The organism is Streptomyces sp. BV286, assembly GCF_019090165.1.
GTDB lineage: Bacteria > Actinomycetota > Actinomycetes > Streptomycetales > Streptomycetaceae > Streptomyces.
Map to the genome: position 1 here is coordinate 399,079 of NZ_JAHRIB010000141.1, position 55,507 is coordinate 454,585.

Annotated in this window: 56 protein-coding genes and 1 pseudogene (2 of these 57 running past the window's edge); 31 read left to right on the forward strand and 26 right to left on the reverse strand. The window is 70.1% G+C overall.

The features are described from left to right. Both KUF83_RS21500 and KUF83_RS21505 read left to right on the forward strand, forming a co-directional pair. Nucleotides 1-117 carry the 3' end of an FtsX-like permease family protein gene (locus KUF83_RS21500; RefSeq protein ID WP_217456368.1) on the forward strand. The gene continues 2,691 nt to the left of window position 1, outside the view, so 117 of the gene's 2,808 nt are visible here — the last part of the coding sequence; the start codon falls outside the window, past its left edge; its stop codon occupies nt 115-117. Further along, the gene (locus tag KUF83_RS21505) at nt 110-1,057 is read left to right on the forward strand and encodes an ABC transporter ATP-binding protein (RefSeq protein WP_217456369.1); all 948 of its coding nucleotides are present in this window, start codon (nt 110-112) and stop codon (nt 1,055-1,057) included. Before KUF83_RS21500 ends, KUF83_RS21505 begins: the two co-directional genes overlap by 8 nt. 104 nt (nt 1,058-1,161) lie before the next feature. On the opposite strand, the gene KUF83_RS21510 is transcribed toward KUF83_RS21505, so the two are convergent. Both KUF83_RS21510 and KUF83_RS21515 read right to left on the reverse strand, forming a co-directional pair. After that, nucleotides 1,162-2,064: a serine hydrolase gene (locus KUF83_RS21510; protein ID WP_217456370.1), complete on the reverse strand. Its 903-nt coding sequence runs from the start codon at nt 2,062-2,064 to the stop codon at nt 1,162-1,164. Further along, complete coding sequence (locus tag KUF83_RS21515; RefSeq protein ID WP_308403081.1) at nt 2,061-2,951, reverse strand: LysR family transcriptional regulator; 891 nt, start codon at nt 2,949-2,951, stop codon at nt 2,061-2,063. The genes KUF83_RS21510 and KUF83_RS21515 overlap by 4 nt, the downstream gene beginning before the upstream one ends. 137 nt (nt 2,952-3,088) lie before the next feature. Here KUF83_RS21515 and bla point away from each other — a divergent pair, with 137 nt between their 5' ends. Then, entirely contained in the window at nt 3,089-4,042 is a 954-nt protein-coding gene (gene bla, locus KUF83_RS21520) for a class A beta-lactamase (protein WP_217456372.1), read from the forward strand. A 66-nt stretch (nt 4,043-4,108) separates the two neighbouring features. On the opposite strand, the gene KUF83_RS21525 is transcribed toward bla, so the two are convergent. Continuing rightward, on the reverse strand, nt 4,109-5,770 hold the full coding sequence (locus KUF83_RS21525) for a serine/threonine-protein kinase (RefSeq protein ID WP_217456373.1): 1,662 nt from the start codon (nt 5,768-5,770) through the stop codon (nt 4,109-4,111). A 492-nt stretch (nt 5,771-6,262) separates the two neighbouring features. On the opposite strand from KUF83_RS21525, the gene KUF83_RS21530 reads away from it, so the two are divergent. From KUF83_RS21530 to KUF83_RS21540, 3 genes are all read left to right on the forward strand, one after another. After that, nucleotides 6,263-7,435, forward strand: a complete 1,173-nt coding sequence (locus KUF83_RS21530; protein ID WP_217456374.1) for an epoxide hydrolase family protein — start codon at nt 6,263-6,265, stop codon at nt 7,433-7,435. A gap of 165 nt (nt 7,436-7,600) precedes the next feature. After that, entirely contained in the window at nt 7,601-8,065 is a 465-nt protein-coding gene (locus KUF83_RS21535) for an MSMEG_6728 family protein (protein ID WP_217456375.1), read from the forward strand. A 190-nt stretch (nt 8,066-8,255) separates the two neighbouring features. Further along, nucleotides 8,256-8,999, forward strand: coding sequence for a dienelactone hydrolase family protein (locus tag KUF83_RS21540; protein ID WP_217456376.1), 744 nt, complete (start codon nt 8,256-8,258; stop codon nt 8,997-8,999). 214 nt (nt 9,000-9,213) lie between these two features. Here KUF83_RS21540 and KUF83_RS21545 read toward each other — a convergent pair whose 3' ends face one another. Both KUF83_RS21545 and KUF83_RS21550 read right to left on the reverse strand, forming a co-directional pair. After that, nucleotides 9,214-10,824, reverse strand: coding sequence for a cation acetate symporter (locus KUF83_RS21545; protein ID WP_217456377.1), 1,611 nt, complete (start codon nt 10,822-10,824; stop codon nt 9,214-9,216). Beyond that, entirely contained in the window at nt 10,821-11,249 is a 429-nt protein-coding gene (locus tag KUF83_RS21550) for a DUF485 domain-containing protein (RefSeq protein WP_217456378.1), read from the reverse strand. The genes KUF83_RS21545 and KUF83_RS21550 overlap by 4 nt, the downstream gene beginning before the upstream one ends. Nucleotides 11,250-11,756: 507 nt before the next feature. Between KUF83_RS21550 and KUF83_RS21555 the strand changes: the two genes are divergently transcribed. Then, nucleotides 11,757-12,506 carry a hypothetical protein gene (locus KUF83_RS21555; protein ID WP_217456379.1) on the forward strand — a complete coding sequence of 250 codons (750 nt, stop codon included), beginning with the start codon at nt 11,757-11,759 and terminating at the stop codon, nt 12,504-12,506. Nucleotides 12,507-12,593: 87 nt separating this feature from the next. Here KUF83_RS21555 and KUF83_RS42625 read toward each other — a convergent pair whose 3' ends face one another. The 3 genes from KUF83_RS42625 to KUF83_RS21565 form a co-directional block, all read right to left on the reverse strand. Beyond that, nucleotides 12,594-12,722 (reverse strand): hypothetical protein, encoded by a 129-nt coding sequence (locus tag KUF83_RS42625; protein ID WP_302828530.1) that lies wholly within the window; start codon nt 12,720-12,722, stop codon nt 12,594-12,596. A gap of 135 nt (nt 12,723-12,857) precedes the next feature. Beyond that, complete coding sequence (locus KUF83_RS21560) at nt 12,858-15,653, reverse strand: SpoIIE family protein phosphatase (protein WP_308403082.1); 2,796 nt, start codon at nt 15,651-15,653, stop codon at nt 12,858-12,860. 329 nt (nt 15,654-15,982) lie between these two features. Next, nucleotides 15,983-16,771, reverse strand: coding sequence for a hypothetical protein (locus KUF83_RS21565; RefSeq protein WP_217456380.1), 789 nt, complete (start codon nt 16,769-16,771; stop codon nt 15,983-15,985). A 568-nt stretch (nt 16,772-17,339) separates the two neighbouring features. On the opposite strand from KUF83_RS21565, the gene KUF83_RS21570 reads away from it, so the two are divergent. Beyond that, nucleotides 17,340-18,920 (forward strand): TIGR03086 family metal-binding protein, encoded by a 1,581-nt coding sequence (locus KUF83_RS21570; protein WP_217456381.1) that lies wholly within the window; start codon nt 17,340-17,342, stop codon nt 18,918-18,920. Nucleotides 18,921-18,986: 66 nt separating this feature from the next. Here KUF83_RS21570 and KUF83_RS21575 read toward each other — a convergent pair whose 3' ends face one another. Then, nucleotides 18,987-19,262 (reverse strand): helix-turn-helix domain-containing protein, encoded by a 276-nt coding sequence (locus KUF83_RS21575; RefSeq protein ID WP_217456382.1) that lies wholly within the window; start codon nt 19,260-19,262, stop codon nt 18,987-18,989. 62 nt (nt 19,263-19,324) lie between these two features. Here KUF83_RS21575 and map point away from each other — a divergent pair, with 62 nt between their 5' ends. Continuing rightward, a complete protein-coding gene (gene map / locus KUF83_RS21580; protein WP_217456383.1) occupies nt 19,325-20,092 on the forward strand; it encodes a type I methionyl aminopeptidase in 768 nt (255 codons plus the stop codon). 37 nt (nt 20,093-20,129) lie between these two features. On the opposite strand, the gene KUF83_RS21585 is transcribed toward map, so the two are convergent. Beyond that, nucleotides 20,130-21,131: a glycoside hydrolase family 43 protein gene (locus KUF83_RS21585; RefSeq protein ID WP_217456497.1), complete on the reverse strand. Its 1,002-nt coding sequence runs from the start codon at nt 21,129-21,131 to the stop codon at nt 20,130-20,132. A 319-nt stretch (nt 21,132-21,450) separates the two neighbouring features. Here KUF83_RS21585 and KUF83_RS21590 point away from each other — a divergent pair, with 319 nt between their 5' ends. After that, entirely contained in the window at nt 21,451-22,680 is a 1,230-nt protein-coding gene (locus tag KUF83_RS21590; RefSeq protein WP_217456384.1) for a right-handed parallel beta-helix repeat-containing protein, read from the forward strand. A gap of 250 nt (nt 22,681-22,930) precedes the next feature. Further along, nucleotides 22,931-24,250 carry a phytase gene (locus KUF83_RS21595; protein ID WP_308403083.1) on the forward strand — a complete coding sequence of 440 codons (1,320 nt, stop codon included), beginning with the start codon at nt 22,931-22,933 and terminating at the stop codon, nt 24,248-24,250. A 43-nt stretch (nt 24,251-24,293) separates the two neighbouring features. On the opposite strand, the gene KUF83_RS21600 is transcribed toward KUF83_RS21595, so the two are convergent. Then, nucleotides 24,294-24,662, reverse strand: coding sequence for a helix-turn-helix transcriptional regulator (locus KUF83_RS21600; RefSeq protein ID WP_217456386.1), 369 nt, complete (start codon nt 24,660-24,662; stop codon nt 24,294-24,296). 143 nt (nt 24,663-24,805) lie between these two features. On the opposite strand from KUF83_RS21600, the gene KUF83_RS21605 reads away from it, so the two are divergent. Both KUF83_RS21605 and KUF83_RS21610 read left to right on the forward strand, forming a co-directional pair. Beyond that, nucleotides 24,806-26,179, forward strand: coding sequence for an NAD(P)-binding domain-containing protein (locus tag KUF83_RS21605; RefSeq protein ID WP_217456387.1), 1,374 nt, complete (start codon nt 24,806-24,808; stop codon nt 26,177-26,179). Nucleotides 26,180-26,216: 37 nt separating this feature from the next. Then, entirely contained in the window at nt 26,217-26,639 is a 423-nt protein-coding gene (locus KUF83_RS21610) for an ArsI/CadI family heavy metal resistance metalloenzyme (protein WP_217456388.1), read from the forward strand. 145 nt (nt 26,640-26,784) lie between these two features. Here KUF83_RS21610 and KUF83_RS43010 read toward each other — a convergent pair. After that, nucleotides 26,785-27,126 (reverse strand): annotated as a pseudogene (locus tag KUF83_RS43010) (DUF2332 family protein); the annotation flags it as partial. Nucleotides 27,127-27,156: 30 nt separating this feature from the next. Beyond that, nucleotides 27,157-27,915 carry a DUF5995 family protein gene (locus KUF83_RS21620; RefSeq protein ID WP_217456389.1) on the reverse strand — a complete coding sequence of 253 codons (759 nt, stop codon included), beginning with the start codon at nt 27,913-27,915 and terminating at the stop codon, nt 27,157-27,159. Nucleotides 27,916-28,477: 562 nt separating this feature from the next. On the opposite strand from KUF83_RS21620, the gene KUF83_RS21625 reads away from it, so the two are divergent. From KUF83_RS21625 to KUF83_RS21640, 4 genes are all read left to right on the forward strand, one after another. Next, nucleotides 28,478-29,104 (forward strand): DsbA family protein, encoded by a 627-nt coding sequence (locus tag KUF83_RS21625; RefSeq protein ID WP_217456390.1) that lies wholly within the window; start codon nt 28,478-28,480, stop codon nt 29,102-29,104. A 41-nt stretch (nt 29,105-29,145) separates the two neighbouring features. Then, entirely contained in the window at nt 29,146-29,952 is an 807-nt protein-coding gene (locus tag KUF83_RS21630) for an MBL fold metallo-hydrolase (RefSeq protein ID WP_217456391.1), read from the forward strand. Nucleotides 29,953-29,954: 2 nt separating this feature from the next. Beyond that, the gene (locus KUF83_RS21635; protein WP_217456392.1) at nt 29,955-30,365 is read left to right on the forward strand and encodes a nuclear transport factor 2 family protein; all 411 of its coding nucleotides are present in this window, start codon (nt 29,955-29,957) and stop codon (nt 30,363-30,365) included. A gap of 70 nt (nt 30,366-30,435) precedes the next feature. Further along, nucleotides 30,436-31,134 (forward strand): alpha/beta fold hydrolase, encoded by a 699-nt coding sequence (locus KUF83_RS21640; RefSeq protein WP_217456393.1) that lies wholly within the window; start codon nt 30,436-30,438, stop codon nt 31,132-31,134. Between the two features lie 180 nt (nt 31,135-31,314). Here KUF83_RS21640 and KUF83_RS21645 read toward each other — a convergent pair whose 3' ends face one another. After that, entirely contained in the window at nt 31,315-32,460 is a 1,146-nt protein-coding gene (locus KUF83_RS21645) for an epoxide hydrolase family protein (protein WP_217456394.1), read from the reverse strand. Between the two features lie 63 nt (nt 32,461-32,523). Here KUF83_RS21645 and KUF83_RS21650 point away from each other — a divergent pair, with 63 nt between their 5' ends. The 3 genes from KUF83_RS21650 to KUF83_RS21660 all read left to right on the forward strand — a co-directional run bounded on the left by KUF83_RS21650 (nt 32,524) and on the right by KUF83_RS21660 (nt 35,195). Then, nucleotides 32,524-33,531, forward strand: a complete 1,008-nt coding sequence (locus KUF83_RS21650; protein WP_217456395.1) for a YafY family protein — start codon at nt 32,524-32,526, stop codon at nt 33,529-33,531. A 305-nt stretch (nt 33,532-33,836) separates the two neighbouring features. After that, a complete protein-coding gene (locus tag KUF83_RS21655; protein WP_217456396.1) occupies nt 33,837-34,523 on the forward strand; it encodes a DUF899 family protein in 687 nt (228 codons plus the stop codon). Between the two features lie 126 nt (nt 34,524-34,649). Continuing rightward, nucleotides 34,650-35,195, forward strand: a complete 546-nt coding sequence (locus KUF83_RS21660; RefSeq protein WP_217456397.1) for an AAA family ATPase — start codon at nt 34,650-34,652, stop codon at nt 35,193-35,195. A 62-nt stretch (nt 35,196-35,257) separates the two neighbouring features. Here the strand turns inward: KUF83_RS21660 and KUF83_RS21665 are convergent, their stop codons facing one another. The 4 genes from KUF83_RS21665 to KUF83_RS21680 all read right to left on the reverse strand — a co-directional run bounded on the left by KUF83_RS21665 (nt 35,258) and on the right by KUF83_RS21680 (nt 37,527). Beyond that, nucleotides 35,258-35,881, reverse strand: a complete 624-nt coding sequence (locus KUF83_RS21665; protein ID WP_217456398.1) for a hypothetical protein — start codon at nt 35,879-35,881, stop codon at nt 35,258-35,260. A gap of 72 nt (nt 35,882-35,953) precedes the next feature. Beyond that, a complete protein-coding gene (locus KUF83_RS21670; protein WP_217456399.1) occupies nt 35,954-36,784 on the reverse strand; it encodes a rod shape-determining protein in 831 nt (276 codons plus the stop codon). Then, nucleotides 36,781-37,155: a TraR/DksA C4-type zinc finger protein gene (locus tag KUF83_RS21675; protein WP_217456400.1), complete on the reverse strand. Its 375-nt coding sequence runs from the start codon at nt 37,153-37,155 to the stop codon at nt 36,781-36,783. The genes KUF83_RS21670 and KUF83_RS21675 overlap by 4 nt, the downstream gene beginning before the upstream one ends. A 45-nt stretch (nt 37,156-37,200) precedes the next feature. Further along, nucleotides 37,201-37,527 (reverse strand): TraR/DksA C4-type zinc finger protein, encoded by a 327-nt coding sequence (locus KUF83_RS21680; protein WP_217456401.1) that lies wholly within the window; start codon nt 37,525-37,527, stop codon nt 37,201-37,203. A gap of 348 nt (nt 37,528-37,875) precedes the next feature. On the opposite strand from KUF83_RS21680, the gene KUF83_RS21685 reads away from it, so the two are divergent. Next, entirely contained in the window at nt 37,876-38,829 is a 954-nt protein-coding gene (locus tag KUF83_RS21685; protein ID WP_217456402.1) for a sensor histidine kinase, read from the forward strand. Next, nucleotides 38,826-39,491, forward strand: a complete 666-nt coding sequence (locus tag KUF83_RS21690) for a response regulator transcription factor (RefSeq protein ID WP_217456403.1) — start codon at nt 38,826-38,828, stop codon at nt 39,489-39,491. The genes KUF83_RS21685 and KUF83_RS21690 overlap by 4 nt, the downstream gene beginning before the upstream one ends. A gap of 63 nt (nt 39,492-39,554) precedes the next feature. Here the strand turns inward: KUF83_RS21690 and KUF83_RS21695 are convergent, their stop codons facing one another. The 6 genes from KUF83_RS21695 to KUF83_RS21720 all read right to left on the reverse strand — a co-directional run bounded on the left by KUF83_RS21695 (nt 39,555) and on the right by KUF83_RS21720 (nt 45,242). Further along, on the reverse strand, nt 39,555-39,938 hold the full coding sequence (locus KUF83_RS21695; protein WP_217456404.1) for a VOC family protein: 384 nt from the start codon (nt 39,936-39,938) through the stop codon (nt 39,555-39,557). A gap of 146 nt (nt 39,939-40,084) precedes the next feature. Further along, entirely contained in the window at nt 40,085-41,263 is a 1,179-nt protein-coding gene (locus KUF83_RS21700; RefSeq protein WP_217456405.1) for a PP2C family protein-serine/threonine phosphatase, read from the reverse strand. 161 nt (nt 41,264-41,424) lie between these two features. Continuing rightward, nucleotides 41,425-41,796: an STAS domain-containing protein gene (locus KUF83_RS21705; protein ID WP_217456406.1), complete on the reverse strand. Its 372-nt coding sequence runs from the start codon at nt 41,794-41,796 to the stop codon at nt 41,425-41,427. Next, complete coding sequence (locus tag KUF83_RS21710; RefSeq protein ID WP_217456407.1) at nt 41,793-43,100, reverse strand: PP2C family protein-serine/threonine phosphatase; 1,308 nt, start codon at nt 43,098-43,100, stop codon at nt 41,793-41,795. The genes KUF83_RS21705 and KUF83_RS21710 overlap by 4 nt, the downstream gene beginning before the upstream one ends. Next, entirely contained in the window at nt 43,100-43,903 is an 804-nt protein-coding gene (locus tag KUF83_RS21715; protein ID WP_217456408.1) for an alpha/beta fold hydrolase, read from the reverse strand. The genes KUF83_RS21710 and KUF83_RS21715 overlap by 1 nt, the downstream gene beginning before the upstream one ends. Before the next feature lie 322 nt (nt 43,904-44,225). Next, the gene (locus KUF83_RS21720; RefSeq protein WP_217456409.1) at nt 44,226-45,242 is read right to left on the reverse strand and encodes a LacI family DNA-binding transcriptional regulator; all 1,017 of its coding nucleotides are present in this window, start codon (nt 45,240-45,242) and stop codon (nt 44,226-44,228) included. A 283-nt stretch (nt 45,243-45,525) separates the two neighbouring features. On the opposite strand from KUF83_RS21720, the gene KUF83_RS21725 reads away from it, so the two are divergent. From KUF83_RS21725 to KUF83_RS21750, 6 genes are all read left to right on the forward strand, one after another. Beyond that, nucleotides 45,526-46,839, forward strand: coding sequence for an ABC transporter substrate-binding protein (locus tag KUF83_RS21725; RefSeq protein WP_217456410.1), 1,314 nt, complete (start codon nt 45,526-45,528; stop codon nt 46,837-46,839). A gap of 111 nt (nt 46,840-46,950) precedes the next feature. Further along, nucleotides 46,951-47,946: a carbohydrate ABC transporter permease gene (locus tag KUF83_RS21730; protein ID WP_217456411.1), complete on the forward strand. Its 996-nt coding sequence runs from the start codon at nt 46,951-46,953 to the stop codon at nt 47,944-47,946. 13 nt (nt 47,947-47,959) lie between these two features. Continuing rightward, nucleotides 47,960-48,901, forward strand: coding sequence for a carbohydrate ABC transporter permease (locus tag KUF83_RS21735; RefSeq protein WP_217456412.1), 942 nt, complete (start codon nt 47,960-47,962; stop codon nt 48,899-48,901). 93 nt (nt 48,902-48,994) lie between these two features. Next, on the forward strand, nt 48,995-50,455 hold the full coding sequence (locus KUF83_RS21740) for a GH1 family beta-glucosidase (protein ID WP_217456413.1): 1,461 nt from the start codon (nt 48,995-48,997) through the stop codon (nt 50,453-50,455). A 218-nt stretch (nt 50,456-50,673) separates the two neighbouring features. Further along, nucleotides 50,674-51,513 carry an endonuclease/exonuclease/phosphatase family protein gene (locus KUF83_RS21745; RefSeq protein ID WP_217456414.1) on the forward strand — a complete coding sequence of 280 codons (840 nt, stop codon included), beginning with the start codon at nt 50,674-50,676 and terminating at the stop codon, nt 51,511-51,513. A 144-nt stretch (nt 51,514-51,657) separates the two neighbouring features. Then, a complete protein-coding gene (locus tag KUF83_RS21750; RefSeq protein ID WP_217456415.1) occupies nt 51,658-52,116 on the forward strand; it encodes a PPOX class F420-dependent oxidoreductase in 459 nt (152 codons plus the stop codon). A 217-nt stretch (nt 52,117-52,333) separates the two neighbouring features. On the opposite strand, the gene KUF83_RS21755 is transcribed toward KUF83_RS21750, so the two are convergent. Further along, nucleotides 52,334-52,663 carry an antibiotic biosynthesis monooxygenase gene (locus KUF83_RS21755; RefSeq protein ID WP_217456416.1) on the reverse strand — a complete coding sequence of 110 codons (330 nt, stop codon included), beginning with the start codon at nt 52,661-52,663 and terminating at the stop codon, nt 52,334-52,336. Between the two features lie 172 nt (nt 52,664-52,835). Between KUF83_RS21755 and KUF83_RS21760 the strand changes: the two genes are divergently transcribed. Then, a complete protein-coding gene (locus KUF83_RS21760) occupies nt 52,836-53,171 on the forward strand; it encodes a hypothetical protein (RefSeq protein WP_217456417.1) in 336 nt (111 codons plus the stop codon). Between the two features lie 132 nt (nt 53,172-53,303). Beyond that, a complete protein-coding gene (locus KUF83_RS21765; protein ID WP_217456418.1) occupies nt 53,304-54,752 on the forward strand; it encodes a WGR domain-containing protein in 1,449 nt (482 codons plus the stop codon). A 33-nt stretch (nt 54,753-54,785) separates the two neighbouring features. Here KUF83_RS21765 and KUF83_RS21770 read toward each other — a convergent pair whose 3' ends face one another. Continuing rightward, the gene (locus tag KUF83_RS21770) at nt 54,786-55,103 is read right to left on the reverse strand and encodes a hypothetical protein (protein WP_217456419.1); all 318 of its coding nucleotides are present in this window, start codon (nt 55,101-55,103) and stop codon (nt 54,786-54,788) included. A gap of 351 nt (nt 55,104-55,454) precedes the next feature. Here KUF83_RS21770 and KUF83_RS21775 point away from each other — a divergent pair, with 351 nt between their 5' ends. Beyond that, nucleotides 55,455-55,507, forward strand: partial view of a dihydrofolate reductase family protein gene (locus tag KUF83_RS21775; RefSeq protein WP_217456420.1) — the start only. Its footprint extends 520 nt past the window's final position; only the first 53 of its 573 coding nucleotides appear in the window; it begins with the start codon at nt 55,455-55,457; its stop codon lies off the right edge, out of view.

Here is a 55,507-nt window from a genome sequence, read left to right on the forward strand (position 1 = left end):
TCGGCCCTGGGCGTGGGCCTGGCCGTCCTGGTGGTCGCGGCGGTGGGCGTGGAGACCTGGATCGGACGACGCCGCGGGCTCGGCGCGGTCCTGAGACTGGGGAGAAACGGTGACTGACCCGCTCGGCAGCGACCTGCGGCAACTGGAGGAGCGAGCCCGCGACGCCCAACGCCCACAGGCGGAGGAGGGGCTCGTCGTGTGCGACAACCTGGTCCGCGTCTACCGGACCGACGAGGTCGAGGTACAGGCGCTCCAGGGCCTCGACCTGGTCGTCGAGGAGGGCGAGTGCATGGCACTCGTCGGCGCCTCCGGATCCGGCAAGTCGACCCTGCTGTCCATCCTCTCCGGCCTCGACCTGCCCACGGCGGGCCGCGCGCGGGTGGCCGGGCACGACCTGCTGGCCCTGCGGCGCCGCGAACGGCTCGGCTACCGCAGGCGAACCGTCGGCTTCGTATGGCAGCAGACAGGACGCAACCTCCTGCCGTACCTGACCGCGCTGGAGAACGTGGCACTGCCGATGAAGTACGCGCGCGTGCCACGCCCCAAGCGCGCCGCCCGAGCCGCCGAACTCCTCGACGTCCTCGGTGTGGCCTACTGCCGCGACCGGCGGCCCGCCGAGCTCTCCGGCGGCGAGCAGCAGCGTGTGGCAGTCGCGGTCGCCACGGCCAACGCGCCGCGGGTGCTGCTCGCCGACGAACCCACCGGTGAACTCGACACCGCGAGCGGTGAGGAGGTGTTCGCCGCGCTGCGCCGCGCCAACGAGGAACTCGGCGCCACCGTCCTGGTCGTCACCCATGACCCCCTGGTCTCCGGGCAGGTCCGCCGCACGGTCCGCATCCGCGACGGCCGTACGTCGACGGAGACCCTGCGCGGGCCCGGCGGCGGGGGCGCGCAGGAATACACCGTCCTCGACCGCGCGGGCCGCCTCCAACTGCCCCGGGACTACGTGGAACGCTACGGTCTGCGCGGCCGGGTCCGGCTGACCGGTGAACCGGACCACGTGGGCGTGTGGCCCGACGCGACCGAACCCTCGCCCGGTCCTGACTCCTCGCCGTGACCGGCGGGCCGTCCGGCCGGTTCACGCACGGCGGTCCGCACGGCCAGAGACCGTACCCCCACCGAGATCACGGGCCGACGGCGTGCCACGGCCGAGGGTCGCTGCTAGAGCTGCCGCAGATGGTCTCGCAGTGTGCGGGCGACCTGCGCCAGAAGGGCTTCGGCACCGGGCTGGGAACTGGCCGGAACAAGTGATTCCGTCAGGGCGGCGATGGCGAAGGCCTGACCGTCGGAGTGCTCGACGACACCGATCTCGTGACGGAGATTCAGGAGCGTGCCGGTCTTGGAGGACCAGGTGGTGGCGTCGGAGCTGAAGTCGGGGGCGAGCCGGTGCCGGAGCACGTTGTGGGACATCAGGTCGCGCACGTGCGCGGCCACCTCGGGGTGGATCTTCGACGGTGTCCACAGGGCCTGGAGCAGTTCGACCCAGGCCCGCGCGCTGCCCGTGTTGGCGCGGGTGGTGTCCAGTTGCGGCACCCGGTGCCCGCGGCCGCTGGTGCCGGCGTCGATGGCGAGGGCGTGGGCGAGATCGACGTCCGCCGGGTCGAAGCGCTCGACGGGCGTGTCCATGAGTTCGTACATCGTGTGCCGGACGGCGATGTCGCGCAGGCCGAGGTCCTGGAGGATCTCGGCGACCCGGGCGGGCGGGGTGAGCCCGAACAGCGCGTCGGCCGCGTGGCTGTCACTCAGGCAGGTGCTCAGGTAGAGCAGGTCGTCGACCGCGATCCGGGCCGGGTGACGGAACCGGCTCAGTCCGATGGGGCCCGCCGTGGTGATCCGCCCGGGTGCCACGTCGAGGGGCGTCGCTCCGTCGAGTTCGCCCCGCCGCACGCGTTCGAGGGTCGCCACCGCCAGCGGGACCTTGACCAAGGAAGCGGACGGCAGCCGGGTGTCCGGCTCGATCCCCAGCTCCTCTCCCGTGTGCAGGTCCCGCACGAGCAGACAGCCGTGCAGGCCACCGTCGCGCAGTTGCCCGCGCAGTTCGTGCAGTAAGGCTTCGGTGCTCAAGTCCTGGCCCTTTCCGGGGTTGCCGCACCCAGGCAGCGGGCGACGGCATCGCCCAGGCGCGCTTCGATGAGCTGTGGGTTGCCGTCTCCGGCGGAGGCGAGGGCGAAGCCCCGGCCGATCGCGATCTCGCCGATGGGCCGCCAGGCGAGGTCCAGTTCCTCGGCCTGGGCGGGGGAGCACAGCAACAGGTCGCGGGAGCACAGGACTTCCGCCGCGGCAGCCGTCAGACCGGGCGCGGCGACGAGCTGGGCGGGCCGCAGGCCGACCGCGTCACGCAGCCGCGTCAGCGGGTCGCGGATGTGCGGCACGTCGTCCTCCGGCTGGATCCAGACGCGGCGGGCGGTGCCGGTGGTCGCTCGTCCGACCCGCAGTGTCTCCAGATAGACGCGCTTCACGCCGGGGTCCCGGGCAGCGGCGAGCCCGAGCGGCACGGACCATCTCGCGTCGTCCGACGGCACCGCGAGCAGGGCGGCTCGCACCTGCTGGGCGTGGAGGAGCTCCGTGCGCTGGGCCGGTCCGGCGACGCGCAGATCGAGGGTGATGCCGTGGCCGCGTGCCTCCGCGACGAGGCGGGCGAGGCCGGCCGTGGAGCAGATGCCGGGCACCGCCAGCCGCCACGGCTTGAGCTTGGCGGCCTCCGCCTCGTGCAGCAACACGTCGGCAGCCTGCACGAGTTGCCTGGCCGTCGGCAGCATGTCCCGGCCGAAGGCGGTGAGTACGGCCCGTCGCGAGGTGCGCTCGAACAGGGGCTCGCCGAAGCGTTCTTCCAGGGCGGCGACGCGACGGCTGGCCACCGACTGGGACATCCGCGCGGCGGCCGCCCCGACGGTGAAACCGCCGTGCTCACTCACGCTGACGAACGCACGGCACGCTGCCACCAGATCCACAGTCGGAACCCTATGCGAGATCCACCACCCGTTTCCCATGCGGGATCGGCATGGAACGGATCGTTCGCGTATTGGACCGCATGGCCGCCCGCCGGTGATGGTGATCCCGAACTCATGACCACCCAGGAGGCTGGACCATGCAGACCACGCAGCACACCCATGCCCGCCGCACCCTTCGCGGTGCGCTCGCCGCGCTCGCACTCGTCGTCCCGCTCGTAGCCTGCGGCCAGGACGGTTCCCGGGACCCGGCCGCCTCGTCGCCGTCCCGGTCCGCCGTGAACACGGTCCCGGTCGCCGCGGCGACCGCCCCGTACACAGGCGAACTCAAGGAACTGGAGCGCAAGTTCGACGCCAGGCTCGGCGTGTACGCCATTGACACCGGCACCGGGCGCGAGGTCGCCTACCGGGACGGCGAGCGGTTCGGCTACCACTCCACGTTCAAGGCGCTCGAAGCCGGCGCCGTGCTGCGGAAGTACTCCCTGAGCGGCATGGACAAGGTGATCAGGTACTCCAGCGACGACCTGGTCGCCAACTCACCCGTCACCGAGAAGCACGTCTCGACCGGGATGACCCTGAGTGAGCTGTGCGACGCCGCCGTCCGCTACAGCGACAACACCGCCGCCAACCTGCTGTTCGAGGCACTCGGCGGTCCCGGGCGTCTCCAGTCGGAACTCAGGAAGCTGGGCGACAAGGTCACGCAGATGGACCGAATCGAACCCCACCTGAGCGACTGGGTGCCGGGCGAGACGCGGGACACGAGCACCCCGCGGGCGCTCGCCAAGGACCTGCGCGCCTACGTACTCGGGGACGTGCTCCGCAAGCGCGAACGAGCTCAGCTCACGACGTGGCTGAAGACCAACACCACCGGGAACGAGGTCATCCGGGCCGGGGTGCCCGCGGGCTGGGTGGTCGGGGACAAGACCGGCAGCGGCAGTGGCTACGGTGCCCGTAACGACATCGCCGTCGTGTGGCCTCCCGACTCCGCTCCCATCGTCATGGCGATCCTGACGAACCGCGGCAAGGCGCAGGACGTCCACGACAACAAACTGCTCGCGGAAGCGGCGTCCGTGGTCGCCGAAACGCTGTCCTAGCCAGACGCGGGGCGGCCACGCCCGCAGGGCCGTCCGCCCGCACCGGGACCCTCGCCGCCGCGGCCTTCACCCGGCCGAGGTGACGCGGAAGGACGTCAGGAAGGTGTCGAGAGCCTGCTGGTTGGCGGGGGTGTTCCACTCGTCGGCGGGAGTCGTCCACCTGATCGAGTAGCCGAGCTCGGTGTCGACGATGAGTGCACGGGCGAGCGTGCGCGTGCGATCCGTGCCCTCGTCGGCGAACCACTCCAGATCGGCCGCCCGCGCACCGGAGTGCTCCACGGGCTCGATGTCGCCGATGCGGTCGAAGCCGGGGTTGAGGCGCCGCAGTGCGGGTTCGGCGCTGCGCCAGACGGCGACGGGGTCGGACGAGGGGACCCTGCCGAAGGTGACTCTCAGCGCACGTGGATCGCCCGAGGCGCCGAACGTGACGCTGAAGGCATTGCCCGGCCGCCCTGTGTCCCGCACACGCTCCCACCCCGAGGGCAGCTCGATCGAGAACCCTTCCGGCGCGTCATAGCGCTCGGTGGCGGGCGGTGCCTCCTCCCCGGGCGGGTCGCTGGGGGAGGGGGGCGGGGGCGCGGCCGGGTCCGCTGACGCGGACGGGGCACCCCCGGTCGGGGTCGCCGAGGGGCGAACGGGCGTCGGGACTGCGGGAGGAGGCACGGCGGGGGAGCCGGACGCGACGGGCGGGGCGCCGCCGGCATCGGACGCGTCCGAAGTCGGCCCGCTGTTCATGGCGAGGATGACCGGGACGGCCACGACGGCCAACGCGGACCCGGCGATGACGAGAATGACGGGCCGTCTGCTCCTCCGCGGCCGTTCCGGCCCCGGCGAGGCCCCGTACGCTCCCCGCAGCCTGAACGCGTACGGCGGTACGGCCGTGTCCTCACTGACCATGCGTGTCAGCGCCTTGCGCAGGACCGGTTCGGTGAGCCGTTCCTGCGGGTTCTCGCGGAGCAGTCCGTGAATGGTCTGCCGCAGACGGCCGGCGGGCACGCCACCTTCCGCGGCTGCCTCCTGCTCTCTTCGAGCTGCCCTTCCCGAGTCGCCGTTCACGGAGACCTGAAAGCCTTCGACGTGCCCGGGGCGTGTGGAGGGAGGACGCCCCTCGACCATGGTGTGGAGCAGCGTTCCCAGAGCCCACAGGTCCGTCGAGGGTTCGACCGCCTCGCCGCGGGTCTGCTCCGGAGACGCGTACGAGGGTGCGGTCGCCCTGAGGGACCGGGTCGCTCCGCTCAGTCCGAACCCGGTGACCACCACCCCGCCGTCCGTCGTGACGAAGACCTGGTCGGGGCCGAGGTCGCCGTGTGTGACGCCCGAGCGATGCGCGGCCGCGAGCACGTCGAGGATCTCCAGGCCGACGCGGGCCGCCCGGGGCTGATCGAACGGGCCGCGTCCGCTGATGAGTTCACTCAGGGACGAACCCTCGATGGGTTCCATGACCGTCCACAGCCGGCCGTCCTGTTCGGTCACGTCAAGAACGGTGGCCACCCGCCCGGGGGCGGCGGCCTGCACGGCGTCGGTCTCCCGCAGCACCCGGGCCGTGGTCTGCCGCGAGGTCTCCTCGCGGAGAACGGCGGGCAGTCGTGCCTCCGCGATGTACACCGGCCGACCGGACGCCATGTCCTGGCCGTGCCAGCCGACCCGGAACTCCTCCCGGTGCAGGATCTGGAGCGGTCGATACCTCCCCGCGATCATCTCGGTCGTAGAGGTCTGCGCTTCTGACATGCTGATCCTTCATTTGCGCACGGGGTTGCACCTTCACCATGAGTACGAACGCGAAGCGGGTCGGTGTTCAATCAATCCAGCCCGCGATTTCCGGCGTCGCGAGATCGATGCTCCGAGACGCGATTCCACCGAACGACGCTTGGTTCGGGGCCGACCGCAAAAGCGCAGCCCTCGGATTAGTCCGTGAAACAAGGGGCACACGAACGTGATGACGTCCGGGCAAGCTGTGCTGACCCGCGGCCGAGGGCTTGGGCCGCGAAGACGAATGCCTCAGTCTTCCCTCTCCGGAATTCGCCCGGCGCCGTTCGGGTGAAGAGGAGGAGTTCTCAAGCGAGTTGTGTCATGGCGGCGGAGAGTGGACTGCCGGTGTCGGCCCGGTAAATGAAAGCCTTCGTATGCCGTGTCAATGGCGTACGCGTCTGCCGGGAGCCCGGGCTTCTGGCGCGCGGGTCCTCATCCGACGGCTGTCTCCACCGCGTTAGCATGCGGGGCATGTCCGAAGAGTTGTCCCGTCCGGAACCGTTCACCGTGCAGACCGACGCCGCGGTGCTCGAGGACCTCCGCGCGCGGCTGCGTGCGACCCGCTGGCCGGATACGCCGGAGGACGCCGGGTGGTCGCTCGGGACCGACATCGCCTACCTTCGTGAGCTCGTCGCCTACTGGGCGGACGGGTTCGACTGGCCGGCGCAGGAGGCGGCGCTGGCCCAACTGCCCCGCTTCCGCGTCACGTTGGGCGGTCTGGGAATCCACTTCGTGCACGCCCGGGCCGTCGCGCCCGCGGGCCCGGTCCTGCCGCTGGTCCTCAGTCACGGCTGGCCGGACTCGTTCTGGCGCTATTCCAAGGTGATCCCGCTTCTGACCGACCCGGGCGCGCACGGCGCCGATCCCGCCGACGCGTTCGACGTGGTCGTTCCCGACATGCCGGGCTACGGATACTCCGACCGCCCCACCGGTCGGCCGCTCGACTCCATCGCCGTCGCCGGACTGTGGGCCGAGCTCATGGACGTACTGGGCTACGCGCGGTTCGGCGCGGCCGGCGGCGACATGGGCAGTCACGTGAGCCGCTACCTCGCGCTCGACCACCCCGACCGGGTCGTGGCCGTCCACCGCACCGACGGGGGCCTGCCCGTCTTCTCCGGCGACCCGGCCGACCTCACGCCCGAGGAGCGCGCCTGGTTCGAGGAGGTCGCTGCCTGGGGTACGAGCGAAGGGGCCTACGGTGCCATGCACCGCACGAAACCCCAGACCGCCGCCGTCGGTCTCACCGACTCGCCGGCCGGACTGGCCGCGTGGATCGTCGAGAAGCTGCATGCGTGGAGCGACTGCGGCAAGGACATCGAGCAGAGCTTCACGAAGGACGAGATCCTCACGAACGTCACCCTCTACTGGCTCACGGAGACGATCGGCTCGGCGATGCGCATGTATCGCGCGAACGCCGCGATCGCGCCCGAGCAGCTCACCCGCCGGGTCGAGGTGCCGTCCGGGTTCTCGATCTTCCGCGGTGACGTGGTCCGCCCGCCACGGGCGTGGCTGGAACGCACGGCCAATGTCGTACACATGAGCGAACCGGCGCGTGGAGGGCACTTCGCACCGTTCGAGGAGCCCGAGCTCTACGCGGAGGAACTGCGCGCGTTCTTCCGCCCTTACCGGGCGGCGGCGACGTGACCTCCACCCTGCATGCACTGTGGACGCCGAAGTCGCAGCCGGACGCCCCGCGACTGACTGACTCCGTCGCTCTGTCGGCGTGATGTGTTCGTACGCGGTGACGTCGCGGACGGGTGCACCCGGACCGCCCGTATGAGAACGGGCTGCCCGCGGTAGGCATGCTGTGTGCAGACCTTTCTTCCGTATCCCGACTTCACGCAGTCCGCCGAGGTCCTGGACCAGGCGCGCCTGGGCAAGCAGCGGGTCGAGGCCCTCCAGGTGTTGCGCGGCCTGACCGTGCCCGGCTACGGCTGGCGGCACCATCCCGCGGTACGCATGTGGACCGGCTACGAGGAGGCCCTGGTCCGCTACGGCCTGGACGTGTGCGCCATGTGGGTCGCCGAGGGGCGCGCCGACACCTGTGCCAGCACGATCGTCACCGACTTCACCCGGTACCGGCCCGGCGCCGCCGTTCGTGTCCAGGAAGATCTGGCCGACGACGGTGAGCTGCCGCCCTGGCTCGGAGACCCCGCCTTCCACCGCAGTCATCAGTCGGCGCTGGTGCGCAAGGCGCCGGAGGTCTACGCCCCGTCCTTCCCGGGCGTTCCGGACGACCTGCCCTACGTCTGGCCGGTCTCCGACCGGGGCTGACCCGGCTGGTGCCGCGTCAGGTCCCGTGGACGCGGCCGGGCGCCAGGTCCGTGATACGTTCGGCCGCGCCGTGCACGACGACGACTTGAGGAGGTGAGACCGATCAACGCTGTGACGACAGGTCGGGACTCCCTCCGCCGCATGGTCTAGGGAGCGCCCGCACAAGGCCCCCGAAAGGCAGTGCAACGCCATGCGCTTCAGCTTGACCTCCCAGACGTCGACCGACGGCGTCACCGACCAGTCCTTCACTCTCGGCGACATCCCCGGCGTGCTGTTCACGCAGGACGCCGCCGTCGGCCCCCGCCCGCTGATCCTGATGGGACACGGCGGCGGCCAGCACAAAAGAGCCCCCGGCGTACTGGCCGGCGCGCACCGCTTCGCGGCCGAGGGCTTCGCCGTCGCCGCGATCGACGCTCCCTACCACGGCGACCGGCCGAAGGACGAAGAGTTCCTGAGGTTCGCGGGCGACATGCGAGCCCGTATGTCTGCCGGAGAGAACCCGGCCGAACTGGTCGCGGCCATGCACGAACTGCTGGCCGGACAGACCGTCGCCGACTGGCAAGCCGTCCTGACCGCGCTCCAGGAGCTCGACCACGTGGGCGACAGCCCGGTCGGCTACTGGGGTGTGTCGATGGGCTGCGGGCTCGGTGTGCCGCTCCTCGCCGCCGAACCCCGGGTGCGCGCCGCGGTGTTGGGCCTGCTCGGCGTGCACGGCCTCGCCGAGACGGCCGCCCGGGTCACCGTGCCCGTGCGGTTTCTGCTGCAGTGGGACGACACGCGGGTGCCCAGGGAGGGCGCCCTGGCCCTGTTCGACGCTCTGGGCTCGCCCGACAAGACGCTGCACGCCAACCCCGGGGACCACGGGGAGATCCCCGCGTCCGAAACCGACAGCGCGCTGCGGTTCTTCGCCCGGCACCTCGGACAGGGCCGCTGACCCGCGGCTCGCGATGCGCCGGCCGGGGTCGTTCCGGTCGGCGCGTTCGGCCGGATGGTCGGGCCCGTGCGTCGCCCGTGCCGGCGCGGACGAGGCCGGGGCCGCCCCAGCGGATCGGTACACCCCGGTCGGCGACCGGTAGCTCATGCCACGCGGTTGCCTTCGGACCCTCTGCCCACTCGCGTCGGAACGTCGACGGGATCCCCGGTGCTCGTCATCTCGCCCTGGGCTCCGGGCCCGCAAGGATTCTGGCCTCGATCCGCTCGTAGTCCTTCTGGCGCCGCCGCGCCTCACGGCGTCCCGAGAGCAGCGTGCCGAGCAGGCCGAACGCGAAGCCGGCCGGGATGGACAGCAGGCCGGTCGTGGTGAACGGCAGCCAGTTGAAGTCGGCTTGGGGAAAGGCCGCCATGGGTGTCCCCGACACCAGCCGGGTGCCCGGCATCAGCAGCAGGACCGTGAGCGAGCCGCCGATGAGCGTGCTGAGCAGACCGGCGCGGGTGTAGCGGCGCCAGAAGAGGCTGTAGATCAGTGCCGGGGCGATGGCCGAGGCGGCCAGGCAGAAGGACACCGTCGCCAGTGGCTGGAGGCTGCGGTGCTGGATGAGACCGGCGAGCAGGATCGTCGGGATGCCGACGGCCAGCGCGGAGACGCGGGCGACGGTCATCTCCCGTACCGGTGAACGGCGGGTGGAACGGCTCGCGTAGACGTCGTGGGCCAGGGAGTTGGCACAGGCCAGGATCATGCTGGCGACCGAGGCGAGCAGGGTGAGGAAGATCGCCGCGGTGACCGTGGTGAACAGGAAGGTCTCGGCCCGGGAGACGTGTGTGCCGAAGACCGCCCGTGAGCCGAGGAGGTAGGCCGTGTTGCCCCGCGGGTCGGCGGCGGCGATCCCGGCCCGTCCGATGAGCGCGGTCGCACCGATCGCCACGATGGTCATGACCAGCATGAACAGCGCGACCGACGACACCGCCCAGGACATCGAGCGGCGTACCTGACGAGCGCTGTCCGCCGTGAACATGCGCATGGTGACGTGGGGCAGGCAGGCGCCGCCGAGCACGATGGCGAACTGTGTGCTGATCATGTCCAGAGCGGCGTGCGGGCCTCCGGCGAACTGCAGGCCGGAGCGCAGGAACGCCGAGCCCACCCCGCTGCGGTCGGCGGCCGTGCGGAACATCGCTCCGGGGTCCCACGCGAAGGCGCGGAGCATCAGGAAGGCGACCACGGCCCCCGAACCGAGGAGCATGACCATCTTCAGGATCTGGATGAGAGCGGTGCCCTTCATCCCGCCGATCGCCGCGTAGGTGATCATCAGGCCGCCGACTCCGACGACGCATCCGGTCTTCATGGTGGTGCTGGTGAAGCCGAGGACGAAGGCGAGCAACTGTCCGGTGCTGGCCAGTTGGACCAGCATCATCGGCATCAGAGAGGCGATGGTCACGACGCAGATGGTCACGCGCACGGACCGTCCGGGCATGCGGTGGGCGAGTGCGTCGCCCGGGGTGAAACGGCCGGTGTTCCGCAGGGGTTCGGCCAACAGGAACATCAGGAGCAGCAGGGACAGAAGGGTGCTGAGGGCGAGGACGACGCCGTCGTAGCCGCACAGCGCGATGACACCTCCGATGGTCAGGACGGTGGCTGCGGAGATGTAGTCGCCCGCGATGGCGAGGCCGTTGCGCATCGGGGACAGCGAGCGGTACCCGGTGTAGAACTCGTCGAGATCGTCACGGTCCGGGCCTGCGATGACGCAGAGCAGCAGGGTCACGGTGACGACGGTGCAGAAGGCGACCAGGGACCACGACTGCGCGGTGCCGCTGAAGTCCGTCATCGGCCCGGCTCCCTCTCGGCGAGCAGGGCCGTGCGCTGTCGCATCCGGCGGGCGAGTGGATCGACGTACCGGCTTGCCGTGTACTCGAAGAGCGTTATCGCCAACCAGGTGACGGGGAGTTGGACCAGGCCGAGCACCATGCCGGTGGACAGGCCGCCGGTGACGGGCTTCGTCATGAAGGACGGGGCGAGAGCGGAGAGGACCAGGAAGAGGGTGAAGTAGCCGAGGGCCGCGCAGGTGGCGATCCGGCGTTGGCGGCGGTAGGCGCGGCGCAGGATGCGCAGGTCCCTGTGGTGTCCTGGAGGTGAGGGGAGCGCTCCGCGCCCGGGTAAGTGATCTTCGGCGGTGGCCCAGGCGGGTCGGGCGGTGGGGTGCCTGGCGCGGTACGGCTGGACTGTGTACGCATCCGAGGGGTTGTCGGACATCCCGGTTCTCCTAGCGCGGCAGGGGTCCGGTACGTGCACGGACCGCAGGGAGGTTGGGAAGAACTGTTCGAGTGCTCGCACGCTATTCGGCGGATCTGGGGAGCGAGGGCTTTTGCGCGATCTGGCTCGTTTGCGCGTGTCAGTGGCGCCGACCTTGGAGTTCGGGCCCGCGAACCGGTGACGCGTGGGGGTGAAGGGGCGAGCGAAGCCTCGCGGGAGGCCTTCGGTGCTTCCGGAGGAAGGGCTTTCGGCCCGTTGGGGGTGGTGCTGGGTCGCTGGTCCCGGCGGCTGGCGCTTCTTGTCCCCGTCCGCAGCCGTCGCGGCCGGGGTGAGGGCCCCGCCAACAGCCCTTCCGTCATGGGGTTCTCCCACACCTAGGCATATCGTCGATCTGACGATATCGTGACGGTGTCGCCGACCGCCAAAGGGAAGGCGAAGTCATCGATCGCCCCTGCGGCGAGCCGCACACCGCGCGCATCGCCCACCGGCACTCGTCGAAAGGCCCCCATGGCTCCCGCACGCCGTAGCTCCGCCCTGCCCGGAAGCGGGACCACGACCGTTCGTCTCGTCCCGCAGGACCCCGAGTGGCTCCACGACTTCTACATGACCCACGATCTTCTGCTCGCGCCCTATTACGCGGCCTGGTCCGCCAGGGAGCGTGGCGTCGGCGAGCACATCGCGCCTCCCTGGCCGGCCGGGCTCGAAAACCTCACCCGTCTCGACGCGCCCGCCTCGCTGGACGCCTGGAGCAACATCCACCGGGCCCTCCCGCCGGTACTGCGCAGCCGCAGGATCCTGCACGCCACGCAGGACCCCGTCCGCCGCAGCGGCCTGCGCGCCCCGGACGGCAGGCGCCTCGTCCCGCTCCACCCCGTCACGGTCGACGAGGCGGACCTGCGGGCGCTCACCCGTGTACGTCGCGCCATCCGTGCGGGGGCGAAGGCCAGTCCGTCGATCCTGGTGACCCGCCGTGCCGACGGCTCGGCGGACATCGAGAGCGTGGCGAGCCCCGGCGACTACCGAGGCACCGTCGACCGGACCGTGGCGGTCCTGGCACTCACCCCTGACGAGGACGTCGAAGCGCTGGCCTCGGTCCTTGCCCCCGAGGGCCCCGAGCCCGTCGACACGGGGACGCGTCGCGTCGACCTGTCCGACCAGGAGTACGCGGCCTACGAACGCTTCGCCGACCGGCTCGCGGCGGCGGCCATGACAGGCCAGTTCCCGGGCGACCGGGCGTTGTTCAGGGAGCGCTACTGATGACAGGTGCTGTGCCCGGCGGCGCGCCGGCGCCCACACCGGTGTGTCAGGGAGGCGTGCCGCCGGCCGCTGCCGGGCACCGGCACGTCAGCGCCGCCCTCGACTCGCCGCCAAGCCGATCCCGATGACGGCGAGTACGACGACGGCGATCACGAACCATGTGGGCATGGCGCCGAGGCCCTTGTAGGCCAGCGATGCGGCGTCGGTCGTCAGCATCTGGGTCTCCTCACTCGTCGGGTGTTTCGCAATTGCCCCGATACGGGACCGGCATGCTCCGGCCGCAGCACGGCAGCCCTCGGTTTTCCGTGGAGTGGCTCGGCACGCGGCGGGAAGGGTGGGCCCCTTGGGTGTTCACCGCGCCGGTGAGCCGCCGCCCGCCGCGTCAACAGTGAGCGGCAACGTGTACCAGACGGTTTTGCCGCGCGGGTGCGGGCGGGTGCCCCAACGGCCGGCGAGGGCGGTGAGGAGGGCGAGCCCGCGACCGGATTCGTCCGTCGTACCGGCCTGCCGTAGGTGGGGCGGCGTGGAGCTGTGGTCCGTCACCTCGACCGTGAGCTCGGTCGCGGAGCGGTTCACCCCGAGGGTGAGAGGGCCGTGTGCGTGGACGAGCGCGTTGGTCAGGAGTTCGGACGTGAGCAGCCGGGCCGTGTCGATCACATCGGCGGGCAGCTTCCAGGAGGTGAGGGTGCTGGTGAGGAAACGACGCCCGGCCGGGACCGCGTGCGGACGGGGCTCCAACTCGGTGCGGGCGCAGGCCGGGGGAGGCACGTGGATCAGCAGCAGCGTCACGTCGTCGTCGTGGCCGTCGTCGGCCGGCAGGAGAGCGGTGAGGAGGTCGTCGGCGGCCGGCTCCAGTACGGCGGGGGAGGACCCGTGGGTGTGCAGGGCGGTGTCGAGGGCGTCGGTCAGCAGGCTGATCTGGTCTTCGATGTCGGTGCGCGGGCGCTCGACGAGCCCGTCGGTGTACAGCGCGAGGGTCGCGTCGGCCGGCAGGGTCCGGCTGGTCTGGTGGTGCGGGAAGCCGCCGACACCCAGCGGAACGCCCACCGGCAGATCCAGCGGGTGAGCCGGCCGGCCCGGCGCGGCGAGCAGAACCGGCGGATGGCCCGCCGAACAAGCGGTCATCTCCCCGGTGTTGTGATCGATGACCAGGTAGCAACAGGTCACCATCTGGTCGGGAAGGTCGCACACGAAGGCGTCCAGGGCGCTCATGAGCCGCGCCGGAGGGAGGCCGGCCTGGGCCAGAGCATGGGCGGCGGCGCGCAGTTGCCCCATGACAGCGGCGGCTTCCAGGCCCCGGCCCATGACGTCCCCGATGACGATGCCGGTGCGGCCCGAGCCGAGGGAGATGAAGTCGAACCAGTCACCGCCCACCCCGGCGCCCTGTACGGAGGCCAGATAGCGTCGCGCGCTGGGCAGCTCCTTCACCGCGGGCGGGCTGCCCATGAGGCTGCGTTGCAGGGTGTACGCGATGTGGTGCTGTTGCTCGTAGCGGGCGGCGCGTTCGGCTTCGGCCCGCTTGCGGTCACTGATGTCGCGGATGGTGAGGGAGACCAGCAGCCCTTCCTCCGTCTCCAGCGGACCGAGGCTCACCTCCACGGGAAACTCGCGTCCGTGGCTGTCGCAGGCGGCCAGGTCCATCTCCGAGGCCATCGACGGGGCCTGCGGACCGGCCAGGTACGCGCGCAGCAGTGCGGCCTGCCGTCGGCGCACACGGGCGGGGGCCAGGTCGTGCACGTTCGATCCGACCAGATCCCTGCGCGGGTGGCGGAAAAGGACTTCGGCCTGGGCGTTGGCCATCACCACCGTTCCCCGGCCGTCGCTGATCAGCGTCGCGTCCGGAGCGCACTCCAGTAGGGCGCGGAAACGCTGCTGGGCCTGTTCGCTGTGCTGCTGGGCGAGGATGCGCTCGGTGGAGTCGGTGGAGATCCCGCACACCGCGTACGGCGCACCGGAGGTACTGGTCAGCGGGAACAAAGTGGTGAGGAAGTGGTGCGGGCCGTCGTCGAGACGGAGAGTGTCCTGGCGCTGAAGGCTGCGGCCGGTGGTCTGCACCTCCAACTCGGCCTTGCGCAGCGGCTCCGCGCTCGCCCTGGGAAGTACGTCCTCGATACGTCGTCCGAGGATGTCCGCGCGCCCGGCGCCGGTCAGCCGCTCGAAACCGGCATTGACGGCCAGGTAGCGGCCGGCGCAGTCCTTGATGAAGATGGCGGCCGGCGTGTGGTCCATGAACAGTTGCAGCCAGGCGTACTCGCGGATGCGGTCCTGCACGTGATCGTGGGCGATCTCCGCGCGGCGTCCCACGGCCAGGGCGATGAAGCCGACCACGGTGAGGACCACGGCGTGGGCGCAGGCCACCAGGGCCGTGCCCATGCGGTTCTCGTACAGACCGGCGTCCTGCCCCATCAGGCGGAGCCAGCCCAGAACGGGAGGCACGACCAGGGCCGCGGCGGCCATCCATCGGCCCTGGAGTCCGGTCGTACCCGGATTCATCAGCAGCACCGCCAGTCCCCGGCCCGGCCGCGCCAGGAACGTCGCCACCCCCAGCAGCACGAGAGCGAGCGCGGTGTGCAGCGCCATCCGGGTGTAGTCGGCGATCTGGCCCAACTGCGGCACCTGGTAGACGAACCCGTACACCCGCAGCAGTCCGAGGACGAGGACGACCAGCGCGCACACCTGTGACAGCCGGATGCCCCAGGTACGTCCCCGGTCGAGTGTCAGCTGGGCCAGACCGGCCAGGAGCAGAGCCAGGGCGGTGTTGGGGGACATCCGGCCCGGCGGTTCGCCGGCCGTGTCCGTGCCGGAGGGGAGGAGGAGCTGGTCGATGCCCGGTCCGGTGTCCAGGAGGTACTCGGCCAGCGTCAACAGACCGATGGCGAGGGCCAGTCCGGCGCCGGAGCGGCTGAGGCGGACCAGTACCGGAGTGCCGGGGCCACGCAGTGTCAGCAGCAGCGACGCGGACAGTGCCAGCAGCGCGACAGCGGTGTTGGGTTGCATCGACGTCTGCCCCGCGACGACGCTCTTCAGCACCTCGATGCCGAAGGCCCATCCGGCCAGACCGCAGCATGCGAGCAGCGCGCAGGAAGCCGCCGCGGCGCGGGCGAACGTCTGGCCGCTCGCACCGGTCGCCACGCCCGGTCGCGTCACCCTTGCGTCCCGCGCCGGTTGATCGTGCACACCCAACTGCCACGGGGGCTCCCCGCCCCGATGGCCCGTCGCCTCAAGCACTGCCCACCACACCTGCCGATCAACGCTTCCGCACGCCGGTCTCGGCTTCACTGCTCCGGCGCGTGGCCGTGCTCCTGCCCGGGCGGGATTCCTCGCCCCTGGTGTGCACAACTGACCAACGTAGGCCCTGTCACGGAGGGTGGCCGCAGGCTCCCGCGAACTGATCACACAAGGCGGCGAAGTTGCCAAAAGGGGATCGGAGGCGAAGGGCGGGCGAGGCACAGCGATCACATCGGTTCGACGGACACTCAGGGCATGAGCCCGAGTGGGGCCGGGTTCTGCTCGCCCGAGTGGGCTGCGTGCCGAGGAGCCAGGTGCAGGCCGCCGTCGGTGGTCGTCGTGTCGAAGGCCCAGCGTGCGCCCTCGGCAACCAGCAGCAGAGTGACGGGGCCCTGGGCTCTCATGTCCTTGAGCGCCGTGTACTTGCGCCGGTGGTTCGGCTTCACCGGTTCACGCTCGTCCAGGCTCAGGCGAAGCAGCGAGGCCAACAGGCCCAACAGGCTGTCCGGCCCATGGATCCTGGCCTTGGCCTCCATCGCGATCACCGGAGCGCCATCGGTCTCGACCACGGCGTCGAACTCCCCCTTCTCGAAGCAGATGTCCGTCCCGGCAATGTGGTGGACCGAGATCAGCTCGGCCGCGGCGGCGAGCTGGATCAGATACTCCAGGTTGAGCGCGACGCCGGGGCCGCTGCGGCTGAAGAGGGCGTACCGGCCACCGGAGGCCTTCCGTCGAAAGCCCTGCGGCACGACGAACCCGGCGGAGTCCGTGTGCAGCACCCGGGCGTCCAGCGCTGCCAGAAACCCGGCTGCCTCGTCCGGCCCCAGCCCTCGCCGGAACTCCCCCAGGTCCGGCGAAAGGACGTCCGCCCGCACCGCGGCGAACCCGATCGCCCAGGCCCGCAGCAGCGCGTCCAGCCGCGCGACCGCTCCTGGGCAGCGGGCTTCAGCCGCCCGGGTCAGGTCATCGGACTGCCTGAGCATCCCTTCCCACCAGGCGTCGCCCAGTGCGTCCCGGACCGACTCGGCATCCCCCATGGCTCTCCTCCTTGAGTCCTCGGCGGCATCGCCGTGCCCGCGTAGCGAGAAGAGTACGGTCGGCGCTCGAAGTCGTGGCAGGAGTCGTCGGCGAAGGGGAGACCCACGGCCCCGAGGGACGGGCGACAGGCCGGGTCAAGGCTTCGGCTGTGCGTGCCGGGCGCGATGCCGCGACACCGCTTCGGTGTTTCCACAGCGCGCTGAGCAGCAGCGCCGGCCGGAGTCTCGGGACGGAACACTCGCGCCGGCTGATCCCGCCAGTGCCGAAAGCCCTCCACCTGGATGTCCTCGACCTCCGGCCGACGGATCCCGTGCGCTTCGAGCAGGGTGTGAACGCTCGCCGTGCCCATCTCCGGCAGATTGATCAGATCGGCGGACAGCACCGCTCCCAGGCGGCCGTAGTGGTTCTGCTGCACGTCACCTCCTGCCGGCTCACGAAACCGCGCGCTTCGCGGACCGCCGTTTCCCGCTCCGGCCGCACGGGACGCCACCCGGGCCATCCGCGAAACGGAAAGATCGCCTTGACTCTCCTTTCGGCCTTGACTCTCCCTTCGTGGGAGACCCGAGGATGGAACCCATGCACGTCGGTGACGAAACGTTCTGGAGTATCGGAGACGTCGCCCGGAAGACCGGGCTGACGGTGAAACTGATCCGGCACTGGTCCGACACCGGGGTCATCCACCCGGCCTGCCGGACTCCTGCCGGCTACCGGATGTACGGCACGGAAGCCCTGGCCCGTCTGCAGTTGGCCCAGACACTGCGAGGGCTCGGTCTGGGCCTGGCGGCCATCCGGGACGTACTGGAACGCGAGGACACCTTGTCGGAGGTGGCCGCTGCGCACATCGACGCGCTGGAGGCGCAGATCCGCGCGCTGCGGTCGCAGCAGGCGGTGCTGCGCTCCGTCACCCGCCGCGACACCACTGCCGAGGGACTCACCGTCATGACCGAGCTGGCGCGCATGTCCGCCGCCGAACGCCGCACCATCATCCACGACTTCGTGACCGAAACCCTGGGGGAACTGGACGTCCCCACCTATCGACGAGGCCTGTTGGCAGCCACCCCCGACCTGCCTGCGGACCCCACCGACGAGCAGGTCGACGCCTGGCTCGAACTGGGCGAACTCGTCCGCAGCCCAGGTCTGCGCGAGGGCCTGCGTCGCATGGCCCACTACGCGGCCGAACACCATCCGGGCGAGCACGGGGACGGCGCGGCACGGGCGGCGGAACAGGTGACGGACGACTGGCTGCGCAGGGTGGGGACGGCGATGCGGCAGGGCATCGCCCCGGACTCACCGGCAGCCGACCCCGTCGTCACCGCCGTCGTCGCGACCTGGCTCCCCACCCAGGCCACCCAGGGCGCGACCCTTGTCGACGACGCACAGGCCAGGGCCCTGCTCCTGCGACAGCTTGAAGTCGCCTCCGACACGCGCATGGAGCGGTACTGGCAGCTGCTGTGCATCATCAACGGCTGGCCCGTACGGCCGAGTATGGCCCCCGCCGGCCGATGGCTGACGACGGCTCTGCGGGCCAATCCCGAGCCGGGTGCGCGCGCCGCTCAACTCGACGCGGTGTACGACGCCGACGACGACGCGTGGGAACCGCTCGGCGTGCTCCACGCCTGCGAAGAAGCTCTGGACGCAGTCGAGATGCTCGTCTCAGCGGTGCGGCGGGACCAGTTCGACCGGCCGACTCCCTGCGCCGACTGGGACGTACGCACCCTGCTCAACCACATTGTCTGGGAGAACCTGCTCTGGGCAGGCCTGGCCGACGGCAGGCCTCGCTCCGACTTCACCGCGGACCACCTCGGTGACGACCACCTCGCGGCATTCCGTACCGCATCCCGAGCCGCCCGGTCGGCGTTCTCGCGACCGGGCATGCTGGAACAGCGCTACGGACCCGCTCCGGGGCGTCGGCTCGTGGAGCAGCTGGTGATCGAGATGCTGGTCCACGGCTGGGACCTCGCCCGGGCCGTCGGGCATCCGTCCGGCATTCCGCAGCACCTCGCCGAGGTGGCGCTGCCCGTGGTGCGGGAGGCCTACGGTGATCTGCCCCGCACGGCCGCCGGTTCCTTCGCCCCGGCGCAGCCGGTACCCGACAGCGCCGGTGCGCTCGATCGTCTTGCCGCCTACCTGGGGCGAACCGTCCGCTGACGAACACGCCTGGGACGTGTCAGGGCCGCCATGCTCCTGCGGGCCGGACAGCAGGACTCCTGAAGTTCACGCCGACAAGGCCTGACCGCTGTCGTCGGCGTCCTCCGCGCAGGCCGCGGCCAGGTCGTCCAGGGACAGGTCCAGCGCGTGGGCCAGGGCCGCCACGGTGAAGAAGGCCGGAGTCGGGGCCCGGCCGGTCTCGATCTTGCGGAGGGTTTCGGCGGACACCCCGGCAGCCGCTGCCACGTCCACCATGCTGCGGTCACCGCGGACTTCGCGGAGCAGGGCCCCGAATCGTTCACCACGTCGCCGCTCTTGCGGGCTCAACGGAACTCTCACCATGACCGTGATACTAATACCGGTATAAGTATTGGACGCCATCGCATCGCAGGGAGTCACGACACATGGTGGAGATCAAGACCGACACGGCACTGGAGGCGATGCGTGAAGCGGGACGCGTCGTGGCCGAGGCCCTTGCGGCCGCACGCCGGTCGGCGGCCGTGGGGGTCCGCCTGCGTGAGCTGGACGAAGCCGCCCGCACCGTCCTGACGAAGGCCGGGGCGAGCTCTCCGTTCCTGGGCTACCAGCCCTCCTTCGCCCCCACCCCCTTCCCCGCCGTGATCTGCGCCTCCGTGAACGACGCCGTCTCGCACGGCATCCCCGGCGACTACCGTCTGCGCGACGGCGACCTGGTCAGCATCGACTGCGGGGCCGAACTCGACGGCTGGACCGGCGACGCCGCGATCAGCTTCACCGTCGGCACTCCCCGTCCCGCCGACCTGGAACTCATCGCAGCCACTCAGGAGGCTTTGGACGCCGGAATCGCCGCCGCCACCGTCGGCCACCGCATCGGAGACATCTCCCATGCCATCAGCACGGTCGCCCGCAAGGCCCGCTGCGGCATGCCGTCCGACTTCGGTGGTCACGGCATCGGCCGTCAGATGCACGAAGACCCCCACGTCCCCAACCACGGACGACCCGGCCGCGGTTACCCCCTGCGCCACGGGCTCGCCCTCGCCATCGAGCCCATGCTCATGGCAGGAGGGCGCAACGACTACGGCACCGACCACGACGGATGGACCCTGCGCACGATCGACGGCAGCCGCGCCGCCCACATCGAACACACCATCGCCATCACCCGGGACGGCCCCCGCATCCTCACCCTGCCCTGACCTGCGACCCGTGCGCCCTCCGGCGGTCGCGGCCGTGTCAGCCTCCGCCGTCGAGGTCGTCGCGCCGGCGGAGCACCCGCAGCTCGGAACCGGCGAACTGCATCTCGTAGAGCTTCCCTCGCGCGTTGTCGAAGGGGCGGTGGAGGATCATCATCAGCCGGCCGTCGAACGTGTGGAACAGCATGCCGTGACCGCTGTCGTCGCGGACCAGCGGACGGTGCTGCTGCCACGGCCCGGCGATGTCGCCCGACTGTGAGACGGCCCAGGTCTGCACGTAGCCGCCGCTGACGGTGCCGTCCTCGCCGGCCACGTTCTTCTCGTACGTCGACCACAGCATGAGCAGGGAACCGTCAGGGGTGCGGTACAGCTGTGGGCCGTCGGTGACGTAGGGCGCCAGCTGATGCGGTACGCCGGCGGGGATCTGCTCGCCGAGCCAGAAGGCGTCCGAGCCCTTGAACAGGAAGAGCGGATCTCCGATCGTCCGGGACAGGTCGGGCGCCAGCCGGATCGCCTCGACGGTTCCGTCGACGGTCTGCAGCCACTCGTGCGCGTACACCATCCACGGCTGTCCGGAGGGGTCGACGTAGAGCGTGCCGTCGAGGGTCATGAGGTTCTCGGGCGGGGTGGGACGTGCCGGGTCGACGACGGAGAAGGGGCCCAGCAGGGAGTCGGAGACGGCCGTGATCGTGCCCCGCATGTGGTTCGGGAGCTGGAAGGGTGTGCCCCATGGGCCGGGTGGTGGCACCGCGAGGGGCCTGTTCTCGTTGTGCAGCGTGGTGAACAGGTAGTACCTGCCGCCCCACTCGTGGACCTCCGGTGCCCAGCCGCCCTCGGTCGCCCACAGCGACTCCTGTTCCGAGGTCAGGAAGACCACGACCGGGCGTCTCCAGTCCCGGAGGTTCTGGCTGCGGTAGACCATCGTGCCGACGCCGTCCACGCCCGAAACAGCCGGGTCGTTCGACGTGTAGAGGTGGAAGGTCCGGCTCTTGTCGTCGGCCACGATGAACGGATCGTGCAACGGCATGTCGGGCAGCCGCATCAGGTCGGTCTCAGTCACGGCGAAAGAATACGTCGGTGCGGTGAAGCGATGATCGACATGTCGGGCCGCTCGGCGGCGGGGTCGTCGCACCGGGCGGTCATACTGGGCGGCCGTATCGAGTCACCCGATCCGGCGGCGGTGCATGGCGGCAGGGGTGCCTCACGCCTCAGGTACGGGCGTCGCGCGCACGAGTCACTGGTTCGGCGATGTGAACGAGGATCACGTACGCGTCTATTGACGTGCTCAGAGCAAGCCTTTTACGGTCGCTTCGGAAAGCGCTTTCCCCTCGTCCGTGTGCCGCCGCATCCTGGAGACGATCATGCGCCCGAAGCCCGTCACCCTGTCCACCGGTCTCGCCGGACTCCTGGCGGGCGTGCTCGTCCTCTCCTCAGGGGCGGCTGTGCACGCTGCTCCCGCACAGCGTGCCGTCGAGGGTGGCAGTCAGGTGCAGGCGACCGACCTGTACGTGGCGACCAACGGCAGTGACAGCAATCCGGGGACGCTCGCAGCCCCGCTGAAGACCATCCAGCGTGCGGTGGATCTGGCGCAGGCGGGGGTCACGATCCAGATCAGGGGTGGCACCTACGCGCCGAGCACCAACATCCAGTTGATCAAGAGCGGCACGGCAGGTCAGCCCATCACTCTGCGCGGCTACAACGGCGAGCGTGTGGTCATCGACGGCGAGAACATGCCGTACACGCCGGGTGCGGTGGACTCGACCATCCCGCGTGCCCAGCGCGGCGCGGTCCACATAGAGGGGGAGCACTGGCGGCTGGTCGGCCTGGAGATCATTCACGGCCCCTACGGAGTGTTCGGTCTGGACACCGGCTCCAACGTCTTCGAGCGCCTGGTCACCCGCGACAACTACGAGTCCGGGTTCCATCTCCAGGGCTCGTCCGGCAACAACCAGATCCTGAACCTGGACAGTCATGGCAACCGTGACCCACGGAAGAACGGGGAGAGCGCCGACGGACTGGCCATCAAGGAAGGCTCCGGCAGTGGCAACGTGGTGCGTGGCGCCCGGCTCTGGAACAACGCCGACGACGGCCTGGACTTCTGGATGTTCGCCAACTCGCCGATCCTCGTCGAGAACAGTCTCGCGTGGGGCAACGGCTTCAACCGGTGGAACCTGCCCGACTACCAGGGGGACGGCAACGGGTTCAAGATGGGCGGCAACGCCGTCGCCGCCGACCACACCGTCCGCAACAGCATGGCCTGGGACAACTCCGCAGGCGGCTTCGTCGACAACAACAATCCGGGCAGGATGAAGATCGACCACTGCACCGCATGGCGTCACCCGAAGACCGGCTTCAACTTCAACCGTTCCTCCAGCACGCTCACGAAGAACCTCGCGGTGGACAACGGAACCAATGCCTCGCTGGGCTCGACCTCCACGGGCAGCGGCAACTCCTGGAACCTCGGTGGGAGTTGGTCGTTCGCCGGCACCGACGCGCGTGCGATCACCGGGCCCAGGACAGCTGCCGGAGCCATCCCCTCCTCCACGTTCCTGCGTCCCGGCAACGGCGCGGACGTCGGCGCACGGCACTGAGATTGATGCCCATCGCCTCCGGGCGTTCGGCAGACCCCGTCGCATGCCTCCTGCAGAGAGCCTGCTGTCCATCACGTACGAGAGTCAGCCCACGGCGACGCTTTCGACGCCTTCGGTGAACTCCGGCCAATCGCTGGGGCAATTCCCGTGATGGCATGGACAGTCCACGGCTTTCGTCGCGCAAGCTGTCACTCGGACCATGACCGTGTCCCTCGCCGGACCGCCGGCCCCGACAGTTGAGGAAGCGCCTGTGACCGCGACGCACCGCACCAAACGGAGAGCCGCCGCCCTCGCCTCGAGTGCCGCGCTCGTCACTCTTCTCGGAGCATTTCCTGCTGGAGCGGCCGCGCCCGGCCTTCCGGTCGTGACGGCTGTCAGTGAGACCGCCCCTCTCTTCGACGACGAGGCGGGCGGCAACTCCGACGCCGACGACCCGGCGATCTGGCGCAACGCCGCCGACCCCGGGCGCAGCCTCGTCGTCGCCACGGCGAAGGAGGGCGGCCTGCGGGTCTACGGTCTGGACGCGCGGCTGGTGCAGTCGCTGCCCGCTCCGCGCCCGCCGGGACCGGGCGACGCCCCGGGCCGATTCAACAACGTCGACCTCGTCGCCGGCCTGCACACCTCGACCGGCCGGGCCGACGTGGCGGTGGTGAGCGACCGGGGCAGCGACCGGTTGCGGATCTACCGCATCGACCCGTCGAAGCCGGGCGGTCCGCTGACCGACATCACCGACCCGGCCGCCATCCCGGTGTTCTCCACAAGCCAGGACGAGGTCAACGACCAGCGGACCACGTACGGACTGGCGACCTGGACCGACAAGGCCACCGGCCGTACGTACGCGCTGGTCAGCCAGCGGGAGCGCACCCGGCTCGCCCTCCTCGAACTGACACCGTCCGCGGGCGGCACCGTCGGCTACCGCACGGTGCGAACCCTCGACCTGCCCGCCTCCTTCCGTCTGCCCGACGGCACGACATGGCGCCCTTGCGCGGAGCCCGGAGAACTTCCCCAGTTCGAGGGCATGGTCGTCGACCCGGCCACCGGCACCCTCTACGCCGGGCAGGAGGACATCGGCATCTGGCGGCTGCGCGCCGACCTCACCGGCAGGCCGGTCCTGGTGGACAAGGCGAAGGAGTACGGGGTCCCCGGCGTCTACGACGAGGAGACCGAGGAGTGCACGCCGGGCGCGGACCCCGGGCACGGCGGCAGGCGGCTGTCGGCCGACGTCGAGGGCCTGACCCTGTTCCAGGAGAAGGACGGCGACGGCTACCTGCTCGCTTCGAGCCAGGGCGACAACACCTTCGCCCTGTACGACCGGGAGGTGCGCGAGGACAACGAGTACGAGGGCGGCTTCCGGATCGGAGCCGCCACCGGGACGCTCGACAGTGTGGAGGAGTGCGACGGCGCCGCCGTGCTCAACGCCCCGCTGGGGGAGCGGTATCCGCGGGGTCTCCTCGTCGTCCAGGACGGCCGGGAAACGCCGGGCGTCCCCGACGGTGAGGGTGGCACGCGCACGGCCACCGGCTTCAAGTTCGTCGACCTCGGCACCGTGGTGGACGCGGCCGACATGTGACACCTCACGTACGGCCGCCGGGCACCGCCCGGCGGCCGCGCGCTCAGGCCTTGGGGGTGAGAAGGCTGCCCAGCGCGGCCACGACCGACGGCTCGACGCGGTAGTAGACCCAGGTGCCGCGACGCTCGGAGGTGAGCAGCCCGGCTTCCCTGAGCTTCTTCAGGTGATGGGAGACGGTCGGTTGCGAGACACCGACGTCGGAGATGTCGCAGACACACGCTTCACCGCCCTCGTGCGAGGCGACCAGGGAGAACAGGCGAAGCCGGACAGGATCGCCGAGTGCCTTGAACATCCGCGCCGTCGTCTCCGCCTCTTCGGCGGTGAAGGGCCGTTCGGCCAGTGGCGGGCAGCAGGGCGCCACGACTTCGGGAGTCGTGGGCTCCAGCAGGGGCAGCGCCTTGACGTTCGACATGTGTCTATGTTGACACATGTCGAAGCAGGAGCGCGAGCCTCACCCCGTGATGATTCGATGAATGTCTATGTTGACGCTTGTCGAATCAGGTGTAATGCTGGCACCGCAAGCCATCGACGAACGTCGAAGCAAAGGGGAATCCCGTGAGCACGCCCACCGCCGACCACCTGCCCGTCGTGGTGATCGGGGCCGGTCCGATCGGCCTGGCCGCCGCCGCCCACCTCGTCGACCGGGGCATCGAACCACTGGTGCTGGAAACCGGCCCGTCCGCGGCCACCGCAGTGCGCGACTGGTCGCATGTGCGTCTGTTCTCCACCTGGGCCGAACTCGTCGATCCCGCCGCCGAGAAGCTGCTCGCGCCCACCGGCTGGGTCCGCCCCGACGCAGGCACGTATCCCACGGGCGGTGACTGGGCCGAGCGGTACCTCCAGCCGCTGGCCGATGCCCTCGGCGACCGGGTCCGTTACGGCACGACCGTGACCGGAGTGGCCCGCGCGGGCCGTGACCGGATCGTCGACTCCGGCCGAGACGAGCAGCCCTTCACCGTGCATGTCACGCGCACCGGCGGTCACGAGGAGCGCATCACCGCCCGCGCCGTCCTCGACGCCTCCGGCACCTGGTCCGTACCCAGCCCCATCGGTGCCGACGGCCTGCCCGCCCTCGGCGAGAAGAGCGCCGCCGAGCGCATCTCCTACCGGGTGCCCGACCTGAAGGACCCGGCGGTCCGTGCCCGATACGCGGGCAGGCGCACCGCGGTGGTCGGCTCCGGAGCGTCCGCCTTCACCGCGCTCGCCTCCCTCGCCGACCTGGCGAAGAGCGAGGAGGACGGTACGCACGCGGTGTGGATCCTGCGCCGGGGCATCGGCGCGGGAACGTACGGCGGGGGCGAGGCCGACGAGCTCCCGGCCCGGGGCGCCCTCGGACTGCGCGCCAAGGCCGCCGTCGAAGCCGGCCACGCGTCCGCCGCCACCGGTTTCCGCACCGAAGCCGTCGAGCGCGACACCGACGGGCGCCTGGTGCTGGTCGCCGAAGACGGCCGCCGCCTCGACCCGGTCGACGAGATCATCGTCCTCACCGGCTTCCGCCCCGACCTCTCCTTCCTCTCCGAGATCCGCCTGGGCCTCGACGAGCGCCTCCAGGCACCGACCGCGCTGGCACCGCTCATCGACCCGAACGTCCACTCCTGCGGCACCGTCTACCCGCACGGCGTGAACGAGCTGTCCCACCCGGAGCGGGACGTCTACCTCGTCGGCATGAAGTCCTACGGCCGCGCCCCGACCTTCCTCGCGATGACCGGCTACGAGCAGGTCCGTTCCGTCGCCGCGTCACTCGCCGGGGACCAGGAGGCCGCCGAACGCGTCGAGTTGACCCTGCCGGAGACCGGGGTCTGCGGTGGCGCAGGCGTGTTCGACGACCCCGACGCGGCGCAGAGCAGCGAGGGAGGCGGATGCTGCGCGCCGCCCGCCACCCTGCAGATCAGTACCGGCACCCCGGCCCCGTCCGGCGGAGGCTGCTGACACGTCACCCCGCCCCGCACCCGCCAGGAGGCTCGCCATGACCCGCGTACAGCTCGCCCTCCGCGTCCCCGACCTCACCGCGTCCATCGCCTTCTACACCAAGCTCTTCGGTACCGAGCCCGCCAAACTCCGCGACGGCTACGCCAACTTCACCGTCGCCGAACCTCCACTGAAGCTCGTCCTCATCGAAGGCACTCCGGGCGAGGACACCCGCATGGACCACCTCGGTGTCGAGGTCGAGACGTCCGAGGCCGTGCGCGCCGCCACCACCCGGCTCGCCGAAGTCGGGTTGGCCACCACCGAGGAGAACGACACCACCTGCTGCTACGCCCTCCAGGACAAGGTCTGGGTCTACGGCCCAGGCCGGGAACCCTGGGAGGTGTACGTCGTGAAGGCCGACGCAGGCACCCTGGCTCGCAGCCGGACAACACCTGCTGCGCAGACCCCGCCGACGACCTGACGCGTGCCGGGAGGGGCAGCGGAAATCCCACTCGGTGCGACGGCCACTGGGCACCACTAGGAATCTGCCAGCCACGCCAGCAAGCGGCCCCGTGACCAGCAGCGGCCGATCGCCTCGGCGCGGGGGCCGGGCGGTCGAGCAGCGCCAGGCCGATGATGCTGTGGCCGGAGGCGCGGCGGTCGCCGAGGGTCGGGATCGTCGGCGCGACTCCGACCCCCTCCGCCGACACCCATGCCACCGCCCGGCCGGCCGCCGCCTCTTCGAGGCGGTGCAGGAAGCGCAGGCGGCTCTCGGGCCGGAAGCGTGACAGTGCCCATGTCGTGGTGACGACAGGCAGGGCGTCCTCGGGCACCCGGGCGACAGCGTCGGCCATCATCTCGACCGGGTCTCCCCGCATCAGCAGCGGAGGGGCTGTCGCGGCCAGTGCCATCTCCGCTTCGAGCCGCGTGATCTGCTCGGGCTGGTCGGGCGACAGGCAAGCGCGCAGCCATCGGGTCGCTTCCTGCCGGGCAGAAGGTCACTTCACGGCGTTGTCCAAGTGGGTGATGACGGCCGGTACGTCGTCACTTTCGGTACTCCGGATCAGCTGGAGGGCGGGCCGTACGAGACCTCCCGGCCGCGCGATCAACCGTGCGAGCACGGCGGCCCGGACCTCGAGCCGCTCGATCGTGGCTTCGCGTTCCTCCTCGTTCTGTTGGGCGAGCAGGACGGCGTTGTACCAGGCCTCCTCGCGGGACTGACGGATACTGAAGTCGAGGATCCGCTCGTCGGTGCGGGCTCCGAGTTGATCCAGCAGTGACATGAGTGGCGACAGAGCGCCGACCGACTCCTGCACCCGCAGCACCACCCGCGCGAGGATGTCGTTGATCAGCAGGAAGTCGCGCCGCAGCGCGTGGATGTCCTCGCCCGGGCTGGTCCGTGCGGCGGCGATGGCGAGATCGAGGTTGATGTGCGCGTTCACGCCGAGCAGTAGATGCTGGACGATGACGGTGTCGGTGTCGTCCAGCAGCCCGAACGCCTCGCGCCAGCAACGCGGCCCACTCCGGTCACGCCGCCAGGCGTCGTACGCGTCGAAGTAGCGGTTGCCGAAGTGTGTGTCGAAACGGTCCATTCGCGCGCCGTCGTCGAACAGCCCGTCGTGTATGGCTGTGCGGACCTCCACGGTCACCTGTCGGTACAGCGCTGCGAAGTACCCGACCCGGTCTCCGGAGTGGCCCGCCTCCCGCACGATCTCGGCGAGCCCGTTCACGACCTCGTCGATGTTTTCTGCCGCCATCCCCAACTCCCCTTTCGCGGAGCCTCGTTCGGCCCGCGCTCTGCTGCTGTCCGCCGTGCCGATCAACAGCCCCGTCCTATCACCGCACGCCGGAAAGAGGCCCCGCCTTACAGGAACCGGCACCTCGAACCGGCACCTCGAACCGGCACCTCGAACCGGCACCTCGAACCGGCACCTCGAACCGGCACCTCGAACCGGCACCTCGAACCGGCACGGAGAGTCCCGCTGGTCGCAGGGCCATGACGCACACCACATCGGTCCGGGAACGGGATGGCCCGTCGCGCATTCGGCGGGGGACGCTCCTGGGTCGCATCGGTCCGTCTGGAGTGCGCAGCTGAAGCCGTCTTCGTGGCGGCTGGCTGACGAAGCGCAGCGACTGCGGCGGTCGAAGTCGGCGGGGAGGAAGTAGCACCGCGCTGCTCACAGGGGCCTGCACAGCCTCGGCGCGGGCACGTACTCGCGACTCGCGTTCACTCCTGGGAATATCTGACTAGTCAGGTACTGTTGGTCCGGTGAACCGCTCGCATCCGGCGGGCACCACACCCTTCTGCCGAGGTACCCGATGAAACTGATCTACGTGTTCGACGCCTACTGCGGCTGGTCCCACGGCTTCTCCACGACTCTCCGCGAGGTGGTCGCACGCCGTCCCGAGCTGCCGGTGGAAGTGGTTTCCGGCGGCCTGTTCACCGGATCGCGCCGGGTGCCGATCCGCGAGTTCGGCTACGTCCAGGGCGCCAACGCCAAGATCGCGGAGGTGACAGGCGCCGAGTTCGGCGAGGGCTACGAGCGGCTGATCGCCGACGGTTCGTTCGTCATGGACTCGGAAGCCGCAGCGCGTGGCCTCGCCGCCCTGCGCCAGGCCGCCCCCGGCCGTGCGGCGGAACTGGCCATGGCACTGCAGCACGCCTTCTACGTCGACGGCCTCAGCCTCTCCGATCCCGCCACCTACCGGGAGGTCGCCGAGCGGGCCGGTCTGGACGCGGACGCCGTGGTCGCCGCCTTCGCATCCGCCGGCACCCGGGCCGAGGCCGACGCCGACGTGGCGCGCGCTGCCGAACTGGGTGTCAACGCCTTCCCCACCCTCATCGCCGTCGACGCCGACCGCGCGACCGTCCTGGCGCGCGGCCAGGCCACCACCGACGAAGTGGAGCGGCGTCTCGCGGCGTTCGCCCCCACCCGTTCCCACTGACCGACACCCCGACCGCCCCCTCCACCCGCGAAGGAACCACCATGAGCACACTCGACTTCAGCATCCTCGACCTCGACTTCCCGGCCGGCAGCAAGAACAAGACCGCCACTCTCGTCACCGGCGAGACCGAGGCCCTGCTGGTCGACGCTGCCTTCACCCGTGCCGACGGCCACCGGCTGACCGCCGAGATCCTCGACTCCGGCAAGAAGCTGGTGACCGTCTTCGTCAGCCATGCGGACCCCGACTTCTACTTCGGCGCCGAGGTCATCGCCGACACCTTCCCGGAGGCCAGGTTCGTCGCGACCCCGCTCGTCATCGAGCACATCAAGGACTCCTACGAAGGCAAGCTCAAGGCGTGGGCGGCCCTCGGTGTCAACCTGCCCACCCGCCTGGTGGACCTGGAGCCCCTCACCGGGGACCTCACCCTGGAGGGCCACCGCTTCGAGCTCAAGGGCGGCCCGGCCGCGCTGCCCGACCGCCACTACCTGTGGCAGGCCGAGGAGCGCGCCGTCCTCGGCGGCGTCCTGCTGTTCCAGCAGGAGCACGTCTGGGTCGCCGACACGGCCACCCCCGGCGACCGTGCCGCGTGGATCGACCTGCTCGACGAGATGGCCGCCCTGGACCCGCGGCTCGTGGTGCCCGGCCACCGCCTGCCCGGCACGGCGGCGGACGCGTCCGCCATCACCGCCACCCGCGACTACCTGGTCGCCTTCGAGGAGGAGCTCGGCCGGGCCGCCGACGGCGCGGCCCTGACCGAGGCCCTGGTCAAGCGCTACCCCGACAACGGCATGCTGATCGCCGCGCAGATCGGCGCGAAGGTGGCCAAGGGCGAAATGAAGTGGGGCTGACCATGAGCGAGTTCGCGACCTCCACCGCACCCGCCGATGTCGTACGCCGCCAGTACCTGGCCTCCGCGGCAGGCGACCTGGAGGCCCTGCGGGCCACCCTCGCCCCGGACGTCGAGTGGACCGAGATGGCCGGCTTCCCCCTCGCGGGCACCTACCGCACCCCCGACGGCGTCACCGCCAACGTGATGGAACAGCTCGGCAAGGCCTGGACGAGCTGGACCGCCCACGACGACACCTACGTCGTCGACGGTGAGAACGTCGTGGTCCTGGCCCGCTACACCGCCACCAACAACGCCACCGCCAAGGCGATCGACGTCCGTGTGGCGCACCACTTCGTCGTACGCGGCGGACTCATCGTCCGCTTCGAGCAGTTCGTCGACACCGCGCTGGTCCGCGACGCGATGACCGGCTGACCCACCCTCACCATCCGTACGCCGCGGCGCACGCGCGTCTCGGCGTACGGCCCCACCTGAGGACGCTTCTGTGAACCCGACCGTCGTGCTGGTGCACGGGGCGATGCACACCCCGTGGATCTTCAACCCGCTGCGCGGGCGGCTCACCGCTCGCGGCATCGCCTCCCGCGCCGTACAACTTCCCAGCAGTGACCCGGACAGTGCCGTCGCTCAAGGGCTGGCAGAGGATGCCGCGGTGGTTCGCGCGGCGATCGAGGCCGTGGACGGGCGCGTCGTGCTGGCCGCGCATTCCTACGGCGGTGTCCCTGCCACCTGGGCCGCCGCCGAGACGGACCAGGTCGCCGAACTCGTCCACATGGCCGCGTTCGTCCTGGAACCCGGCACCTCGATGATGGAGTGGATGGGCGGCGACTTCCCGCCCACCTGGATCCACTCGCCCGACGGCCTCGCCGTCAAGGCGGGGGACGCCGAGGAGTCGATCTTCAGCGGGGTCGATCCCGCGCTGGCCGCCGAGGCCGTCAAACGCCTCAACTGGCAGGGCATGCGCGCCTTCACCGAGACACTGGGTGGCGCGCCGACCCAGGTACCGGTGACCTACGTCGTGGCCACCCAGGACCCGGCGCTGCCACCCGCGGTCCAGGAACAGTGGGCCGCGCGCGCCGCCCACAGCGCGCATGTCCCCTCGGGGCACTCACCGCATCTCTCCCATGCCGACGAGGTCGCCGACGTCATCGCCCAGGCGGTCGCCCGGGCCGACACCGGCGGGTGACCTCGGGGCGTCCGGGGGCGGCGCCCCCGTTCCGGTGACGGTGCCGCAGGCATGCCGTGATGCCGCGATGCCGTCACGGGACGACGGCCCGTCATCCGGCGCGCCCAACGGTTCAGCCCGGGCAGCGCTCACCGGCGCTTCCGCGCCTGCAGCCGCCCGGGCTCTGCGGTGACGACCGAGTCAGGTGCCGAGCGTGCCGAAGAAGGCACGGACATCGGTGACGAAGGCTTCCGGCTGCTCCAGCGCCAGGAAGTTGCCGCCGCGCTCCAGCTCGTTCCAGTACGTGATGTTGTGATCCCGCTCGGCGAAGCGGCGGATGGCGATGTCGCTGCTCAGGGCGACGGCCACACCGGTCGGGACGGTACCGCGTGCCTTCGGAGCCCAGGCGGTCGCGTCGTGGGCCGTCTCGTAGTACAGGTTGGCCGACGAGCCCGCCGTGCCGCTGAACCAGTAGACGCTCACGTTCGTCAGCAGCCGGTCCCGGCCCACCGCGTCTTCGGGGAGCTCGGACGCGGCGTCCGTCCACTCCTTGAACTTCTCCACGATCCAGGCGAGTTGACCGACCGGCGAGTCGTGCAGACCGTAGGCGAGGGTCTGCGGACGCGTGGACTGGATGGCGTTGAAACCCATCATGTCCTGCTGGAAGTTCTCCAGCCGCGCCAGTCGCTCCTGCTCCGGTGCGGTCAGTCCCTCGAACTCGGCCGGATCGCCGGAGGGGAAGGTGAGCAGGCCGTTGACGTGAATGCCGACGATCCTGTCGGAGGCCTGCCGCCCCATCTCGGCGGCGATCCAGGCACCACCGCCCGTCCCCTGCACGCCGTAGGCGCTGTAGCCGAGCCGGTCCATCAGCTCGACGAACGCTCCCGCTATGCGGCCGGTGTTCCAGCCTGCCTCGCCGAGGGGACCGGAGAACCCGGTACCGGGCGTCGAGGTCACGATCACGTGGAAGTCCTCCGCCAGCGGCCGGATGACATCGGCGAACTGCACGAACGAGCACGGCCAGTCGTGCAGCAGAAGCAGCGGAACGGCCGCCGGGTTCTGCGAACGGACGTGCAGGAAGTGGATGTTCTGCCCGTCGATCTCAGTGGTGAACTGGGGGAACTCGTTGAGCTCTGCTTCCGCCTTGCGCCAGTCGAAGGCGTCCGCCCAGTACGCGACCAGGCCCTTCAGATAGTCGGTGGGAACACCCCGGCTCCAGCCGGCGCCGGGAATCTCGCTGCCCCAGCGCGTACGGGCCAGCCGGTCGCGCAGGTCGTCGAGCTCGTCCTGCGGAACCTCGATGCGGTACGAGTGGATCCGGGCGTCGGTGCTGCTGCTGGTTTCCATGGACAGAACACTATTCTCGATATAGGCACGATGCGTTCCTAATGGCACCACAGGCTGGACTTCATGCTCGACACCTCGGCGCGGTTGCTGCGCCTCCTCTCCCTGTTGCAGGCTCCGCGAGCCTGGCCCGGATCCGAGCTGGCCGAGCGACTGGGGGTGAGCGGACGCACCGTGCGCAACGACATCGACCGACTGCGCGAGCTCGGCTATCCCGTGGACGCCACCCGCGGCGCCGTGGGCGGCTACCGGCTCGGTGCCGGCGCGGCCATGCCCCCGTTGCTCCTCGACGACGACGAGGCAGTCGCGGTGACGATCGCGCTGCGCACCGCCACGGAGGGTGCCGTCCCCGGCACCGAGGAGACCGCGCTGCGGGCGTTGACCAAGCTGGAGCAGGTACTTCCCTCGCGGTTGCGCCGACGGGTGCGGGCCCTGCACGCGTTCACCGTCACCGTGCCGGCCGACCGGCCCGCCCCGACCGTCTCCGCGGACGTGCTCACCACGCTGGTCTCCGCCTGCCGTGACCGCGAACGGCTGCGCTTCGACTACCTCGACCACGCGGGCACGCCCACCCTGCGCGTCGTCGAGCCCTATCGGGCGGTGAACTGGGGGCAGCGCTGGTACCTGGTGGCCTGGGACGTCGCGCGCGAGGACTGGCGGACCTTCAGGATCGACCGGATCCGGCCGCGAACCCCGACCGGACCGCGCTTCACCCCGCGAGAGCCTCCCGGCGGCGACATCACGGCGTACGTCTCCCTGCGGGTGTCCAGTGCGACGTGGCGCCACCATGCGCGAGTGACCGTCCACGCCCCGGCGACGGCGGTGATCGAGCAGATCAACCCCGCGGTCGGAACCGTCCAGGCCCTCGACACCGACACCTGTGTCCTGACCACCGGAGCCGACTCCGTACAGAGGCTCGCCGCCTATCTGGGCATGCTCGACTTCGACTTCGACGTCACCGAGCCGGCGGAACTCGTCGACCACCTCAGGCGGCTCGCCGACCGCTACTCCCGCTCGACACCGCCCGTCCGGCAGAGCGAGAGGACCACGGCGGGCCCGCCGGGACCGGCATGAACCGGATCCGCCGGACGGAAATCTCGCGCCTTCCCACCGGGCCCGGGGTGCGCGCATGCCGGGATCCGCGACGCCTGTCTACGCGCCGTGGTTCGTGGTGAGACAGGCCCTTGTGGACCCGGCCGGGGTGGTGACCTCGGCGAGAAAGGTCTGCCTGGTGTGCGGCTACGGCTCCTGGCAGACGGCCGGCGGACCACCGGCTTCGAGGCGGTCCGGTCGACGACGGGCGGCCGGAGAGCGATGAGTTCGGCGGACGGGCACGGTCTACCCCTACGAACCGCCTGCCGTGAACTCCGGAGGAACGTATGACCGCCAAGGCAGTACCGCCCGTCGTGGACGCCGAGACCTGGCAGCGTCGACTCGACGACCTGCGTGCCCGGGAGAAGGCCGCGACCCGGGAACTCGACGCGATCGCCGCCCAGCGCCGCCGAATGCCGATGGTCGAGATGCCCGACTACACCCTCGACGGCGAGGAGGGGCCGGTCCGGCTGGCCGAGGTCTTCGGAGACAGGACCCAGCTGATCGTCTACAACCACATGTGGTCCCCCGGTAAGACGTGGCAGTGCTCGGGCTGTACGGGTTTCACGTCGCAGTTCACCCGGCTGGAGTTTCTGGATGCCTACGACGCGAGGTTCGTCATCGTCACCCAGGGATCGATCAACGAGGCCCTCGCCTACAAGCGGCGGGTGGGGAACAGGATGACCTGGTACTCCACCGCGAACAGCCCGTTCGGTTCCGACGTGGGCGCACCGCCCGGCGGCGGCTACGCGGTCAACGTCTTCCTGCGGGACGGAGACACCGTCTATCGCACCTGGCACACCGAGGGACGGGGCACCGAGCAGCTCAGCCACAGCTTCGCGCTGATCGACCTGTTGCCGTACGGGCGCCAGGAGGAGTGGCAGGACTCGCCCGACGGCTGGCCTCAGTCACCCACCTACAGCCGGTGGACCGGTTCCGAGGACATCGCGGCGTTCTACGGCCCGGAGGAGTGAGGTATTCGGCCCCGACCAGCGGTCGTTCGGGCATGATCTGTGCGTGTGCTCCGGCCCGGCGCACTCGTCGTGGCGTGCTCCGGGGACGGTTGCGCCCGAAGAGGGCATCGGTGACGGGAGATGCGTGTGATCGTCTGGGTGAACGGCGCGTTCGGTAGCGGGAAGAGCACGCTGGTCGATGAGCTGCGTCCGCGGTGGCCCGAGGTGCTGGTCCTCGACCCGGAGCTGGTCGGCTACGTGCTGCGCGAGATCGTGGAGGTCCCCACGGGTGACTTCCAGGATCTGCGGTTGTGGCGACGGCAGGTCGTGAACCTGGCTGTGGGCCTCGTCGAGGAATACCAAAGGCCCGTCCTGGTTCCCATGACGTTGGTGGACCCGGGGTATGTGGTGGAGATCTTCGGTGCGCTGAAGGATGCCGGCGTGGTGGTCCACCACTTCTTCCTCAAGGTCTCCGAGGAGGTTCTGGTGCAGCGGATCGACGGACGGAGTTTCACGCCGGACAAGCCCGAACAGGATGAGCGGGTCCGGCAGTGGTGCAAGGCCAGGATCGAGCCGTGCACGGCCGCGATGGACACGCTGCCCAGCGACACCGTGTTCCTGGACGGCGGGCTGACTCCGAAGGAGTTGGCCGACGACGTGCTGGCTCGGGTGGGCGGGAGTTCGGGCCGGTAGTCCCGGTCCCGGTGCGACTCGTCCGCGGTGAGGGCCGTGAACACCGGCAGCGGGTCAGCGCGTCAGTGGGAAGTCGTCCACGGCGGGGCGGTCTGGGCCCAGGCCGCGTCCCACTGGGCGAAGTTGTGCCGCTCCAGCCTGCGGTTGGCATACGCGTATGCGGCGGCGCCGAGGAGCGGGACGGTCATGGCGGTGAGGACGGCGCAGCTCATGGCGCGGGTACGGACCTGTTCCGCGGTCAGGGGTGGACCGGTGATCCTGCCTTCACCGTCGACCCACACGCGGACGGTGCTGCCGGCGGTCAGGGCGGGTTCGACGTCGGCCTGTGCCGTGCGGGTGTGTCCCTGGGAGTCGGTGAAGCGGACGGTGACCGGATACCGGGTCTTCTTCGCCTCGTCCGAGCCCGGTTCCGGGTGGCGGGGAGCATCGTGGACCAGTACGGCGGGGATGTACTCGCGGGTGGCGGTCTGCTGCCGGGCGGTCTCCCTGTAGTGACGGTAGGCGGTGTCGCCGACCAGGATCATGGCGGCGGGGGTGGCGGCCAGCACGGCCAGGAACAGACCGAGGGCGATCCACGCCTGGACGAGATCCGTACGACGGCGCAGCGGGTTGCGGCGCCATCGCCACAGCAGAACGTGCGGGAGTTCTGCTGGAGGCGGTTGTGCCGGGGGTATCTCGCGGTCCACGGCGTTCTCCTTCCGTAGGCAAGGGGCCGCCGCGCCGGCCCCTTGCTCACTGGGGGCGGCGCGGACGGCGGGCTAGTGGGAGTGCGTCGCGCCGGTGATGGCGGTGATGGCGGTGACGGCGGGGTGCGTGTGGGTGGCTCGGAGGAGTCTCGCGGCGCCACGGACCGCGGCGGTGTGCGGGGCGGGGACGGGCTGGACAGGAGCGTGCAGACGGCCGGTGAGGCGGTAGGCGATGTCGGGTCGCAGCGCGCCCCCGCCGGCGAGGAGCGCGCCCCGCCGGAGGGCGTCCAGCGTCTGGGACGTGTGGTCCTGGTCCAGCATGGCGGTCACCATCGCGACGACCGCTTCGGTGATCTGCGTGGGCGGGGTGAGGCCGTCCAGGTCGCTGGTGCCCAGGGCGGTGTGACGGGCGTCGACCACCGCGCCGTCGGCGAGCAGCGCGACCTCGGTGAGGTGGGCCCCGAGGTCCACCACGAGCAACGGACGCGCCAGGTCGGCATCGACGGCCATGGCCACGGCGCGTGGAGTGGGGACGGTCAGTACCGCACGCGGACGCAGGACCTCGACCGCGGCGCGGGCTTCGGCCCGGTAGGCGACTCCGCCCAGCACCGGTGTGGTCAGGATGAGCAGAGGGCGGCCGAAGCGGGGCAGACGGTGGCCGAGCAGCCGGGCGACCATCCGGGCGGTTCCGGGTGTGTCGACGATGGTGCCGCGCTGAATGGGGTAGGTGGCGCCGCCGTCCGGAAAGGTGACCGTGGGTACGTCGAGGATCATCCGGCGCCCGGACATCCAGGCTCGGGTGCGGACGCTGCCCAGGTCGAGGGCGATGCCGGAGCACTGCCGGCACCAGGGCCAGGAGCGGTGCCGGGCGGCCGGGGGGCCGGGACGGGCGGGGGTGGTCACCGGTCGGCCTCCCTGACCTGTTGGCAGCGCGTGCAGTAGCGGGCCTGCGGCACGATCCGCAGCCGTTCACGGGCGACGGGCCCCCGGCACAGGTGGCAGGTCCCGTACCGGCCCTCGTCCATCCGGGTGAGCGCGGCCTCCACGTCGGCGAGAACCATGCGGGCGGACGCGGCGAGCTTGACGCGGACCTCGACCTGGGAGGCGGCTTGCCGGTCGAGGAGCGCGTCGGCGCGGGTCGTGGCGGAGGCCGAGAGCTGTTGCAGTTGCTCCTGGCGGAACAGGCGCTGCTCGTGCAGGTTCTCGCGCAGTGCGGCGAGGTCGTCGATCGACAGGGTCGTGTCACGGTCGTCGATGGTCTGGTGGTTCACCACTTCACCCCTTGGGCAGGGCGGGAGACGGAGGGCGGACAGGTGTCGTCAGGCGCTGTCGCGCTGACAGGGAACGCAGAACCGTGCGTAGGGCAGGATTTCCAGGCGTTCGACCGGGATGGGCCTGGAGCAGGTCCGGCAGACGCCGTAGCTCCCGTCCCGGACACGACCGAAGGCGGCCTCGACCTCGGCGAGGACGCGCCGGATGGTGTCCTTCTGTGCGGACAGCACCTGTTCCTCCGCGTCCGGTCCGGCCTCGGCGATGGCCTGCAGCTGGGTGAGCCGGGAGGCCCGTTCGTGTTCGAGGCGCTGGAGGGCGTCGTGCGCGGTCAGCCGCTGGGGACGGCTTTCGGTCTGCGACGTATCGAGTGACATGGTGGCTCCTGTTCTCGGCCCGGGGTCGAGCCGGGCGGGGGAGTCGTCGAGACGGGGGAGAGGGGAGGACCGGAGATCACGTGTGGCGGTTCGTGCCTCCACCGTGGCCGATGCGCCGCGCGGATCCCATCGGGCGCGATACCCATCTACGGCAGGTCCCGGAGCCCATCGCGGCGTGGGCAGGCCACGTCCGGGAAATGGGCACTGGAGCCCATCGACGGGCGACCTTGGAACGGGCAGGCTGGACCACGGGCCGGTCGGCGTCAGTGGCCCGCAGCTCACGCTCGGGGCGCACGGTGACCGACAGTAGAGGCACAGCCGTGTCATACGGAGAAAGGCGTCATCCCGGTGTCCCTGTTCTGGAGGATCTTCGCGCTCAACGCGGTGGTGCTGGGCGGCGCCACCGCGTTGCTGCTGTGGGCTCCGGTGACGGTGTCCGTACCGGTTCTGCTGACCGAGGCGGTCATCCTCGTGGGCGGCCTGGTCGTCATGCTGGTCGCCAACGCCGCCCTGCTGCGGATCGGGCTGGCCCCGCTGGACCGGCTCACCCGGCTGATGACGACCGTGGACCTGCTGCGCCCCGGGCAGCGGCTGCCGGAACACGGCCACGGCGAGACCGCCGAACTGATCCGCACCTTCAACGCCATGCTCGGACGGCTTGAACACGAACGGGCCACCAGCAGCGCCCGCATCCTGCTCGCCCAGGAGGCCGAACGGCGCCGCATCGCCCAGGAACTCCACGACGAGGTCGGCCAGACCATGACCGCGGTCCTGCTGTCCCTGAAACGGGCCTCGGACGAGGCGGAGGAGCCCCTGAGGGACGAGCTGCAGCAGGCGCAGGAGATCACCCGCGGGAGCCTCGACGAGGTGAGACGCCTGGTTCGCCGGCTGCGGCCGGGAGTACTGGACGATCTCGGTCTCGTCAGTGCCCTCACCTCGCTGACCACCGAGTTCGCCACGCATGCAGGACTGCGCGTGCTGCGGCGCTTCGACGCCGATCTGCCCGCGCTGGACTCCGAGACGGAACTGGTGCTCTACCGCGTCGCCCAGGAAGCCCTGACCAACGCGGCCCGCCACGCCGAGGCCGGACAGGTGGAGGTGAGCCTGAACCGCATCGGCGAAGCGGTGGTGCTGGCCGTCGCGGACGACGGCCGCGGAACCGGCGTCGCCCGCGAAGGGGCAGGGATCCGCGGAATGCGCGAGCGGGCCCTGCTGATCGGGGCCACGCTGGACGTCACCTCCCAGCCGCAGGCCGGAATGCAGGTCCGGCTGACCGTGCCCCTCCTCAGGAAGCAGCCATGACCACGTCCGACGCACCCGTGATCCGTATCCTCCTTGCCGACGACCACGCGCTGGTACGCCGTGGGGTGCGGCTCATCCTCGACGGGGAGCCGGACCTCGAGGTGGTCGCCGAGGCCGGGGACGGCGCGGAGGCGGTTGCCCTGGCCCGCAGCCATGAGGTCGACCTGGCGGTGCTGGACATCGCCATGCCGCGGATGACCGGTCTGCAGGCCGCCCGTGAACTCGCCGCCCTGAAGCCCGGCGTGCGGGTGCTGATGCTGACGATGCACGACAACGAGCAGTACTTCTTCCAGGCGCTCAAAGCTGGTGCCAGTGGGTACGTGCTGAAGTCCGTGGCCGACCGCGACCTGGTGGCGGCCTGCCGGGCCGCCATGCGGGACGAACCCTTCCTGTATCCGGGCGCGGTCACCGCACTCATCCGCAACTATCTCGACCGTGTCCGGCACGGGGAGGAACCGCCCGACCAGGTGTTGACCGCGCGTGAGGAAGAGGTCCTCAAGCTCGTGGCGGAAGGGCACTCCTCCAAGGAGATCGCCGAGATGCTCTTCATCAGTATCAAGACCGTCCACCGGCACCGGGCGAATTTGCTCCACAAGCTCGGCCTGCGCGACCGGCTGGAGCTCACCCGCTACGCGATCCGCGCAGGCCTCATCGAAGCCTGACCGCGCCGGTCGCGCTCAGTACTGGCCGGCATCCCACCGGTGAGCGGGTGGCGAGTGCGATCGTCACAAGGGCTTGAGCCGCGTGCGCAGGAGGCAGAACTCGTTGCCCTCGGGGTCGGACAGGACGTGCCAGCTCTCGCTGCCGGTCTGGCCGACGTCGGCGGGCCTGGCCCCGAGAGCGAGCAGTCGTTCCAGCTCGGCATCCTGGTCGCGGTCGGTGGCGTTGACGTCGATGTGTACCCGGAGCTGTCCCGTCCTGGGGGCATCGCTCGGGTTGAAAACGAGCGTGGGCTGCGGGCTTCCCGTACCGGCGCCCGGTGGGCCGATCGCGATGCTTCCGTCGGCCTCGCGCTCCAGCTCGACGTAGCCGAGGACGTCGCTCCAGAACGCGGCCAGGCGGTCGGGGTCCGCGGCATCGATGACCAGTTCACTGATTCGGCATGCCATGGCCGTCACTATACGAAGTCGTGACGGGCTCGGTCGCGGCTTCGCGGTAGGAGAGGGCGGACGCCCCGCCGGGAGTGGTGGGTGATCTCCGGCCCGGAACGCTGCTGGTCCACGTCGGCTCGAGCGGCCAGGTCAGGCGTCGACGTTCACGCGGCGGCCCCGGCACGGGGGCCGCGCCAGTCCAGGCACAGGACCGTGGCGTCGTCCCGCACGTGGCCGTCGCAGGCGTCGGCGACCGCGGCGACCAGCGTGCGCACGACCTCGCGCGGGTGCTCGGTGGCAGTGGCACGCATCAGACCGGGCAGGTCGACCGTGTTCGCCTGACGTTCCTGCATGCCGTCCGTGTAGAGCACGAGGCGGTCGCCGGGGCGCAGGTCGAGGTCCTGCACCGTGTAGGGGCCCTGTCCGACGACACCGAAGGGCAGGTTCACGGTCAGGTGGAGTTCGTGGACCCGGCCGTCGCGCAGCAGCAGCGGCCGGGGATGGCCGGCGTTGACGAGCTGGGCGCCGCTGCCGTCCAGGGCGATGCGCAGCAGCTGGCCGGTGGCGAAGGTGCGCCGGCCGTGGTCGAGGAGGGCCTGGTGGGTCTGGCGGGCCTGTTCGGCCAGATCCGCCCCCGCCCGGCGGGCGCCCCGGGAGGCGTTGACCAGGAGGGTGGCGATGAGTGAGGCGTCGACGTCGTGGCCCATGGCATCGGTGACGGACAGGTGCAGGGCGTCCTGGTCGAGGGCGTAGTCGTAGGTGTCACCGGCGATGTCGGAGGCGGGCACCAAGGCTCCGGCGAGGGAGAACTCGGGAGCTTCGCAGGAGGGGGCCGAGGGCAGGAGCTGGCGCTGGATCTCCGCGGCCAGGCTGACCGTGGTGGTGCGGTTGCCCCAGTGGTAGAGGTCGGTGAAGCGGCGGTCGGTGACGATGATGTACGCCAGTGCGTGCGCGGCCTCCTCCACCTGCTCCAGCACGTCCTCGGTGACCTGGGTGAGGAACAACTCCAGAACCCCGATGGCGTCGCCGCGATTGGTGACCGGGGCCAGGACCCGCCAGCCCTGCCCGCCCTCCGGCGCCTGCACGAGCTTCTGGGTGCGCAGGACCTCGTCGTAGATGCTGCTGCCGGCGAGAGGCTCCTGATCGGGATGACGCTCCTGGTGCGTGGCCGCCTGATCACTGACCCGGAGCAGACGGCGGCCGACGACGTCGACAAACAGGAACGACACGTATCGCGCGTCGAAGCGGTCACGCAGGTTGCGGGCCACGACATCGAGGGAGCCGACCGGTGCGGCGTCCTCCGCCGCTGCCAGCACGTCAGCCAGTCCGATCCGTTCATGCATTCACTTCAGCTCCCCAGGTTAGGAACTCTCCTTCCCCGAGACACGTCGGGCATCACTCGCGAAGACCGGCTGGAAGATCCGAGGGCGCCGACGCCGAACGCCATCGCGTCGCCGGTCGGCGTGCTTGGCGTACTTGCCGCGGAGTGGCCGAGTACTGCTCGTCAACCGTGTGAGGAGCCGTCGCCACCGCGAGGACGCGCGGTTCCATCGGTCTCGCCGCCTGCTGCGATGGTGAAGACCTGGTCCAGGCCGATGATGCGCAGGATGCGCAGGGTGTCGGCGGGGACGGCTGCCAGAATCACCTCGGCGTCGGCCGTCTGGGCGCGTTGGCGGGCGGCGAGAAGGGCGCTGATGCCGGTGGAGTCGCAGAAGTCCAGACCGGACAGATCGATGACCAGGCTCTGACCCGGGCTCAGGACGAGACGCTCGACCTCTTCGCGCAGCGCGGTGGCCTGCTCGTAGTCGAGCTCGCCGACCACCTGCAGAACGGGTCCGGCGGCGGCGTCGCGATGGCTGATGTTCAGCGGGCTCATCCGGCTCGGTCCGTAACGGGCAGGGCGGGTACGCCGAGTGCGAGCAGGGCGGTGTCGTCGTCCAGGCCGCCGCCGAAGCTCTCCAGCAGTCCGGTCAGCGCGGTGATCATGTCGTTCGGTGTGGCCGGTGCGTGCCGGGTGGCGAAGGCGTGCAGGGCCTCGTCGCCGAAGAGGTTCTCTCGGGTGGGGCCGGTGCGGGCCTCGGTGAGGCCGTCGGTGTAGAGCAACAGCGTGTCACCCGCGGCGAGGATGGTCTCCGCGGTGCTGAACGGGGCGGCAGGCAGGACGCCGACGAGCAGCCCGCCGGGAGTGCGGAGGTAGTCGGCTCGGCCGTCGGCCCGCATGACCAGCGCCGGCGGGTGCCCACCGGAGGCGAGGCGCACGGTGCATATGTTCCGGTCGGCGTCCGGTTGGACGACGCCGAAGATGACGGTGCAGTAGCGGGGGTCCCTGCTGGCGGCGTACCGCTCCTGGAGTACGGCGTTCAGTGTGGTCAGGGCTGCGGCAGGCTCGGGATCGTGGAGGGCCGCGGCCCGCAGGGTGTAGCGGGTCAGTGAGGTGAGGGAAGCCGCCTGCGGGCCCTTGCCGCACACGTCCCCGAGGAAGAACGCCCACCGGCCGTCGCCCAGGGAGAACAGATCGTAGAAGTCGCCGCCGAGACGGTCGGGGGAGGCGGTGTGGTAGTGGACGGCTGCTTCCAGCCCCGGCACGGCAGGCAGTGAGGAGGGCACCAGGGACTGCTGCAGCACCGCGAGCGAGTCGGCCAGCCGTTCCCGGTCGGTCTCGGCCTGCCGACGGGCCTCCTCCGCCTCGGCACGTGCCCGCTCGGCCTCCTGACGGCGGCGCAGGAGTTCCTGCTCGTAGGCGCGCCGGTCCGAGGCGTCGAAGACGGTGGTGCGGATCAGCAGCGGATCGCCGTCACCGCTGTGCTTGACCACGGAGGAGACCATCACCGGCAGTCGTCGCCCGTCGGCGCCCTTCATCTCGAGGGCGATGCCGCGCAGCTCGCCCTGCATGCGCAGCAGCGGCGCGAAGTGTGTCTCGTGATAGAGCTTTCCGCCTACGGTGAGGAGATCCGCGAAGCGGACCCTGCCGACCACTGCTTCGCGCTTCAGGGACAGCCAGTCCAGCAGCGTGGCGTTGATCTTGGCGATGGTGCCGTCCATCAGGGTCGACAGGTAACCGCAGGGGGCCGACTCGTACAGGTCCTCGGCACTGTCCTCCAGCAGGGCGGTGAACGCGGCGTCCGTGCCCGCGTCGTCCTCGATCTCCGTGGGCTCCGGTTCGTCGCCTGTGCGGCACATCAACGCTGGGCCGCCAGAAAGTCGAGAATCGCCGCGTTGGTGGCCTCGGGCGCGCTCAGCTGGGGGCAGTGCCCCGTGGCGTCCAGGGTGACCAGGCGGGAGGCGGGGATCGCGGCATGCACGTACGCGCCGACCTCACGGGGCGCGATCACGTCCTGGGAGCACTCCAGCACCAGAGTCGGCACCGTCACACTCTTCAGGTCCTCGCGGCTGTCGGACAGGAACGTGGTGCGGGCGAAGACACGGGCGATGTCCGGGTCGGTGGCGCAGAAACTGTTGGTCAGCTCCTGCCCCAGCTCCGGCCGCTCCGGATTGCCCATGATCACCGGGGCCATGGCGGAGGACCAGCCCAGATAGTTCGAGTCGAGCGAGTCCAGCAGTTCGTCGATGTCGTCCGCCGTGAAGCCGCCCCGGTAGCCGTCACCGTCGATATAACACGGTGAGGGCGCCACCATCACCAGCGCTCCGATGCGCTCCGGCGCCGTCCGCGCGGCCAGCACCCCCACCATGGCGCTGACCGAATGCCCGACGAACGCCGCCCCTTCCAGACCCAGCTCCTCGCAGACGTCCACGACGTCCTGGGCGTATCCCTGCAGAGAGGAGTACCGCTCCTGGCTCCAGGCCGACAGATCCGAACCGCCGGATCCGACGTAGTCGAAGAGCACCACCCGGTACTTCTTCTCCAGGGCCGGTACGGCCAGCCGCCACATGTTCTGATCACAGCCGAATCCATGTGCCAGCACCACCACCGGCCCTTCAGCCGGACCTGTGACTGTCACATTGTTCCTACTGCGAATATCCATACCGGCCATACTCCCACCCGGCCCGAGGGGTCAGGGCGCAGGGCGCAGGGCCGCACAGTTCCCCGTGCTGAGCCCGCTCTCCTGCCGGTCATCGGACGACAGGATCGCCGTGTTCACCACCCAATGCTGTTCCGCGGTGTTCGATGTCGTACACCTCCGCAAATGCTCCTGGAGTGTCATGAGTTCGGAGAGTCGGAGAGACTGAAGGGCTTTGAGTGGGAGTCCAAGGGCGGGACGCCGTGTCGGAGGAAGGTGGATCCGTGAGTTCGCGCTGAACCCGGTTTCGGGGAGCTCAGCTCCCGTGCGAGCACTCGTCCTGAACCTACGACGATTCGCGCACCACGAGTTCGGTGGGAAGGACCACGTGTTGCCGCGACTCCTCGGGATCGCCGATCTCCTTGAGGAGGATGTGGGCGATCGTGCTGCCGATCTCCTCGATGGGCTGACGCACGCTCGTCAGAGGCGGGTTGCTGTGCCGGGCGATGATGGAGTCGTCGAAACCGACCACCGCCACATCGCCGGGAACGCTGCGCTTCTGCCTGCGCAACTCCGCCAGGGCGCCCACCGCCATGACGTCCGATGCGACGAACACCGCGTCGAGTTGGGGAACTTGTTCAAGGAGTGAACGCATGGCGGCCACTCCGCCCTCCTCGGTGAAGTCCGCCTGGGCCACAAGCCGGTCGGTGACTTCGTGTCCTGCCTTCTCGAGGGCCTCCCGCCAGCCCTGGAGCCGACTGCGTGCCACATCCATGTCGAGGGGGCCGCTGATCGTGGTGACGGTCCGCCGCCCGCGTGCGAGCAGGTGCCCGACGGCCGCCGCGGCTCCGCCCGCGTTGTCGGAGTGCACATGGCTGAGCGACTCGTCGGGGGAGCGGCGGCCGGCGAGCACCGTGGGCAGGCCCATGTCCTCCAGGAGTCCCGGCAGCGGATCGTGCTCGTGCACCGAGACCAGGAGGACTCCGTCCACGCGCCGCTCCGCCACCGACTCGGTGAGCTGGTCCCGCTCCGCCTGGTCGCGTACAAGCACCAGTTGGAGCTGTGTCCTCGTCTCCGCGAGGGCTGTGCTGACCCCGCGGATCACCGCCGAGAAGTAGGGCTCGGAGCCCAGCCTGCTCTCCGACTCGGGGATCACCAGGGCCACGGAGTTGGTCCTGCTCGTCACCAGACCCCGGGCCACCGAGTTCGGTACGTAGTTCAACTCGGCGATGGCGGCGAGCACCGCGGCCCGGGCCTGCTCGCTGACGAGCTCCGAGCCGTTGATGACTCGTGAAACCGTGGTGCGTCCGACGCCGGCGCGCGCGGCCACGGTCTTGATGGTCGGGCGTTGCCTGCCCACCATGACGCCTCCCTCGCTTGCGCGCTGTCAGATGGCTTTCACCTGCGCATTGTGCCAGACCCTCGCGGAGCGCCCGCAGGCTCTGAGCGGAGCGGTCCGACATCTTCCGGAAACGAAGAGGGTTCAACTTCTTGACAGACGCCTTTCGTGGCGGCCAGGCTTCGGGCTTCCGAGTGGGCACGTTCCCACCATCGTTTGGGAACGTGCCCACCGGACAAATCGTGCCTACGGAGCGGACCGTGGGGCTCGAACTCCGGTGCGTCAGCGCCGCCGCTAGGAGGGCGAAATGGACAAGTTCCGAAGGAAGTTGCGCAGGAGAGTGGTGACCGCCGTATCGGCCGTGTCAGCTCTCGGGCTGGTCGTGGGCTGCGGGGGTAGCGACGGAGGAGGCACGGGCGGGGGCAAGAAGGACGGCAAGGTCACCATCACCATGGGCCTGTTCGGCGTCATGGGCTTCAAGGAGACCGGGCTGCTGGACAAGTACATGAAGGAGAACCCGAATGTCACCATCAAGGCGGACATAGCGGGTGACGAGCAGACCTACTACACAGCCCTGCAGACCCACCTGGCCGCCGGCAGCGGGTTGAAGGACATCCAGGGCATAGAGATCGGCCGTGCCAAGGAACTGTCCGACACGCAGAAGGACAAGTTCGTCGACCTGGCCGGGGTGGCCGGGACGGACCACTTCCTTCCGTGGAAGCAGAGTCAGGTCACCGCCTCGGACAAGAAGGTCATCGGCCTCGGCACCGACATCGGCCCAATGGCCGTCTGCTACCGCAAGGATCTCTTCGAGCAGGCCGGCCTGCCCACCGACCGCGACGAGGTCGCCAAGCTGTGGGAGGGCGACTGGACGAAGTACGTCGCCACGGGCAAGCAGTTCAAGCAGAAGTCCAAGGCCGACAAGGTCGCCTTCATGGACAGCTCCAGCGGGCTCTTCAACGCCATGATCTACGGCAACTCGCAGCAGTTCTACGACAAGGACGGCGAGCTGATCTACGGCACCAACCCCGTCGTGAAGGACGCGTGGAAGCTGGCGTCCGAGGCGGCCACCTCCGATCTGACCGCGAAGCTGCGTCAGTTCCAGCCCGGCTGGGACCCGGGCCTGGCCAACAGCACCTTCGCCACCACCGTCTGCCCGGCGTGGATGCTCGCGCACATCAGCGAGAAGGCGGGCCCGAAGAACAAGGGCAAGTGGGACGTGGCCAAGGCACCCAAGGGCGCCAACTGGGGCGGAGCGTTCCTCGGGGTGATGGAGAAGAGCCCCGTCAAGAAGGAAGCGCAGGATCTCGTCGCCTGGCTCACCGCCCCTGAGCAGCAGGCCTACCTCTTCAAGAAGATCGGCAACTTCCCCTCGTCGCAGACGGCGTTGGAGATGCCCGAAGTCGTCGACGCCAAGTCGGACTACTTCAGTGGCGCACCCATCGGGAAGATCTTCGGCGCAGCGGCCCAGGAGATCCCCGACGAGCAGGTGCTCGGCCGCAAGGACGGCACGATCAAGGACATCTTCTCGCAGGGGCTGACCTTGATCGAGGCGCAGAACAAGAGCCCGAACGAGGCGTGGAAGACCACTGACAAGCGCATCGAGAAGGCCGCCGGCTGACCTCGGCTCCCCTCGCTGCTTCTCCGTAGCCGCCCGGCGCCCCACGCACGGCCCGTGTGGGCCGCCGGGCCCCTGCCCGCCTCCCTCACCTTCCAGGAAGGACGCCCTCCGGTGGCCATCTCCACCTCGACACCCTCAGACGGTGCGCCCGGCGCCGCCCCGCCGACCGGAACCGGCACGGGCGGGGAACGTCAGCGCCGCAGTACGCTGCTGCACCGCCTCGACGTACGGGGCGCCCCGTACGCCTTCGTCGCCCCGTTCTTCGTCGTCTTCGCGGCCTTCAGCTTCTACCCGCTCGTCTACACCTCGTGGATCTCCCTGCACCGCGTCGAACTGTCGACCCTGAGCCTCATGGAGTGGGTCGGTTTCGACAACTACACGGCCCTGTGGGACGACGACCGCTTCTGGAACGCGCTGCTCAACACGATCACCATCGGCGTCCTGTCGACCGTGCCGCAGTTGCTGATGGCGCTAGGGCTGGCTCATCTCCTCAACTACCGGCTGCGTGGCTCGACGTTCTTCCGCGTGGCCGCCCTGACGCCCTACGCCACATCGGTGGGTGCCGCGGCCCTCGTGTTCACGATGCTCTTCGAGCGCGACTTCGGAATGATCAACTGGATGCTGAGCCTGGTCGGCGTCGAGAACGTCGACTGGGAGAACAACAAGTGGGCCGCGCAGACGGCCATTTCGACGATCGTCATCTGGCGCTGGACCGGCTACAACGCGCTGCTCTACCTCGCCGCGATGCAGGCGATCCCGCGCGACCGCTACGAGGCCGCGGCCATCGACGGCGCCTCGCGGTGGCAGCAGTTCCTCACGGTCACCGTCCCCGGCATCCGCTCCACCATCGTGTTCACCATCGTCCTGTCCACGATCGGCGCCACCCAGCTCTTCGGTGAGCCCCTGATCTTCGGTCAGGGCCCGAACGGCATCACCGGGGGAGCGGACAACCAGTACCAGACGCTCGGACTGCTGCTGTACGAGGAGGGCTGGAAGAACTACCAGATGGGCCGGGCCGCCACCGTCGCCTGGGCGATGTTCCTGCTGCTCATTGCCGTGTTCGTCGTCCAACGAATCGTCAAGCGCGTCGCGGCGCGCAAGGCCTGACCGGGAGATTCCCATGACCACAGACAGCATCCCGGTCCAGGCGGCCGACGCACGCCCCGACACCGTACGGAAGACCCGCAAGAGCGCCCCGCCCGGCGGACAGGGCCGACGACTGTTCCGGCACCCGGGTGCCGGACGCCAGCACCATGCCGGTCCCCTCGCCTACATCCTGCTCGGGATCGCGGCGCTGTTCTCCCTCTTCCCGCTCTACTGGACGATGGTCGCGGCGTCGAGTGACAACACACGCGTCACCCAGACACCTCCGCCGTTCCTGCCCGGGCCCCACCTTCTGGACAACCTCGGCAAGGCCTGGCAGGACGCCGCACTGGGCAAGGCCATGCTCAACAGCCTGATCGTGGCCGGTGTGATCGCCCTGTCCACGGTGCTCTTCGCCACTCTCGCCGGCTTCGCGTTCGCCAAACTGCGCTTCAAGGGCCGCAACATCCTGCTGATGCTCGTCATCGGCACGATGATGGTGCCGCCCCAACTCGGCGTCGTACCCCTGTTCATGATGATGACCGAGCTGGGCTGGGGGCAGAAGCTGCCCGCCGTCATCTTCCCCACGCTCGTCAGCGCCGTAGGCGTCTTCTTCATGCGGCAGTACCTGATGGAGGCGCTGCCCGACGAACTCGTCGAGGCCGGGCGGGTGGACGGTGCGCACTCCCTGCGCATCTTCTGGAGCATCGTGCTGCCGATCGCCCGGCCGCCCATGGCCGTCCTGTTCATGATCACGTTCGTGCACGCCTGGAACGACTTCTTCTGGCCGTTCATCGTCCTCGACATGACCAATCCGACGGTCCCCGTCGCCCTCACGCAGCTCAGCGCGGGATACGTGCGCGACCAGTCGCTGATCATGGCGGGCGCCCTGCTCGGCACGCTGCCCCTGCTCGCCATGTTCATCGTGTTCGGCCGCCAGATCGTCGGGGGAATCATGCAGGGAGCGGTCAAGGGATGAGCGCCCTGCCGTCCCCACGCTGCCGCGACCCTTCGGCGCCCGCCGCCACACCTCGCCGTTCCCGCCCCCGCAGCACCTCTGGAAGGACCCCACGTGACCACCGTTACCCGACGTGTCGCGCCCGCCCCGCAGAGCACCACCGGCATCAGGTTCCCGCAGGGATTCACCTGGGGCACGGCGACCGCCGCGTACCAGATCGAGGGCGCCGCCTCCGTGGACGGACGCACCCCTTCGATCTGGGACACCTACTCGCGCACGCCCGGCAGGGTGCGCAACGGCGACACCGGTGACGTTGCCACCGACCACTACCACCGCTGGCGCGAGGACGTCGCGATCATGGCCGATCTCGGCGTGAGCGCCTATCGGTTCTCCCTGTCGTGGCCGCGGGTGCAGCCGACGGGCCGCGGCCCGGCCGTCGAGAAGGGACTCGACTTCTACCGCGCCCTGACCGACGCCCTGCTGGAGAAGGGCATCGAGCCGGTCGTCACGCTCTACCACTGGGACCTGCCGCAGGAGTTGGAGGACGCGGGCGGCTGGCCGGAGCGCGTCACCACCGACCGCTTCGCCGACTACGCGGCCCTCGCGGCCCGTGCGCTGGGCGACCGGGTGAAGACCTGGACCACCCTCAACGAGCCCTGGTGCAGCGCCTTCCTCGGCTACGGATCGGGCGTCCACGCGCCCGGGCGCACCGACCCCGTGGCGGCCCTGCGCGCCGCTCACCACCTCAACCTCGCCCACGGCAAGGCAGTCCAGGCGCTGCGCGCCGAACTGCCCTCCCGCGCGCGGGCGTCCATCACGCTCAACATCCACCACGTCCGTGCGCTGACCGACAGCGCCGCCGACCTCGACGCGGCCCGCCGGATCGACGCGCTGGCCAACCGCGTCTTCACCGGCCCGCTGCTGGAAGGCCAGTACCCGCAGGACCTCCTCCAGGACACGGCCGGCCTGACCGACTGGTCCTTCGTGCAGGACGGCGACACCGCCACGATCCACCAGCCGCTGGACTTCCTGGGCGTCAACTACTACACGCCCACACTCGTCTCCGCCACCACCGACGAGGCCGCCCACGGCTCCGACGGACACGGGATGAGCGAACACAGTCCCTGGCCGGGCGCCGACCAGGTCGCCTTCCACCGTCCTCCGGGCACCACGACGGCGATGGGCTGGGCGGTCGACCCTTCCGGCTTGTACGACCTGCTGATGCGGCTCAAGGCGGACCACCCGGCGATGCCTTTGATGATCACTGAGAACGGGGCCGCGTTCGACGACTACGTCAACCCGGAGGGCGAGGTGGCCGACCCCGACCGCATCGCCTACCTGCACGGTCACCTGGCGGCCGTGCAGCGGGCGATCGTCGCGGGTGTCGACGTGCGGGGCTACTTCCTGTGGTCCCTGCTGGACAACTTCGAGTGGGGCTACGGCTACAGCAAGCGCTTCGGTGCCGTCTACGTCGACTACCCCACCGGTAAGCGCATCCCGAAGGCCAGTGCGCGGTGGTACGCCGATGTGGCCCGCACCGGCACGTTGCCGGACAGGGGCGGCGTGAACGGCTGAGCTGACGGGCGCGGCCGCAGCACTCCGGTGACTTCGGCGATCCCGGGACGATCTTCGCCCCTGCTCCCGTGTCGCTCCGGGGCAGGGGCCCCGGCTGGGCCGGGCCGGGCCGTGACGGGGCCGGTGCAGGGGCAGAATCGTTTCTCGGCGCACAGCTTCGTCGCATAACCTCGTGGATGAAAGCGCCGGATGGCACGTGTATCCACCTTGCGGAGGCGATGGTGCTCGGAAGCGGCACGCGGTTGTTCGCGGGCGCCATGGCCGTGGCATGCATGCTGCTGGTCGGCCCCAGTGCACCGAGCGGTGGACTCTTCGTCAGGTCACTGCCCGTCGGTGCGGTCGGCGAGGTCGTACCGAACCGGGTCATGACGTGGAACATCTGCAATCCCTGTGACGAGAACAACGTCAACCGGGCGTCGGAGATCGCCACATACGCGCCGCAGGTCATCGGGATGCAGGAGGCGTGCGTGCGTGACGTCGAGAGGATCCGCGAGCATCTCAAGAACCTGTACGGGCTGGTGTACCACGTCGAGTACGGGATGGTGCTCAACGACTGGGGCCGCTGCGGCGGACTGCCGTGGAGCCCGGGAGCCTTCGGCCAGGCGATCCTCTCGGCGGCACCGATGACGGACCGCGTCCACGTGGAATACCCCGACGGCGGATCCGAGGACCGTGGGTACATGGCGGTCACCACCATGGTCGGCGGCCAGTCGGTCCGGGTCTTCAACACCCACCTCGCCCAGCGACGTCAGGAATCGGTCCGAGAGGGCCAGATCGGCGTACTCGCCACAGCATTCGCCCGGCACGAACGCGCCATCGCCCTCGGCGACTTCAACGCCGTGCCGGAGGCGCCCGAGCTCAGCCGAATATGGGAACTGGCCGAGGACACGGATCCCCAGTGCCGTCCCTCGCCCGTCGGCACCTGCGAGCCGACCACCGACTGGAACAGCAAGTTCGACTACGTCTTCCTACGAGGGATCGCCCCGATCGAGCACAGGGTGCGGCCCACTCCGTACTCGGACCACCACGCCCTCTACACCGACGTGGACCCGGCTTGAGACGTCTCACGCACCCAGGCCGCTGACCGGAGCCGACAGGTCTTCGCGAAGGACACGGCGGTCTCCGGCACCTTCGGCGGGACTCCCCTTCGGAAGCACGGCGGCCATGAAATTTCCGTGGCGGGCTCCGGCGTTCATCTGATCATGACTCAAGGTCCGGCACCTCGCCCGCTGTCCGACGAAGCCCTCTCCGACCTGCTCGGCAAGCAGCAGTTTGGCACGCTCGCCACTGTCAAGCGCAACGGCCGCCCTCACCTGACCACCATGCTCTACAGCTGGGACGGTGGGGCCCGCGTGCTGCGGTTCTCGACGACCGCCGACCGCATCAAGGTCAAGCACCTGCGGCACGACCCGCATGCGGCGCTGCATGTGCAGGGTGGCGACGTGTGGTCGTTCGCAGTCGCCGAGGGCGAGGCGGAGGTCTCCGAGATCACGAAGGCCCCAGGTGACGCGGTCGGACGGGAACTGCTCGGGATGATCCCGGAAGCGGCGAAGCCGGAGGACGAAGACGCGTTCCTGGAGCAGTTGGTCACCGAACGCCGAGTGGTCGTCCGATTGAAGGTGGACAGGCTGTACGGAACGGCGCTGGACATCGACGGATAGCCGTGGCGGATCCGTGCCGGTCACCGCCACTCACTGTGGCCGGGACCGGCACGGCGACCGCATGACGGACGGCGAGCTTGTCCCGAAGCTGGTCGGGGTCGCCGACGACGCCGGCCTGGTACCGGCAGTTGCTCCGTTCCGAGGGGCGCAGCACTCAAGCAGGGGAGGCTCGGTGTCGCAGCCCGGGAACGTGAGCGAGCGGTGAGGGCCTGCGGGGTTACGCGACCGGCGGCGCGGTCTGCTGCACGACTTCGAACGACCACAGGGTGGACCCGCTCGCCGCGGGCTTGGGACGCTCGCCGCCCTTCGCCTCGCCGCCCTGGTGGGCCGCCTTCATGGGGCCTTCCATCCAGGCGGTGAAGGACTCCTCGTCACGCCACCGCGTGTAGACCAGGTAGTCGTCGGTGCCCTCCACGGGGCGGAGGAGCTCGAACCACTCGAAGCCGTCGGAGTTCTCGACGGCACCGGCGCGGGAGGCGAAGCGCTTCTCGAGGGTTTCCCGCTGCTCGGCCGGGACGGTCAGGACGTTGATCTTGACGATGCTCATGGAGCCATCTTGCCGCGATCCGTTCGGCGTCGGGCGCGCGGGGCTCCGGATGACGCGACGCGGCGGTGATCGGGCCGTCGCGACGCCATCCGTGCAAGGCTGCAGACCTTCGGCGCCCCTGCCTCTGTTTCCCTGCCCCTGCCAGTGCGCAACGGCAGGCAGAATCGCTTGGGTGAACGCGCACGACGCACCGCAGAAGACTCCCGACGGACATCACATCATCGTGGGCGGGCGGAAGTGGCGGGCCACCGATCCCTCCCTCCCGGAGGACATCGCTGCCCGGCTGCGACGCCACCTCATGTCGGCTCGCCGCGCGGTGCGCACAGCGACCACCGCCGGGGACGAGCAGGCCGAGCGGGCGGCACGCGCACGCGTGCACCAGGCGAAGACCGCGCTGGGGGAACGCGGCACGCCGTGGTGGGAACAGTCCACGGACCAGCGCCGTCAACGATGGGAGGACCACCTTGCGGAACTCGACGCGGACACACCGGATGGCACGGACGGCTGACCCGCGCCGCCCGTGGCTGCTGTTGCCCGCGGAACCGGCCTGATCAGTGCGATGTCAGTGCCCGCCTCTACGGTGTGAGCAGTGGGACCCGCCGAAGAGAGAGCGGGCTCGCACCTTGGGGAGGGGTCTGCCATGACCAGTGGGTCCGCGTCGACGACGTATCTGGAGCTGTCGCAGGAGGACGGCGCAGCACACAAGTTCTACGAAGTGGCCGTCGACGGCCCGGTGGTGACAGTGCGGTACGGACGCATCGGTGCCGCCGGTCAGACCCAGATGACGACGTTCCCCACCGAGGACAAGGCCCGGTCCGCGGCGGCGAAGAAGGTGGGGGAGAAGGTCCGCAAGGGCTACGCCCCGGCCGTCGCGGGGCAGCGCGCGCCGCGCGCCGTGACCCGGCGTCAGGTGGCTTCGGCCCCTTCCACCGCGCGCGCCGCGGCCCCCGTGCTGTGGCGTTTCCGCACCGGATCGTCGGCGTTCGGTATTCACGTCGACGACGACCGTTGCTGGGTCGGCAATCAGGCGGGCGACGTCTTCAACCTGGACCACGACGGCGGCGTCCTGGCTCGCTTCAGTCTTCCGGACGGTGTGAAGTGCCTGGTCGCAGACGACTTCTGGATCTACGCGGGGTGTGACGACGGCCGGGTCTACGACCTGTCCTCGAAGCTGCCGTTCGCGGCGTACGACGTCGCGGCGGACGTCGACATCTTCTGGCTGGACATCCACGAGGGCGTCCTGAACGTCTCGGACCGCGAGGGCCGGCTGACGGTCATCGACCATGAGGACGAGCACCAGTGGGCCCGCCGCAGCCAGGGCGAGCACGCCTGGATGGTCCGTGCCGACGACCGTGCGGTCTACCACGGCCACCAGCGCGGGGTGAGCGCCTACGCACCCGACGGAAGCGGCGAGCTGTGGCACACGCCGACCCGCGGCGGCGTCCTGTTCGGCTGGCAGGAACAGGACGCCGTGTACGCGGGGACCGCGCACCGCGTGGTTCAGCGACTGTCCAAGGCGACCGGCACGGTCGAGGCCACCTACGCCTGCGACAGCGCGGTCTATTCGTGCGCGACCTCGCCCGGTGGCCGGTTCGTCTTCGCCGGGGACGCGTCCTCCTCCGTCTACTGCTTCGACCGGGACGGCACCCGCCTGTGGAAGCTCGGCACGGGCGGCGGTTCGGCGCTGTCGATGCAGTACCACGACGAGCGGCTCTATCTCGTGACCACGGACGGCTCACTGGTGTGTGTGGACGCGGGCGAGACAGCCATCTCGGCCGCGCAGCAGGGCACGATCCCGGTGGCGCGGGACGTCAAGCTCGCCGAGGCCCTGCCCACCTACGAACCGGCGACGGCCGCGGCCGCGCTGGCGAGCGTGTCCCGCGCTCCCGCCGGAGCCATCGTCGTCGAGTGCGTCTCCACGGCTGGCCGACTGCGTGTCCACGTGGTGTCCGAGGGATACGAACCTTCCTGGAACGTCCAGTTCCCGCGCACGATACGAGAGCCCGGAGCCCGCTACGTCGTCGACGCCCTGCACGCGGCGGCCGGTGGCTTCTACCGGGTCCGCGGCGACATCCGCCGCCTGCTGTGACGGCAACCGCCGCACCGCAGACCACGTGCGTGCTCAGGCACTGCGGCCGATCGTCATCGACCAGCGCACCGATGACGGCCCGTGGACGGAGACGGTCCCCTTCTTCTCCGCTCCCGCGACGCGTACCTCGTTGTAGGTGGTGCTTGCCTTGCCGTCGGCGCACTTCAGCGCGAAGTCGACCTTCACCGGCCTCACGGAGAGCTTGATCTCGCCCTTGCCCTGGCATCGGACAGCCACGATCAGGGCGTCGCCCTTCCTGCCCTCGACGAACTCGAACGTGCCGGCACCGCGAGTCTCGCCCTGACGCCCTGCAAGCGTCTCGGTGTCGTCCAGCTCCGGCGGGGACTTCACCGTGTTCCGTTCAGGGGAGGGGGAAGTCGCAGGCGCTGTCGGCCTGGTTGCAGCGGGCTCGGGAGGGCTCGTGGGGTCCGACTGGCCGGACGTGCAGGCAACCCCGAGCGGCAGCAGGGCCGCCGACAGCAGGCTCAGCCCCACGGAAGTCCGCCGGGGCACTACTCGGCTTCCCGGACGTCGCAACCGACATGGACAGGCGCGAGGAGTATCGCGTTCATCTTGATTTCCCTTTGGTGCAGTTCGACTCACGGCGAAAGTGTCGCCGTTTCCCTGGGCCGCGACCAGAGTTGAGGTCGCGAGGAACAGCGGCGCCGGACGGCGGCGCGGGTGGAACGGAGGAGGTTCGCGATGAGCAGAGTAGTGCTGGACGTGTCGATGTCCCTGGACGGGTTCACGGCAGG

What these genes read in the sequence shown, in the direction of transcription:
- bla (WP_217456372.1), top strand. Translation starts at nt 3,089, where the DNA reads ATGCAGACCACGCAGCACACCCATGCCCGCCGCACCCTTCGCGGTGCG.
- KUF83_RS21525 (WP_217456373.1), bottom strand. Translation starts at nt 5,770, where the DNA reads ATGTCAGAAGCGCAGACCTCTACGACCGAGATGATCGCGGGGAGGTAT.
- KUF83_RS21530 (WP_217456374.1), top strand. Translation starts at nt 6,263, where the DNA reads ATGTCCGAAGAGTTGTCCCGTCCGGAACCGTTCACCGTGCAGACCGAC.
- KUF83_RS21540 (WP_217456376.1), top strand. Translation starts at nt 8,256, where the DNA reads ATGCGCTTCAGCTTGACCTCCCAGACGTCGACCGACGGCGTCACCGAC.
- KUF83_RS21545 (WP_217456377.1), bottom strand. Translation starts at nt 10,824, where the DNA reads ATGACGGACTTCAGCGGCACCGCGCAGTCGTGGTCCCTGGTCGCCTTC.
- KUF83_RS21550 (WP_217456378.1), bottom strand. Translation starts at nt 11,249, where the DNA reads ATGTCCGACAACCCCTCGGATGCGTACACAGTCCAGCCGTACCGCGCC.
- KUF83_RS21555 (WP_217456379.1), top strand. Translation starts at nt 11,757, where the DNA reads ATGGCTCCCGCACGCCGTAGCTCCGCCCTGCCCGGAAGCGGGACCACG.
- KUF83_RS42625 (WP_302828530.1), bottom strand. Translation starts at nt 12,722, where the DNA reads ATGCTGACGACCGACGCCGCATCGCTGGCCTACAAGGGCCTCGGCGCC.
- KUF83_RS21565 (WP_217456380.1), bottom strand. Translation starts at nt 16,771, where the DNA reads ATGGGGGATGCCGAGTCGGTCCGGGACGCACTGGGCGACGCCTGGTGG.
- KUF83_RS21570 (WP_217456381.1), top strand. Translation starts at nt 17,340, where the DNA reads ATGGAACCCATGCACGTCGGTGACGAAACGTTCTGGAGTATCGGAGAC.
- KUF83_RS21575 (WP_217456382.1), bottom strand. Translation starts at nt 19,262, where the DNA reads ATGGTGAGAGTTCCGTTGAGCCCGCAAGAGCGGCGACGTGGTGAACGA.
- map (WP_217456383.1), top strand. Translation starts at nt 19,325, where the DNA reads ATGGTGGAGATCAAGACCGACACGGCACTGGAGGCGATGCGTGAAGCG.
- KUF83_RS21585 (WP_217456497.1), bottom strand. Translation starts at nt 21,131, where the DNA reads ATGCGGCTGCCCGACATGCCGTTGCACGATCCGTTCATCGTGGCCGAC.
- KUF83_RS21590 (WP_217456384.1), top strand. Translation starts at nt 21,451, where the DNA reads ATGCGCCCGAAGCCCGTCACCCTGTCCACCGGTCTCGCCGGACTCCTG.
- KUF83_RS21600 (WP_217456386.1), bottom strand. Translation starts at nt 24,662, where the DNA reads ATGTCGAACGTCAAGGCGCTGCCCCTGCTGGAGCCCACGACTCCCGAA.
- KUF83_RS21610 (WP_217456388.1), top strand. Translation starts at nt 26,217, where the DNA reads ATGACCCGCGTACAGCTCGCCCTCCGCGTCCCCGACCTCACCGCGTCC.
- KUF83_RS21620 (WP_217456389.1), bottom strand. Translation starts at nt 27,915, where the DNA reads ATGGCGGCAGAAAACATCGACGAGGTCGTGAACGGGCTCGCCGAGATC.
- KUF83_RS21625 (WP_217456390.1), top strand. Translation starts at nt 28,478, where the DNA reads ATGAAACTGATCTACGTGTTCGACGCCTACTGCGGCTGGTCCCACGGC.
- KUF83_RS21630 (WP_217456391.1), top strand. Translation starts at nt 29,146, where the DNA reads ATGAGCACACTCGACTTCAGCATCCTCGACCTCGACTTCCCGGCCGGC.
- KUF83_RS21635 (WP_217456392.1), top strand. Translation starts at nt 29,955, where the DNA reads ATGAGCGAGTTCGCGACCTCCACCGCACCCGCCGATGTCGTACGCCGC.
- KUF83_RS21645 (WP_217456394.1), bottom strand. Translation starts at nt 32,460, where the DNA reads ATGGAAACCAGCAGCAGCACCGACGCCCGGATCCACTCGTACCGCATC.
- KUF83_RS21650 (WP_217456395.1), top strand. Translation starts at nt 32,524, where the DNA reads ATGCTCGACACCTCGGCGCGGTTGCTGCGCCTCCTCTCCCTGTTGCAG.
- KUF83_RS21655 (WP_217456396.1), top strand. Translation starts at nt 33,837, where the DNA reads ATGACCGCCAAGGCAGTACCGCCCGTCGTGGACGCCGAGACCTGGCAG.
- KUF83_RS21680 (WP_217456401.1), bottom strand. Translation starts at nt 37,527, where the DNA reads ATGTCACTCGATACGTCGCAGACCGAAAGCCGTCCCCAGCGGCTGACC.
- KUF83_RS21690 (WP_217456403.1), top strand. Translation starts at nt 38,826, where the DNA reads ATGACCACGTCCGACGCACCCGTGATCCGTATCCTCCTTGCCGACGAC.
- KUF83_RS21695 (WP_217456404.1), bottom strand. Translation starts at nt 39,938, where the DNA reads ATGGCATGCCGAATCAGTGAACTGGTCATCGATGCCGCGGACCCCGAC.
- KUF83_RS21700 (WP_217456405.1), bottom strand. Translation starts at nt 41,263, where the DNA reads ATGCATGAACGGATCGGACTGGCTGACGTGCTGGCAGCGGCGGAGGAC.
- KUF83_RS21705 (WP_217456406.1), bottom strand. Translation starts at nt 41,796, where the DNA reads ATGAGCCCGCTGAACATCAGCCATCGCGACGCCGCCGCCGGACCCGTT.
- KUF83_RS21710 (WP_217456407.1), bottom strand. Translation starts at nt 43,100, where the DNA reads ATGTGCCGCACAGGCGACGAACCGGAGCCCACGGAGATCGAGGACGAC.
- KUF83_RS21715 (WP_217456408.1), bottom strand. Translation starts at nt 43,903, where the DNA reads ATGGATATTCGCAGTAGGAACAATGTGACAGTCACAGGTCCGGCTGAA.
- KUF83_RS21720 (WP_217456409.1), bottom strand. Translation starts at nt 45,242, where the DNA reads ATGGTGGGCAGGCAACGCCCGACCATCAAGACCGTGGCCGCGCGCGCC.
- KUF83_RS21725 (WP_217456410.1), top strand. Translation starts at nt 45,526, where the DNA reads ATGGACAAGTTCCGAAGGAAGTTGCGCAGGAGAGTGGTGACCGCCGTA.
- KUF83_RS21735 (WP_217456412.1), top strand. Translation starts at nt 47,960, where the DNA reads ATGACCACAGACAGCATCCCGGTCCAGGCGGCCGACGCACGCCCCGAC.
- KUF83_RS21745 (WP_217456414.1), top strand. Translation starts at nt 50,674, where the DNA reads ATGGTGCTCGGAAGCGGCACGCGGTTGTTCGCGGGCGCCATGGCCGTG.
- KUF83_RS21750 (WP_217456415.1), top strand. Translation starts at nt 51,658, where the DNA reads ATGACTCAAGGTCCGGCACCTCGCCCGCTGTCCGACGAAGCCCTCTCC.
- KUF83_RS21755 (WP_217456416.1), bottom strand. Translation starts at nt 52,663, where the DNA reads ATGAGCATCGTCAAGATCAACGTCCTGACCGTCCCGGCCGAGCAGCGG.
- KUF83_RS21765 (WP_217456418.1), top strand. Translation starts at nt 53,304, where the DNA reads ATGACCAGTGGGTCCGCGTCGACGACGTATCTGGAGCTGTCGCAGGAG.